The 57,671-nt window shown below is 37.9% G+C and carries 52 protein-coding genes (2 of these 52 running past the window's edge); 33 read left to right on the top strand and 19 right to left on the bottom strand.

What is annotated here, in order from left to right:
- From J2Y40_RS18425 to rimP, 6 genes are all read right to left on the bottom strand, one after another.
- On the bottom strand, positions 1–444 hold the beginning of the coding sequence (locus J2Y40_RS18425; protein ID WP_310000640.1) for a putative porin. 1,494 nt of this gene lie to the left of the window's left edge; 444 of the gene's 1,938 nt are visible here — the first part of the coding sequence; its start codon is at positions 442–444; its stop codon lies beyond the left edge, outside the window.
- Between the two features lie 231 nt (positions 445–675).
- Complete coding sequence (locus J2Y40_RS18430) at positions 676–2,103, bottom strand: RagB/SusD family nutrient uptake outer membrane protein (RefSeq protein WP_231128717.1); 1,428 nt, start codon at positions 2,101–2,103, stop codon at positions 676–678.
- Positions 2,104–2,125: 22 nt separating this feature from the next.
- Complete coding sequence (locus J2Y40_RS18435) at positions 2,126–4,981, bottom strand: SusC/RagA family TonB-linked outer membrane protein (RefSeq protein ID WP_153397501.1); 2,856 nt, start codon at positions 4,979–4,981, stop codon at positions 2,126–2,128.
- A gap of 681 nt (positions 4,982–5,662) precedes the next feature.
- Positions 5,663–8,620 (bottom strand): translation initiation factor IF-2, encoded by a 2,958-nt coding sequence (gene infB / locus J2Y40_RS18440; RefSeq protein WP_153397499.1) that lies wholly within the window; start codon positions 8,618–8,620, stop codon positions 5,663–5,665.
- Between the two features lie 79 nt (positions 8,621–8,699).
- Positions 8,700–9,935 carry a transcription termination factor NusA gene (nusA, locus tag J2Y40_RS18445; protein ID WP_062697940.1) on the bottom strand — a complete coding sequence of 412 codons (1,236 nt, stop codon included), beginning with the start codon at positions 9,933–9,935 and terminating at the stop codon, positions 8,700–8,702.
- Positions 9,936–9,950: 15 nt separating this feature from the next.
- Positions 9,951–10,418 (bottom strand): ribosome assembly cofactor RimP, encoded by a 468-nt coding sequence (gene rimP / locus J2Y40_RS18450; protein WP_153399956.1) that lies wholly within the window; start codon positions 10,416–10,418, stop codon positions 9,951–9,953.
- A 216-nt stretch (positions 10,419–10,634) separates the two neighbouring features.
- On the opposite strand from rimP, the gene J2Y40_RS18455 reads away from it, so the two are divergent.
- The 20 genes from J2Y40_RS18455 (at position 10,635) to J2Y40_RS18550 (ending at position 30,312) form a co-directional block, all read left to right on the top strand.
- Positions 10,635–11,951, top strand: a complete 1,317-nt coding sequence (locus J2Y40_RS18455) for a UDP-glucose/GDP-mannose dehydrogenase family protein (protein ID WP_310000645.1) — start codon at positions 10,635–10,637, stop codon at positions 11,949–11,951.
- Positions 11,952–13,031, top strand: a complete 1,080-nt coding sequence (gene rfbB, locus J2Y40_RS18460; RefSeq protein ID WP_153397495.1) for a dTDP-glucose 4,6-dehydratase — start codon at positions 11,952–11,954, stop codon at positions 13,029–13,031.
- 87 nt (positions 13,032–13,118) lie between these two features.
- A complete protein-coding gene (gene rfbA / locus J2Y40_RS18465) occupies positions 13,119–13,982 on the top strand; it encodes a glucose-1-phosphate thymidylyltransferase RfbA (RefSeq protein WP_153397493.1) in 864 nt (287 codons plus the stop codon).
- 174 nt (positions 13,983–14,156) lie between these two features.
- A complete protein-coding gene (locus J2Y40_RS18470; protein ID WP_153397491.1) occupies positions 14,157–15,005 on the top strand; it encodes an ABC transporter permease in 849 nt (282 codons plus the stop codon).
- Between the two features lie 29 nt (positions 15,006–15,034).
- On the top strand, positions 15,035–16,297 hold the full coding sequence (locus tag J2Y40_RS18475; RefSeq protein ID WP_153397489.1) for a polysaccharide ABC transporter ATP-binding protein: 1,263 nt from the start codon (positions 15,035–15,037) through the stop codon (positions 16,295–16,297).
- Complete coding sequence (locus J2Y40_RS18480) at positions 16,282–17,463, top strand: glycosyltransferase family 61 protein (protein WP_310000649.1); 1,182 nt, start codon at positions 16,282–16,284, stop codon at positions 17,461–17,463. The genes J2Y40_RS18475 and J2Y40_RS18480 overlap by 16 nt, the downstream gene beginning before the upstream one ends.
- Positions 17,450–17,866: an FdtA/QdtA family cupin domain-containing protein gene (locus J2Y40_RS18485; protein WP_153397485.1), complete on the top strand. Its 417-nt coding sequence runs from the start codon at positions 17,450–17,452 to the stop codon at positions 17,864–17,866. The genes J2Y40_RS18480 and J2Y40_RS18485 overlap by 14 nt, the downstream gene beginning before the upstream one ends.
- A 12-nt stretch (positions 17,867–17,878) precedes the next feature.
- Entirely contained in the window at positions 17,879–18,406 is a 528-nt protein-coding gene (locus tag J2Y40_RS18490; RefSeq protein WP_153397483.1) for a GNAT family N-acetyltransferase, read from the top strand.
- A 4-nt stretch (positions 18,407–18,410) separates the two neighbouring features.
- A complete protein-coding gene (locus J2Y40_RS18495; RefSeq protein WP_153397481.1) occupies positions 18,411–18,641 on the top strand; it encodes an acyl carrier protein in 231 nt (76 codons plus the stop codon).
- 10 nt (positions 18,642–18,651) lie between these two features.
- The gene (locus J2Y40_RS18500) at positions 18,652–19,620 is read left to right on the top strand and encodes a ketoacyl-ACP synthase III (protein WP_153397479.1); all 969 of its coding nucleotides are present in this window, start codon (positions 18,652–18,654) and stop codon (positions 19,618–19,620) included.
- A gap of 48 nt (positions 19,621–19,668) precedes the next feature.
- On the top strand, positions 19,669–20,769 hold the full coding sequence (locus J2Y40_RS18505; RefSeq protein WP_310000653.1) for a DegT/DnrJ/EryC1/StrS family aminotransferase: 1,101 nt from the start codon (positions 19,669–19,671) through the stop codon (positions 20,767–20,769).
- A 3-nt stretch (positions 20,770–20,772) separates the two neighbouring features.
- Positions 20,773–21,669 carry a glycosyltransferase gene (locus tag J2Y40_RS18510; protein ID WP_153397475.1) on the top strand — a complete coding sequence of 299 codons (897 nt, stop codon included), beginning with the start codon at positions 20,773–20,775 and terminating at the stop codon, positions 21,667–21,669.
- A gap of 1 nt (position 21,670) precedes the next feature.
- Complete coding sequence (locus tag J2Y40_RS18515) at positions 21,671–22,534, top strand: glycosyltransferase family 2 protein (RefSeq protein ID WP_310000656.1); 864 nt, start codon at positions 21,671–21,673, stop codon at positions 22,532–22,534.
- A 14-nt stretch (positions 22,535–22,548) separates the two neighbouring features.
- A complete protein-coding gene (locus J2Y40_RS18520) occupies positions 22,549–23,475 on the top strand; it encodes a glycosyltransferase (protein WP_310000658.1) in 927 nt (308 codons plus the stop codon).
- 79 nt (positions 23,476–23,554) lie between these two features.
- Entirely contained in the window at positions 23,555–24,223 is a 669-nt protein-coding gene (locus tag J2Y40_RS18525) for an NAD(P)-dependent oxidoreductase (protein WP_153397469.1), read from the top strand.
- 59 nt (positions 24,224–24,282) lie between these two features.
- Entirely contained in the window at positions 24,283–25,206 is a 924-nt protein-coding gene (locus tag J2Y40_RS18530; protein ID WP_153397467.1) for a glycosyltransferase family 2 protein, read from the top strand.
- Between the two features lie 47 nt (positions 25,207–25,253).
- Positions 25,254–27,050 carry an asparagine synthase (glutamine-hydrolyzing) gene (gene asnB / locus J2Y40_RS18535; RefSeq protein ID WP_310000661.1) on the top strand — a complete coding sequence of 599 codons (1,797 nt, stop codon included), beginning with the start codon at positions 25,254–25,256 and terminating at the stop codon, positions 27,048–27,050.
- Between the two features lie 4 nt (positions 27,051–27,054).
- Positions 27,055–27,993 (top strand): glycosyltransferase family 2 protein, encoded by a 939-nt coding sequence (locus J2Y40_RS18540; RefSeq protein WP_153397463.1) that lies wholly within the window; start codon positions 27,055–27,057, stop codon positions 27,991–27,993.
- A gap of 1 nt (position 27,994) precedes the next feature.
- Complete coding sequence (locus J2Y40_RS18545) at positions 27,995–28,927, top strand: glycosyltransferase (protein WP_153397461.1); 933 nt, start codon at positions 27,995–27,997, stop codon at positions 28,925–28,927.
- Between the two features lie 440 nt (positions 28,928–29,367).
- Positions 29,368–30,312 (top strand): glycosyltransferase family 2 protein, encoded by a 945-nt coding sequence (locus tag J2Y40_RS18550; RefSeq protein WP_153397459.1) that lies wholly within the window; start codon positions 29,368–29,370, stop codon positions 30,310–30,312.
- Here the strand turns inward: J2Y40_RS18550 and J2Y40_RS18555 are convergent.
- A complete protein-coding gene (locus J2Y40_RS18555; RefSeq protein WP_310000665.1) occupies positions 30,290–30,520 on the bottom strand; it encodes a hypothetical protein in 231 nt (76 codons plus the stop codon). The genes J2Y40_RS18550 and J2Y40_RS18555 overlap by 23 nt on opposite strands.
- Positions 30,521–30,625: 105 nt before the next feature.
- Here J2Y40_RS18555 and J2Y40_RS18560 point away from each other — a divergent pair, with 105 nt between their 5' ends.
- Positions 30,626–31,567 (top strand): glycosyltransferase family A protein, encoded by a 942-nt coding sequence (locus J2Y40_RS18560; RefSeq protein WP_310000667.1) that lies wholly within the window; start codon positions 30,626–30,628, stop codon positions 31,565–31,567.
- On the opposite strand, the gene J2Y40_RS18565 is transcribed toward J2Y40_RS18560, so the two are convergent.
- The 4 genes from J2Y40_RS18565 to J2Y40_RS18580 form a co-directional block, all read right to left on the bottom strand.
- A complete protein-coding gene (locus tag J2Y40_RS18565) occupies positions 31,564–32,481 on the bottom strand; it encodes a hypothetical protein (RefSeq protein WP_310000669.1) in 918 nt (305 codons plus the stop codon). The genes J2Y40_RS18560 and J2Y40_RS18565 overlap by 4 nt on opposite strands.
- 1 nt (position 32,482) lies before the next feature.
- Positions 32,483–33,916, bottom strand: a complete 1,434-nt coding sequence (locus tag J2Y40_RS18570) for an MBOAT family protein (protein ID WP_153397451.1) — start codon at positions 33,914–33,916, stop codon at positions 32,483–32,485.
- Positions 33,917–34,091: 175 nt separating this feature from the next.
- The gene (locus tag J2Y40_RS18575) at positions 34,092–35,111 is read right to left on the bottom strand and encodes an acyltransferase (protein ID WP_153397449.1); all 1,020 of its coding nucleotides are present in this window, start codon (positions 35,109–35,111) and stop codon (positions 34,092–34,094) included.
- A 62-nt stretch (positions 35,112–35,173) separates the two neighbouring features.
- On the bottom strand, positions 35,174–35,944 hold the full coding sequence (locus J2Y40_RS18580; RefSeq protein WP_153397447.1) for a class I SAM-dependent methyltransferase: 771 nt from the start codon (positions 35,942–35,944) through the stop codon (positions 35,174–35,176).
- Between the two features lie 105 nt (positions 35,945–36,049).
- On the opposite strand from J2Y40_RS18580, the gene J2Y40_RS18585 reads away from it, so the two are divergent.
- From J2Y40_RS18585 to J2Y40_RS18595, 3 genes are read left to right on the top strand one after another with little or no spacing between them, the layout of a single operon-like run.
- Positions 36,050–36,595: a DapH/DapD/GlmU-related protein gene (locus J2Y40_RS18585; RefSeq protein ID WP_153397445.1), complete on the top strand. Its 546-nt coding sequence runs from the start codon at positions 36,050–36,052 to the stop codon at positions 36,593–36,595.
- The gene (locus J2Y40_RS18590) at positions 36,592–37,416 is read left to right on the top strand and encodes a glycosyltransferase family 2 protein (protein WP_310000673.1); all 825 of its coding nucleotides are present in this window, start codon (positions 36,592–36,594) and stop codon (positions 37,414–37,416) included. Before J2Y40_RS18585 ends, J2Y40_RS18590 begins: the two co-directional genes overlap by 4 nt.
- A complete protein-coding gene (locus J2Y40_RS18595; protein WP_310000676.1) occupies positions 37,395–38,555 on the top strand; it encodes a glycosyltransferase in 1,161 nt (386 codons plus the stop codon). Before J2Y40_RS18590 ends, J2Y40_RS18595 begins: the two co-directional genes overlap by 22 nt.
- Here the strand turns inward: J2Y40_RS18595 and J2Y40_RS18600 are convergent, their stop codons facing one another.
- The 3 genes from J2Y40_RS18600 to J2Y40_RS18610 are packed head-to-tail and all read right to left on the bottom strand — an operon-like array spanning position 38,556 to position 40,554.
- Positions 38,556–39,314 carry an SDR family oxidoreductase gene (locus tag J2Y40_RS18600; protein ID WP_310000678.1) on the bottom strand — a complete coding sequence of 253 codons (759 nt, stop codon included), beginning with the start codon at positions 39,312–39,314 and terminating at the stop codon, positions 38,556–38,558. It abuts the gene before it with no gap.
- The gene (locus J2Y40_RS18605) at positions 39,314–39,547 is read right to left on the bottom strand and encodes a phosphopantetheine-binding protein (protein ID WP_062698016.1); all 234 of its coding nucleotides are present in this window, start codon (positions 39,545–39,547) and stop codon (positions 39,314–39,316) included. The genes J2Y40_RS18600 and J2Y40_RS18605 overlap by 1 nt, the downstream gene beginning before the upstream one ends.
- A 32-nt stretch (positions 39,548–39,579) precedes the next feature.
- Positions 39,580–40,554 carry a ketoacyl-ACP synthase III gene (locus tag J2Y40_RS18610; protein WP_310000682.1) on the bottom strand — a complete coding sequence of 325 codons (975 nt, stop codon included), beginning with the start codon at positions 40,552–40,554 and terminating at the stop codon, positions 39,580–39,582.
- A gap of 49 nt (positions 40,555–40,603) precedes the next feature.
- On the opposite strand from J2Y40_RS18610, the gene J2Y40_RS18615 reads away from it, so the two are divergent.
- The 9 genes from J2Y40_RS18615 (at position 40,604) to J2Y40_RS18655 (ending at position 53,549) form a co-directional block, all read left to right on the top strand.
- On the top strand, positions 40,604–41,173 hold the full coding sequence (locus tag J2Y40_RS18615) for an acyltransferase (protein WP_153397435.1): 570 nt from the start codon (positions 40,604–40,606) through the stop codon (positions 41,171–41,173).
- Between the two features lie 102 nt (positions 41,174–41,275).
- Positions 41,276–42,406 (top strand): glycosyltransferase, encoded by a 1,131-nt coding sequence (locus tag J2Y40_RS18620; RefSeq protein ID WP_310000684.1) that lies wholly within the window; start codon positions 41,276–41,278, stop codon positions 42,404–42,406.
- On the top strand, positions 42,361–43,365 hold the full coding sequence (locus J2Y40_RS18625) for a glycosyltransferase family A protein (protein ID WP_310000685.1): 1,005 nt from the start codon (positions 42,361–42,363) through the stop codon (positions 43,363–43,365). The genes J2Y40_RS18620 and J2Y40_RS18625 overlap by 46 nt, the downstream gene beginning before the upstream one ends.
- A 10-nt stretch (positions 43,366–43,375) precedes the next feature.
- Positions 43,376–44,524, top strand: a complete 1,149-nt coding sequence (locus J2Y40_RS18630; protein WP_231128714.1) for a glycosyltransferase — start codon at positions 43,376–43,378, stop codon at positions 44,522–44,524.
- A gap of 11 nt (positions 44,525–44,535) precedes the next feature.
- Entirely contained in the window at positions 44,536–45,090 is a 555-nt protein-coding gene (locus J2Y40_RS18635) for a serine acetyltransferase (RefSeq protein ID WP_310000686.1), read from the top strand.
- A gap of 432 nt (positions 45,091–45,522) precedes the next feature.
- The gene (locus tag J2Y40_RS18640) at positions 45,523–50,475 is read left to right on the top strand and encodes a T9SS type A sorting domain-containing protein (protein ID WP_310000688.1); all 4,953 of its coding nucleotides are present in this window, start codon (positions 45,523–45,525) and stop codon (positions 50,473–50,475) included.
- Positions 50,476–50,817: 342 nt separating this feature from the next.
- Complete coding sequence (locus J2Y40_RS18645) at positions 50,818–51,486, top strand: carbonic anhydrase (RefSeq protein ID WP_153397422.1); 669 nt, start codon at positions 50,818–50,820, stop codon at positions 51,484–51,486.
- Between the two features lie 24 nt (positions 51,487–51,510).
- Positions 51,511–51,810: a hypothetical protein gene (locus J2Y40_RS18650; RefSeq protein ID WP_153397420.1), complete on the top strand. Its 300-nt coding sequence runs from the start codon at positions 51,511–51,513 to the stop codon at positions 51,808–51,810.
- A gap of 146 nt (positions 51,811–51,956) precedes the next feature.
- Positions 51,957–53,549 (top strand): SulP family inorganic anion transporter, encoded by a 1,593-nt coding sequence (locus tag J2Y40_RS18655; RefSeq protein WP_153397418.1) that lies wholly within the window; start codon positions 51,957–51,959, stop codon positions 53,547–53,549.
- A 129-nt stretch (positions 53,550–53,678) separates the two neighbouring features.
- Here the strand turns inward: J2Y40_RS18655 and pth are convergent, their stop codons facing one another.
- The 5 genes from pth to J2Y40_RS18680 form a co-directional block, all read right to left on the bottom strand.
- Positions 53,679–54,242, bottom strand: coding sequence for an aminoacyl-tRNA hydrolase (gene pth / locus J2Y40_RS18660; RefSeq protein WP_153397416.1), 564 nt, complete (start codon positions 54,240–54,242; stop codon positions 53,679–53,681).
- Positions 54,243–54,328: 86 nt separating this feature from the next.
- Positions 54,329–55,261 (bottom strand): hypothetical protein, encoded by a 933-nt coding sequence (locus J2Y40_RS18665; RefSeq protein ID WP_153397414.1) that lies wholly within the window; start codon positions 55,259–55,261, stop codon positions 54,329–54,331.
- Positions 55,262–55,359: 98 nt separating this feature from the next.
- On the bottom strand, positions 55,360–56,232 hold the full coding sequence (locus J2Y40_RS18670; protein ID WP_153397412.1) for a hypothetical protein: 873 nt from the start codon (positions 56,230–56,232) through the stop codon (positions 55,360–55,362).
- Between the two features lie 153 nt (positions 56,233–56,385).
- Positions 56,386–57,126: a hypothetical protein gene (locus J2Y40_RS18675; RefSeq protein WP_310000693.1), complete on the bottom strand. Its 741-nt coding sequence runs from the start codon at positions 57,124–57,126 to the stop codon at positions 56,386–56,388.
- Between the two features lie 8 nt (positions 57,127–57,134).
- Positions 57,135–57,671, bottom strand: the 3' portion of a protein-coding gene (locus tag J2Y40_RS18680; protein WP_153397408.1) for a hypothetical protein. The gene runs 279 nt beyond the window's last position; only the last 537 of its 816 coding nucleotides appear in the window; its start codon lies beyond the right edge, outside the window; its stop codon occupies positions 57,135–57,137.

Consider the following 57,671-nt stretch of genomic DNA (forward strand, 5'->3'; position numbering starts at 1 on the left):
TTTCATTGCAGTATGGTAAATGAAAGAGGCTGTGGGTGTTTTTACGTCATAATATTTAATATCATTTGCTCCTAAGATCATATAAGCCTTATTGGAAGGCAGAAGAGACAGGTTTTGTTCCGCATTCACTTCATAGATAAGAGGATTGAATCCTGCTCCGATATTAGCAGGCTGTACTCTTCCAAAATTATCTCTGTTATTGTATTGGGAAAAGATATGAGTCTTATCAAAAGTCATCACGGTATCAAAAACTTTCTTTTCAGAAAACTGGTTCTGATACAGATAATCATTGATGGTAGGTTTAAAAATTTTCAGGGAGTCTTTTTTCCCTGAATCAATAACAAGGGTATCTTCTGCTTTTTTAACGATTTTACCGGAGTCTGTTTTGACTGTCTGAGCTTTAACATTAAAGCATATGAAGAGTATGATGATGAAATATCTCATTGTAACATTTAAGCTACAAAAATATAAAATCTGCTACAATGTATTCATATAAGTTTCGAGTTTAATTAAACGGATCAATGAATCTTCTGAAAATATTAACTTTTTAAATGAGTGTCTTTAACAGTATTTTATATCATTATTTTTATTCCATAAAAAAAGCAGCAACATGTGACCATGTTACTGCTTTTTTAAATTTATATAAGTGTTCTTCTGTGAAGAAGATTTTACTTATTAAAGTGAGTTGTCATAACCAGGGTTAGGAGCAACTAACGTACCTGAAACGTTTGTTTCTGCCTGTGGAATAGGGAATGCCAAACGCGTATCTCCGATGTTCAATGTTACAGGAGTACCTGTTCCAGCCGAACCATATACAGGAACTGACTGACCCCATCTTAATAAATCCCACATTCTGAATCCTTCACCAAGAAGCTCTCTTCTTCTTTCGTCTTTCACGTTCTGTAGAGTCACATTAGATGCTGATGCAAGACCTCTGTTTGTAGATACAGCATTATAATAACTATCTGCATTAGATTGTGATCCTCCATTTGCAGGTAATTCAGCTTCAGCACCATTTAAAAGAACCTCTTCATATCTTACTAACTTAAGGTTATCAGCACCACTCATGTCTGGATATTTGTGAACAATATATCTAATTCCTGAAGCAGTAGCAAAAGTAGCAGAAGTTCTTCTAACATCCGCAGCATTATATGATGCGTAAGTAGCAGCTAATACTCCCATATTTCTATAGGCTCCTCCAAAATTCATATAAGCATTCATCCCTGCAGCACCATAAGCATTAGCCGTACCTACAGAAAGTTCAAACATAGAGTTGGTAGATGCATTGTTCAAAGTCCAGCTGATTACATAAGAGTCTTTAGCAGCTACATTGTAAGCCCCACCTCCAACGACATCAGCAACATATTGTCTAACTTTAGCATAATTTCCTTTGTAAAGATAATATCTTGACATTAATGCTTTTAATGAATATTCATTCAATTCAGTTCTGTTAGCCGTATCTGTAAATCCGTTACCGCTTAATAGAGATAATGCTTTATCGAAGTCAGCTTCAATCTGAGCTTGGGTTTCAGCTACACTTGCTCTTGCCATGTTAGCCTTAGGATCATATTTCGTAGGAATTACTACTCCTTTTGTTCCTCCTGAATACTGCTGACCGTAAAGTCTTAATAAATCGAAGAATGCCAACGCACGGATAGCATAAGCTTCTCCTTTTACTTTATTCACTTTCTCCTGAATAGTAGTCTGATTCAATGTTTGAGACCATGTAAGGTTATCTGGTGAATTGATTACAATATTAGCTTTTGCTACTACTGCATACATAGCATTGTAAGGTCCTGTTGTATACTGGTCTGTAGAAGTCATGGATAAGTTTCCTACAGAAGTAAAATATCCTGCTGCTCTTCTGGTGAACATTTCATCACTTCTGATTTCCGCAAAAAGTGGAAACTGAGCTCCATAATACCCAACAGCTCTCATAGATCCATAAGCTCCTGTTACAAAAGACTGTAATTTTTCAACACTTGTGATTGTTTCAGCCTGTTCAGAGTTACCAAAATCGGTATCAATAAATTCTTCGCTACATGAGGTTAGTGAAAAACCTACCATTGTTGCTAAAGAAAGTGCTATAATATATTTTTTCATTTTTTTTAAATTTTTAGAATTTTTAGAATTCAACATTAAATCCAACTAAGTAGGTTTTCATAGCAGGTAAGTTCAGGTTACTAGTCCCGATCAAAGCCATATCCGGATCAAACTTCAGCTTCTTGTCATATCTGTGAGTATATAGGTTGTTGGCCATCACATATAAAGTCACCTTGTTTACTGGAGCTCCTTTTAAGAAGTCTTTATCAAAGGTATAGGCTACTTTCAGGTTACTTAGTCTTAAGAAGTCCGCTTTTCTAAGGAATCTTGTAGAACTATTGTTAGCAGATGTTGATCCTGTCCCCCTTGCACCAATCCCCTGGAAAGGTTTTGGATTCTCTGCATTAGGATTGCTTGGTGTCCAGTAATCCATAGCATCTGCGTAGCTGTTATAAACGTGAGAATTGGTACCATCACCCTGTAAATAGAATGCCCAGTCATCATACATCTTAGCTCCGAAACTGAAAGTTCCCTGAGCACTTACTGTGAAGTTTTTATAAGACATATTTAAGCCTACCCCTCCATATACTTTAGCGATACGAGATCCCTGGATCGCACGCTGCGCTTCTGCATAGTTGCTGGTAGTTTCTCCGTCTACACCGTTTTTATACCATAGCGGGTTACCATTGCTTGGATCTACTCCAGCCCATTTTCTCATGAACCAGCTGTTTACTGTTTCTCCTTCTCTTAAGATCGTAGTACCTGTGATTACGTCTTTTCCTCCATATATGCTAGTAACTTCATTCTTTAAGAAAGAAAGGTTACCATCCATGCTTAATGCAAATCCTCCTTTAGTAACAGGACTTAAGATGTTAGCATTCGCTGTGAATTCGAAACCTTTGTTCACCAAGTCTCCTACATTATCAAAATAAGCTCCTAACCCCTGAGAAGTGGAAAGAGGAATATTATAGATCAGGTTTTTCGTTTTCTTGTTGAAGTATTCAGCAGTAATCGTTAAATTATTTTTGAATAAGCTGAAATCAACCCCTAAGTTGAAAGGATTTACGGTTTCCCACTGTAAACCAGGGTTATCAAATCCTGCATAACTTGCTCCTGCTAAACCATTGTAGTTGATGGTATAAGAATACGTAGCATAAGGAGATACTGATACCCTGTTACCTACTTTACCGTAAGAAGCTCTTAGTCTTAAAGAGTTCAGGTAATCATTTTCTGGAATAATCATTTTAGCAATATCCAATCCAACCCCTGCAGACCAGAAGTTACCTGCTTTGCTGCCTGGCTGAAGATAAGATACAGCATCTCTTCTTCCGGATAAGTCAATATTTAAGTATCCTTTGTAGTTGTATCCTAAAGTTGCTCCATAACCTGATCTTGAACTTTCAAGGTTATTTACCCCTGTGTGGTCAATTGGTACTACAAAGCTGGAAAGGTGCTCCAAAGTACTTAAAGCAACAGACTGTCCTGTAGCTGCTAAAGTTCTTGTGTTAGACTGATATGCCTCCTGGAATAAACTTGCATTGAATTTATGGTCATCAGATAAAGAGAATGCATAGCTCAATACGTTGGATACGTTGAAGTTGAAATAACGGTTCGTTCCTGAAGTCATACGACCATTGGTGCTGTACCCATCACCATATACAGGAGATAGATATTCATCCTCTTCAGTTACCACATATTCAGGGGCAACATTTAATCTGTAGTTTAATCCTTTCAGAATGTTATAACCGATTCCTATGTTACCAAAGATACGGGTAGAGTTCGCTTTATTCGTGTTGTATTTTAAAATCGCAGCTGGGTTGAAAGTCCCAGCAATTGGTAGACCATTATAGGTTCCATCATCTACAGATCCTAAATAAATAGATCCGTCAGCATTATAAGCCGGCTCCAAAGGAGCAGTGAAATATTGGGCTAAAACCGGATTGGCGAAAGCACCACCGTTAGGCAATGTTCTGGTAGTAGTATTAGCAACCTGGATATCTGTATTGATTGTTAATCGATCTGTTGCTTTGTATTCTAACTTAGTAGAAGCACTGAATCTTTTGAAATCAGAGTTTCTGTAGACACTTTCCTGCTCAAAGGTACCGAAAGAAGAATAGTATTTAAATCTATCACTTCCTCCTGATGCAGTAAAGTTCATATCCTGCTGGATAGCACTTCCTCTCTGAACGATGTTTCTCCAGTCTGTATTATTGTTTACGAAATCAGATCCCCATACATTATCTGTAAGATATTGAAGAGCTGCCGCTTCAGTCATATTATTTCTGTTAGCAAATGAAGCTGCTGCATACTGCTTAAACTGCTCTCCATTTAAAACTCCCGGCTGCTTGATTGCCGTCTGGTTTAAACCATAAGATGATGAAAAGTTAAATCTTGGCTTTCCAGACTTTCCTGATTTAGTAGTAATAAGAACTACCCCTGCTCCTGCATCAGCACCGTAGATCGCCGTAGAAACCGCATCTTTAAGTACTGTCATGGATTCAATATCATCAGGATTTAAACTGGATAGGATATTTCCGGTAGTGTTGTTCGAAGTAGGGTCTCCGGACATTACTCTTACTCCATCTATAATATAAATAGGGTTGTTATTCCCGTTGATAGAAGCCTGACCTCTAATACGAAGTGTTACAAATCCCCCCGGCTGACCTGAAGAAATACCTCCCTGAACACCCGCTACTCTTCCCATTAATGCAGCTTCAGGAGAAGCGATCGGAAGGTCATTAAGCTTATCTGCTTTTAACGTACCTACAGATCCTGTAATTTCTTTTACAGCCTTTTTCTGCCCGAACCCAACCATTACCACCTCTTCAATCTGAGTTGATTTAGTAGCTGTATCCTTTTTTGCTTGTTGCTGTGCAAAAGCAGCCTGTCCCATGAAGAACAATGCTCCAGCACTTAATACACGTAGTTTAACATTCATATTAACAAATTTTAATATATTTTAATGGGCAAATATGTTAATAAATATTAACACTTGCAAGTTTTTCAACAGTCTATGCAATACTTTTTTTTACATTTTAATATAAAAATTACGCTAAACAAATAGGATTTAACAATAATACTTAATTTTTATTTCATAAAATACAAATTTTTTACGTCTGTATTTTTTTTTAACGCATTATTGTTAATGCAAAAAATATTATTTAGAATTAATATAAATTATAAAAATATAATTCATCCTAAAAAAAAGACATTGATAAAAATGTGAATTCCACCTATTTATAAGATAAAATTTGGTTTTTATTTTAACTATCAAAACATACTATTCCTTGCTTTAGCTGATTAAAACGAGTTTAAAATCGATAAACAATTCAGCGGTAAGATTACCTACTTAGCGCAATACTTGCATTTTAATATCCTCAAATTATTTTCATAACTTACAAATTATCAATACAGGCAATTAAATAACTTACAACAAAATAAATTTCATTTTCTAACAAATATTACGTCATAAAAATGTGAATTAACAATAATTATAATTTCATTTTTTTTAAAAATAGAAAATTCAACTATTTTTTCGGCTACAAAAACAGAGAATACAAAGGGATAGACATAAAAAAAGCTGCCTCAAATGAGACAGCTTTCATTTATATGAAATCTATTATTTCAATTTTTTCTTAACAGCTACTTCTTCGTAGACTTCAAGAATATCTCCAGTTTCAATATCATTGTACCCTTTCAGGTTCAGACCACATTCGTAACCTTTTGTTACTTCCTTCACATCATCTTTGAAACGTTTTAAGCTTTCAAGTTCACCATCGAATTTAACGATACCGTCTCTCAACAAACGTACTTTCGACTGTCTTGTAACTTTTCCGGTAAGAACCATACATCCTGCAATAGTTCCTACTTTAGAAATCTTAAATACCTCACGGATCTCAACATTACCAATTACCTGCTCCTGAATTTCCGGAGAAAGCATTCCTTCCATTGCTTCTTTTACTTCATCAATTGCTTTATAGATTACAGAATAGGTTCTGATTTCAATTTCCTCACGGTCTGCAAGTTCTTTTGCGTTTGCACCAGCTCTTACGTTGAATCCAATGATAATGGCATCTGATGCTGCCGCTAAGTTGATATCAGATTCAGTGATCTGTCCTACCCCTGAGTGAAGAATTTTCACGCTGATTTCCTCTGTTGACAATCTTTGTAACTGATCAGAAAGTGCTTCCACAGAACCATCCACATCACCTTTAAGGATAATATTCAATTCTTTAAATTCTCCTAAAGCAATACGTCTGCCCAATTCTTCAAGCGTTGTATGTTTTTTCGTTCTGATAGAAAGTTCTCTCTGAAGCTGCTCTCTCTTATTGGCAATGGCTTTACCTTCACTTTCGTCTGCATATACACGGAATTTATCACCAGCTGTCGGCGCTCCGTCTAAACCTAAGATTGTTGCAGGAATTGAAGGACCTGCTTCCGCAAGATTTTTCCCTCTTTCATCAAGCAAAGCTTTTACTTTACCGTGATTTTTACCTGCCACTACGTAGTCTCCCACTCTTAATGTTCCGGTTTGCACCAACATGGTAGCAACATAACCTCTACCTTTATCAAGAGATGCTTCAATAACAACACCATTTGCTGCACGATCAGGATTCGCCTTTAATTCAAGCATTTCAGCCTGTAATAAAACTTTCTCCAATAATACGTCTACATTATTACCAAACTTAGCTGAAATCTCCTGCGCCTGAACATTTCCGCCCCATTCTTCCACTAAAACCGGAGGGTTTAGACCTGAAAGCTGTTGACGAATATTGTCTGGGTTTGCATTTGGCTTATCAACCTTGTTGATAGCAATAATCATCGGTACCTGTGCAGCCTGAGCGTGAGCAATAGCTTCTTTCGTCTGTGGCATTACGTCATCATCGGCAGCAATTACAATAATTGCAATATCTGTGATTTGCGCACCTCTTGCTCTCATTGCCGTAAAGGCTTCGTGACCAGGAGTATCTAAGAATGTAATTCTCTGACCGTTTTCCAATTTCACATTATAAGCACCGATGTGCTGCGTAATACCTCCGGATTCACCCGCAATTACGTTAGTTTTTCTAACATAATCCAGTAATGAAGTTTTACCGTGGTCAACGTGCCCCATTACAGTAACTACAGGAGCTCTTGATACTAAGCTCTCTTCAGTATCGATTTCATCTTCTGAATCTGTATCTTCAAGATCAGCGTCAGAGAATTCAATTTTATACCCGAATTCATCTGCTACCAATAATAAGGTATCGGCTTCCAATCTTTGATTCATGGTAACCATTACCCCTAGTGAGAAACATGCAGAGATTACTTCAGTAGGAGAGACATTCATCAAACTCGCCAGTTCACCTACTGTGATAAATTCTGTCACCTTAAGTGTTCTGTCTTGTGCTTCAAGCTCCTGCTGACGCTCATCCTGCTCTCTACGGAAGGTTCTTTTATCTTTTCTGTGTTTAGCAGATTTCGATTTACCACCTTTATTGGTCAATTTTTCAAGCGTTTCTTTGATCTGGTTTTTAACCTGCTCATCAGTAAGCTCTACAGGCATTACTCTTTGTCCAGGTCTGTTATTCTGACCACCTTTCTTGAATCCGCCACCACCTTGGCCTCCCGGACGATTGCCCTGGTTTCCGCCAAAACGGTTTCCACCCGGACCTCCCTGACCTTGAGGACGGTTGCCTTGGCCTCCCTGCCCCTGACGGTTTCCGCCCGGACCTCCTTGGCCTTGAGGACGGTTACCCTGCCCTCCCTGGTTGTTATTATTTCCTGAGTTTTGATTATTCCCCTGGCCTTGCTGATTATTCTGCCCACCTGGTTTCTCAATTCTCTTTCTTTTCTTTTTAGCTCCGGAGCCTGGTTTTGGTGCAAATTGAGTTAAGTCAATTTTTTCACCCACAATTTTAGGACCGTCTAATTTTTGGTAAACAGTCTCAATTTTTTGAGGTTCCTGAGACTCTGGCTCAGTTTTTTGAGGTTCTGCAGGCTTTACTTCAGCAACAGGTTCAGCCTGTTTAGGAGTTTCTTTTACTGGTTCTGCAGGTTTTTCCTCTTCTTTTTTCTCCTCCATTTTTGGTTTGTCTTTTTTCACTGGTCTGTTCCTGGATTCTATCTGAGACAAATCAATTTTATCCAGAACTTTAAATTCCTGCTTCTCAGGGGTTGCTTTCACTTCCGGTTCAGCTACAACTTCTTCTTTCTTTTCTTCAACTGGCGCTGGTGCCGGAGCTGCTGCTGGAATTTCAGGAGTTTCTTCCACTTCAGGTTTTGCAGAATCAAGATCTATTTTACCTAAAATTTTAGTTTCTGGTTTATTAGCTTTAGCTCTTATTACTTCAGGGGTTTTCTTTTCTTCAATTTCCAGTTTTTCTTCCGGAACTTTAGTTATTACCACCTCATGGGAAGCTTTACGCTGTTCACCGTCTTTGGCAAACTCAGCCTCCAATGCAGAATATGCCGCTTCTTCTAATTGAGCGTTAGGATTGCTTTCAACCTCGAAACCCCTTGATTGTAAAAACTCTACTAATCTGGACATCGAAATGTTGAATTCCTTAACCGCTTTATTTAATCTTATTTTTGGCATCTATATATTTACGTATTTTTTTAATTCTTAAAATTAAAGTATTTCCTTTTTACTGTTTTATTAAAATTTATTTAAAATCTTAATCTTCAAATTCTTCTCTCAGAATACGTTTTACCTCTTCAATTGTCTCCTCTTCAAGGTCAACCATATTTAAAAGACTCTCGGTATCTTTATCCAATACTGATTTCGCAGTAGTAAGACCTACTTTCTTAAATTCATCCAAAATCCACTGCTCGATATCGTCATTAAATTCTCTCAATTCAACGTCGTCATCCTCGCTGGACTCTCTGTATACATCAATTTCATAACCTGTCAACCAAGAAGCCAGTCTGATATTCTGTCCCTGCTTACCAATCACTTTAGAGATCTCTTCAACCGGAGTATATACTAATGCATAGTTCTGCTCCTCATTGATATCAATCTTATTGATCGTAACGTTTCCTAAAGCTCTTTTTACTAAGATCTCTGGATTTTTAGACCATTGAATAACATCGATGTTTTCATTTCTCAACTCTCTTACAACGCCATGAATTCTGGATCCTTTAACACCCACACAAGCACCAACAGGGTCAATTCTGTCGTCATAAGCATCTACTGCGATCTTCGCTTTTTCACCCGGAATTCTCACTACTTTTTTAAGCATGATGGTTCCGTCCTGAATTTCAGGAATTTCCAGCTCTAATAATTTCTCCAGGAATTTAGGAGCGGTTCTGGAAATAATGATCTGCGGCTTAGATCCTTTAAAATCTACTGTTTCTACAATAGCTCTGATATTTTCTCCTTTTTTAAAGAAATCGGATGGGATCTGGTTTTCTTTTGGCAAAATGAATTCATTCCCCTCATCATCCAATAAGATCACATGTTTGTGACGGATGTGGTGGATCTCTCCTACAACAATTTCCCCGATTTTATCTCTAAACTGCTCATAAAGCATGGCATTGTTATGCTCCTGAAGTTTTGTAGCTAAAATCTGCTTAAGGGTAAGGATATTTCTTCTTCCTAACTGAGCAACAGGAATCTCCATGGTAAAATCTTCACCTACTTCAAAGGTAGGATCGATTTTCTTTGCTTCAGAGATTTCAATTTCAAGATCATCGTCTTCAGACATTTCGTCTTCTACGATGGTTTTATTTAAAAATATCTGAAAATCTCCTTTATCCGGGTTTACAATTACATCAAAGTGATCATCTGAATCAAATCTCTTTCTCAAAAGAGTTTTCAGTGAATCTTCAATAATTGCCATAAGATCAATCTTACTGATCCCTTTTTCGTCTTTAAAATCACCAAAGGATTCAATCAACGCTATATTATCCATCTATTCTTTTTTCTTTTAAAATTTAATTACTACTAATGCTTTCTTTATCTCAGAGTAAGGAATTTCTTTTTCCTCCTCTACATCCACTTTCCCTTTTCCGATATCTTTCGGCTTTCGGTAGCGTAAAATAAGGGTGATTTTATCATCATCCACTTTGGCAAGTTCGCCTTCAATTTTGGAAGAATCTGCTAAAAGCACTTCAATTTCTCTTCCTATATTTTTCTTAAACTGTCTTGGAGCAGACAGTGGTTCACTTAATCCCGCAGACATCACCTGAAGACTAAAGTCATGCTCTTCACGATCCATATTGAATTCTACTGCACGGCTTGCATCAAGACAGTCCTGCAGGGTAACTCCATTGTCTCCATCTAAAATCACAGTAATATCATCCCCTGCAGAAATCTTTAAATCAATAAGAAATAAATCTTTTCTGGTTTCGAGGAATTCATTTAATAATTCTTCAATTCTTTTTCTAAACTCCATATTATTGATCTGATTTACCCGTACGAAAAAAGGCTTTCTTCCGAAGCCTTCCCATTTTTTTCCGTAAATCCAGTGCAAATATACGTATTTTTTTCTATAAATACAAAATGAACTTATTATCAAGCAAATAACACAAAAATTTTATTACAGGAAATTAAGAAAGCGGATGAAGGTATTTTTATTACTTTTGTGACAGAATTTTTAAAAACATACATTTTGAATATAACGATTGTAGGAACGGGTTATGTTGGGCTGGTTACAGGAACTACCCTGGCAGAACTCGGCAATTCAGTATACTGTGTTGATATTGATGAAAAAAAAGTAGAAGGTATGAAAAACGGCATTGTTCCCATCTATGAGCCGAACCTTGAAGAAATGTTCTTAAGGAACATACAGTCTGAAAGGTTGTTTTTCACCACCAATCTCAAAGAAGCTTTAGACAAAAGCGAAGTTGTTTATCTGGCATTGCCTACCCCTCCGGGAGAAGACGGTTCCGCAGATCTTTCCTATGTACTTCATGTTGCGAACAACATTGGAGAGTTGATGACAGAATATAAAGTAATTGTTAATAAAAGTACCGTTCCTGTTGGAACTGCCGATAGAGTAAGAGAAGTAATTTCCTCAAAAACCAACATTCCTTTTGATGTAGTTTCCAATCCCGAATTTTTAAGGGAAGGTTTTGCGGTAGAAGACTCTATGAACCCATCAAGGGTCGTTGTAGGAGCAAGCTCTGACAGAGCGAAAGACATCATGTCTAAAATCTATCAGCCATTTACCAATACGGGAATCCCGATCATCTTTATGGATGAAAAATCATCGGAACTGACAAAATATGCATCCAATTCATTCCTCGCAGTAAAAATTACGTTTATGAATGAGATTGCTAACTATTGTGAAAAAGTAGGAGCAGATGTGGACAAAGTAAGACTGGGAATGGGAAGTGACGACAGAATCGGACATCGGTTTTTATTCCCGGGAATCGGATATGGCGGCAGCTGCTTTCCTAAAGATGTGAAAGCGCTGATTAAATCCGGAAAGCAAGAAGATTTTAATTTCCAGATTCTGGAAGCGACAGAAAACGTCAATACTTCACAGAAAGTTATTCTGGTTTCAGAAATTGAAAAATATTTCGGAGGAGATATTAAAGGTAAAAAGATTGCCATGTGGGGGTTAGCCTTCAAAGCCAATACAGACGACATCAGAGAAGCATCATCTTTAGACAATATTGCTCTTCTGCTGGAGAAAGGCGCGGAAATTGTAGCTTACGATGCTGTAGCTGAAAATAACGTTCAGAAACTTCTAGGCAGCAGCATTCAATATGCAAAAGGAATGTATGATGCCTTGGAGGGCTCTGATGCTTTATTCATCGCCACTGAATGGCCGGAATTCAAAAATCCTAATTTTGAGCTCATGGCTAAAAAAATGAAAAATAAAGTTATTTTTGACGGAAGAAATATGTACCCGCTGGAAGTTCCGGAACAAAATGGGTTTTATTATAAAAGTATAGGAAGAAAGACCATAGAAAATAAATAGATGAAAAATATAATCATTACAGGAGGTGCCGGATTTATCGGCTCCCATGTCGTAAGAGAATTTGTAAAAAACAACCCGGATACTACAATCATCAATCTTGATGCACTTACCTATGCCGGAAATCTGGAAAATCTGAAGGACATAGAAAATGAGCCTAATTATGTTTTCGAAAAGGCTGATATTACCAAGCCTGAAGAATTAAGAAAAGTATTTGAAAAATACAATCCGGATGCTGTTGTCCATTTAGCTGCCGAGAGCCATGTAGACAGAAGCATTACAGATCCTATGGCCTTCATCAACACCAACGTGAACGGCACAGCCAATCTTCTGAATCTGTGTAAAGAATTCTGGACACTGAATCCTGATCACACCCATGGAAGATTCCCGGATGAAAAAAGAACCAATCTATTCTATCATGTTTCTACAGATGAAGTATACGGAAGTTTAGGAGAGACAGGATTCTTCTTAGAAACCACTTCTTATGATCCGCAATCTCCGTATTCAGCATCAAAAGCAGCTTCAGATCATTTGGTAAGAGCCTACGGAAACACGTACGGAATGCCGTTCATCGTTTCCAACTGCTCCAATAACTATGGTCCGAATCATTTTCCTGAAAAACTGATTCCTCTTTGTATTTCCAATATCATTAATGAAAGACCTTTACCTATTTACGGTGACGGCAAATATACAAGAGACTGGCTGTTTGTGATTGATCACGCCAAAGCCATCCACCAGATCTTCAATGAAGCCAAAACGGGAGAAACCTATAATATCGGAGGCTTCAACGAATGGCAGAATATTGATCTTGTAAAGGAACTGATTAAACAGATGGATGCTAAATTAGGAAAGCCTGAGGGGCACTCTGAGAAACTGATTACTTTTGTAAAAGACAGACCGGGACATGATAAACGTTACGCTATTGACGCCACCAAACTTAACAAGGACCTAGGATGGAAACCTTCCGTAACTTTTGAAGAAGGACTGGGTAAAACCATCGACTGGTATCTTGAAAATAAAGAATGGCTTGAAAACGTAACCAGCGGTGACTACCAGAAGTATTACGAAAATCAATATAACTAGAACATCACAAAACACGCTCTGCTATGCCCGTTCTGTTATTTTTCTGAATTTAACGGACAATGTAGCGGACAACTTACAAAATAAAAGATGAAAGGAATCATATTAGCCGGAGGCTCCGGAACCAGACTTTACCCTCTTACGATTGCCGTGAGCAAGCAGCTGATGCCTGTTTATGACAAACCTATGATCTATTACCCGCTTTCCACCTTATTATTAGCAGGAATCAAAGATATCCTGATTATCACCACACCACATGATCAGCCGGGGTTTATTAAACTATTAGGTGATGGCTCCCAGATCGGGTGTAATATAGAATATGTGGTACAACCAAGCCCGGACGGACTTGCACAGGCTTTCATTCTGGGTGAGCAGTTTATAGGAAATGACTCTGCCGCATTGGTACTGGGGGATAATATATTTTACGGCTCGGAAATGGGAACATTACTGAAGAACAAAACCAATCCTGACGGAGGAGTAGTCTTCGCTTATCACGTTTCTGATCCTGAAAGATATGGTGTTGTAGAGTTTGACGCTGACTTAAAAGCAGTTTCTATTGAAGAAAAGCCTTTACAGCCTAAATCAAACTATGCCGTTCCCGGACTTTATTTCTATGATAACGAAGTGGTGGAAATCGCAAAGAACATTCAACCTTCTGCAAGAGGAGAGCTGGAGATCACCGACGTTAATAACGTATATTTAAGCAAAGGAAAACTTGAAGTAGGTGTCCTTGACAGAGGAACTGCCTGGCTGGATACCGGAACTTTTGACTCTCTTCATGATGCTTCCGAATTCGTAAGCGTTATTGAAAAAAGACAGGGTTTCAAAATTGGATGTATAGAGGAAATTGCTTTCAGAAATAAATTCATCAATGAAGAAAAGCTTCTTGAAACCGCAACAAAATATGGTAAAAGCGGTTACGGTGAATACCTGAAGCAGCTGATCAAAAAATAAACGTACAATCTTATAAAATTTACAAACTATTGGCCTTATGGCCAATAGTTTTTTGCTCATAACAACAAATATCAATATATTAGTTGTTATTTTTGGTTTTATGTGAATAATTATTCATCAATATAAAAAACCGAATAAGAATTAAATATTTTACATTTGCAAAAATTTACACAAATGAACGAACCACAGCAAAAGTGGACAGAAACGATTGAAGCTGAGCATTCTTTATTCGACCTTAAGCTTAAAGAGGTCTGGAGGTACAAGGATCTTGTTTATATGTTTGTTAAAAGAGATTTTGTCTCCAGCTTCAAGCAGACTATTCTGGGCCCTATCTGGTTTTTTATCAATCCCATTTTAACAACTATTGTTTATCTTGTCATTTTCGGCAGAATAGCCAAACTTCCCACAGACGGTGCTCCACCACTTCTTTTTTATCTGGCAGGAGTTACACTCTGGAACTATTTTTCAGGATCATTGCTTGCAACTTCCTATACTTTTTCGGGAAACTCCGGAATCTTTGGTAAGGTGTATTTCCCCCGGCTGGTTACACCGCTTTCTATTGTTATTTCCAATCTGATGCGGTTCGGAGTTCAGTTCCTTTTATTCATTACCGTTTGGGCTTATTACTGGTCTCAGGGAAAAGTACATCCTAACATCTGGGTTCTTGCCACACCATTTCTCATAATTCTTATGGCACTTTTCTCACTAGGCGCAGGAATGATTTTTTCCTCGCTTACAACGAAATACAAGGACCTCAGTATGCTGCTTGGCTTTGGAGTAAGCTTATATATGTACGCTACTCCTGTAATATATCCGGTATCTTCGCTTCAGGGTATATTCAGAAAATTAACTTATTACAATCCTTTAACAGGTATTTTTGAATGCTTTAAATACGCATGGCTCGGCGTGGGAGATTTCTCTCCAGTAATGCTGGGAATCAGTACAGGTATCATTCTTATCCTTCTGATGATAGGAATCGTGGTCTTCAACAGGGTTGAAAAAACGTTTATGGATACTGTATAATTTTTTTAACTTTTTAAATTAATAAGACTATGCTGGCTTTAAAAGCAGAAAATATATCAAAACAATACCGTCTCGGGCAGGTGGGTACAGGAACGCTTTCCCATGATCTGAACAGGTTCTGGCACAAAATGAGAGGAAAAGAAGATCCTTATCTGAAAATTGGTGAAGCGAATGACAGGACTACTAAAGGAGAATCTGAATACGTTTGGTCCCTTCGTGATATCAATTTTGAAATTGAACAGGGAGATGCCGTAGGAATTATCGGGAGAAACGGTGCCGGAAAATCAACTTTACTGAAAGTTTTGAGTAAGGTAACCAAACCAACCACTGGAAAAATTTACACCCAAGGTAGGATTGCTTCTCTTTTAGAAGTAGGAACGGGATTCCATCCTGAGATGACAGGTCGTGAAAATGTTTTCCTGAACGGTGCCATTTTAGGAATGACCCGTAAAGAAATCAAACGGAAATTTGATGAGATTGTTGACTTCTCCGGGGTTGAAAGGTATATAGATACTCCGGTGAAAAGATATTCATCCGGAATGTATGTACGTCTTGCATTTGCTGTTGCTGCCCATCTGGAATCTGAGATCCTTATCGTAGATGAAGTACTGGCTGTAGGAGATGCGGAGTTTCAAAAGAAATGTCTGGCGAAAATGTCAGATGTAACCAAAGATCAGGGTAGAACTATTTTATTCGTAAGCCACAATATGACGGCTGTACGTTCCTTATGTAACCAGGGAATTGTAATGTCCAACGGAAACATCATTTATAACGGCCCTACAGAAAAAGCACTGAGCGTATATAACGGTGATAAGCAGGTTTTTGGCAACAGTGTAATCCTTGGTGACAATAAAGATTTCAACAATAACCTTTTTGAACTTAAAAGCATTTCTTTGGTTGATGAAAATTTACAGTCTAAAGAAACAGATTTCATCGAAGACCAGAAGTTTAATCTGCTTACCGATATTACCATAAAAGATACGGCCAATGATTATCACATTTCGTATGTAGTTAAAAACTTCAACAACGATATTCTTTTTACCATGACCAATGCCGGAAAAGCAAAGTTGCAGCCCGGTAACAACAAACTGGTATGTGATATTCCCAAAGATTTTTTTAATGTAGGAGAATACGTACTGAGCTTATATATCATCAGAAACGTCCATGAGAGTGTACTTCATGAAGAAGATATTCTGACGTTCAGAATTGCGGAGAAAGGAAAAGAGTTAGGAGAATGGCTGGGAATAGAACCGGGATTCATCAAAACAAATTTCGCATGGGAGCGGTTTTAAAAAAGCTGACGCCTTACATACAAAGCAATGAATCCCTTTCAAATATTGTCAGGAAAACCCTTTACAATTATTTTTATAAACCTTACTCACAAATCTTAAAGATAAAGGATATAGAAAACTGTAGAGAAAATATTCTTGAAAAAATTTCAGCCCCGGGTATTTTTAAATGCAATCTTCCCAAGCGTTTGAATATCAAGGAAAGTTATGTTGAGAATACGGTTCCCGGGATTTCGGTTTACCAGTTTGAGAACGCTTATGTAGACATCAATTCTTCTGCATTTTGGATCAAAAATAATCTGGTTGTTTACAGAAGCTCCGGAGAAAGACTCAATGAAGGCTTTGTAACTGTTCATAACAGCAAAGATGCCAAGGTAATCAGAAAAAATACTGAACAGCTTGATGAAGGCTTCTTTCTTGGCGGAAACGGATCCTGGAACTGGTTTCATTTCCTGATTGAAATAATGCCGAAACTGCTTTTGTTTAACAAAAAATATACCCGGACTATTTTCGTTCATGAAATTGTAAAGCAAACTCCCGGCATGCAGTCTGTCCTGAAAATCCTGGCAAAAGATAAATTTACCATTCAGTACTTAAGCCCGGAAAAAACTTATCATGTGAAAAAGCTGTATCATATCAATGATTTCAACCATGTACAGTTTAACCGCTTCGATGGAGAGATCAAAGCCGAAGGAACATTTTATAATAAAGAAATTACCCGAAGATTTTCAGATGAAATTCTGAATAATCTGAAAACAGAAGAGGGACTGCCGGACAGAATATTTTTATACAGAAAAAATACCCATCGTGTGGCAGCCAATCAGGATGAGATTTTAAATTATCTGAAAGATTTCGGATTTACAGCTGTCTGCCTGGAAGAAATACCTCTTGCACAGCAGGCCGGATATTTTAAAACCGCCAGATTTATCATCGGAATCTCCGGAGCAGCCTGGACCAATATGCTGTTCTGCAGAAATCAGCCGAAAGCCATATGCTTCGCCCCTGAAAATGCTGCTTCTTTCAGTGCTTTTTCAAGTCTGGGACATATATTTGAGGTAGATTTTTACACTCAGCTATATAATAACAACGGACTTCACTCTGATAGTAATTTTATAATTAACTTTGAGGAATTTAAAGAACTATTCAAATACATTAATGGAGAACAATAAACCACAGATCATAACTTTCGATAAAATAGGATCGTCACAGCTGGGCTACATTACTATAGCCGAGGCTCAGAAAAACATTCCTTTTGATATTCAGCGTGTATATTGGACCTACTTCACCCCTCATGATGTGACGCGCGGAGGGCATGCTCATAAGGAGCTTCAGCAGGTTATATTTGCTGTTTCCGGAATTATTACCTTTAATACGGAAGATAAGGACGGGAATAAAGAAACATTTGTTCTGGACCATCCTACCAAAGGTTTGTATATCCCAAAACTGGTATGGAGAGATATTCAGTTTTCCCATAATGCGGTATTGCTTTGCCTTGCCTCAGAAATCTATGACGAAGAAGATTATTTCAGAGATTATGAAAGCTTCAAAGAAACAGTTGGTAAAAACCTATAAAAATTCATTAAAATGATCATTGAATATAAAGGAATTAAACTGAGACTCGTTGATGCGGACGATGCTGAATTCATCGTTTCCATCAGGAATAATGAGAAAAAATCGAGGTTTATTTCAAAAACATCTCCGGATGTAGAAGCACAGAAACAGTGGATTTTAAACTATAAAGTGCGTGAACAGGAACAAAAGGAATACTATTTTATAGCCTATGACGAAAACAATGAAGATTTCGCAACTTACAGAGTTTATAAAATAGAATCCGGGCTGCCGGAAATAGGAAGTTGGGTTTCAAAACCGGATTACGCCAACATCAAAAACTCAATAAAAGTAGACATGGCTGTGAAAGACTATGTTCTGAATGAACTGAAATTTGATACCGTCCAGTTTGAAGTAAGAAAACAGAATACTTCCGTCAACAGCTACCATAGGCTTTTCAAACCCGAACTGGTAAAAACTGATGAGGAAAACAATTACTATCTGCTGAGCAGGGATACATTTAATTCCGTACTGCCGGATATTCTTAAAAAATTTAAAATTTAATCATATGTCAATTAACGAATTCATTGAAAAATTTCAGTCTCAGCTGGAAAATACAGACGTAACGATCACCCCTGAAACAGAATACAGTAAAGAAAGCTACTGGGATTCCCTTACGGCAATGGTCATCAAAGTAATGATTGAAGACGAATACGGTGTTGATATGGAGCCTGAGCAAATCACCGCTTTAAATACTATAAACGCTTTGTATTCATTTGTTTCTGAGAAAAAACAATAAATACTGAACAATGGCCTTTATCAAACATATTTCAACATACATTCCGGGTACTGTTATTTCCAATGAAGAGATTTCAGCTAAATTTCCGGACTGGGAAAGCGATAAGATTCTTGAAAAAATAGGAATCAGAAACAGGAATATTACCGGTGATGACGAATATACTTCCGACATCGCAGTGAAAGCCCTCAACAAACTTGTTGAAGAATACAGCATTGATAAATCTGAGATTGATTATCTTATCGTCTGTACACAAAGTCCTGATTACTTCCTGCCTGCCACTGCCTGTCTCGTTCAGTCCCAGGCCGGCCTGAATACAAGCTGTGGAGCGATTGACATCAACCAGGGATGTTCCGGGTATATTTACGGATTATCTCTTGCCAACGCACTTGTTGATGCCAAAATGATGAAGAATGTGGTTTTAATAACAGCAGAAACCTATTCAAAGCACATCCATGAAGATGATAAAGGAAACATCAGCCTTTTCGGTGATGCCGCTACAGCAACCCTGATCTCGGAAAACGGAGATTTTGAAATTCTGAAATTCTCGGTAGGAACTGACGGAGAAGGCGCCAAAAACCTCATCGTTAAAAACGGTGCCGTAAGAAATAAGAAAACAGAGGATAAAGAGGATAAAGACAATTATCTTCACATGAACGGTCCGAAAATTTTCGACTTCACTTCAAAAGCCATTCCGGGCCTTGTCAAAGAAAACCTGGAAAAAAACGGATTTGAAAAGAGTGATATTGATACCTTCATCTTCCATCAGGCTAATACATTCATGCTTGATTTCCTGAGAAAAAGAATTAACATTCCTCAGGAAAATTTCGTGATCGATATGCTTGACTACGGAAATACCGTATCATCAACAATTCCCATTGCCTTTAAAAATTCAATGACTGCAAGAGATTTAAAAAACATCATGTTGGTAGGCTTTGGAGTAGGTTATTCATGGGGCGCAGTGTGTTTAAGAAAAAAATAATGAGCATAACTTCCCTGTTCAGGGGTTATCATTAAAAAAAATAATACTATGGTAAAATTTCTTGATCTTCAGAAGATCAATTTACGGTATCAGGAAGAAATAGAGAACAAATTACTGGAAGTTTTCCGAAGCGGCTGGTATTTACTAGGCGGTGAACTTAAAAACTTCGAAACCAATTTAGCCAACTACATCGGGGCAAAATATGCCGTAGGGGTAGCCAACGGACTGGATGCCCTGCGTCTTATCTTCCGCGGATATATTGAAATGGGCATTATGAAAGCCGGTGACGAAGTTCTTGTTCCTGCCAATACGTATATCGCTTCTGTACTGGCTTTATCAGACAACGGGCTGGTTCCTGTTTTCGTAGAACCGGATCCAGGCACTTACAATATCGACATTTCAAAGATCGAAGAAAAGATCACTCCAAAAACAAAAGCGATTCTTATCGTTCACCTTCAGGGGAGAATTGTTTTCTCTGAAGAACTTAAAAATATAGCCCAGAAATATGATCTGAAGATCGTAGAAGATAATGCACAGGCTATCGGAGCAGAATGGAACGGCATCAAATCGGGAAATCTTGGTGATGCTTCAGGTTTCAGCTTCTATCCTGGTAAAAACTTAGGAGCTTTGGGCGATGCAGGAGCGGTAACCACCAATGACAAAGAGCTGTATGAAGCCATCCGCGCATTGGCCAACTACGGTTCAAACGAAAAATATGTAAACATTTACAAAGGTTTGAATTCAAGGCTGGATGAGCTGCAGGCTGCCGTTCTGGATGTAAAACTGAAATACATCAGTCATGAAAACGATACCCGAAGAGAAGTAGCTAAAAGATTCATTTCGGAAATCAATAATCCGAAAATCATCCTTCCTGAAAACCCTGCCGACGAAAAAGAACACGTATGGCATGTTTTCGTGATCAGAACTGAAAAAAGAGATGAACTTCAGGCCCACCTTACGGAAAAAGGAATTCATACAATCATTCACTACCCTATTCCTCCACACAAGCAGGAAGCGTATAAAGAATATAATAATCTGTCCTTCCCTATTACCGAAAAAATGCACGAAGAAGTGCTGAGCCTTCCCATTTCTTCAGTATTGGAAGAGGAAGAGATTCAGGCGATCATTAAAGCAGTAAACGAGTTTTAATACATGGAGCAGCCGTTAGTAACCGTCGTTGTTATTTCCTATAATCATTCCATGTTTATCAGGGAAAATCTGGACAGCATTAAAAATCAAACCTACGGAAACATTCAGCTGATCGTAGGTGATGATGCTTCCCCCGATCATTCGGCGGCCGTTATTGATCAGTGGCTTCAGAAAAACAGCTATTCCGCTGAAAAGAATTTCCATACCCAAAATACAGGTCTGGCAGCCATGCTCAATGAATGTATCGCACTGGCGAAGGGGAAATACATCAAGCTTTTAGCAGCCGATGACTTTCTTCACCCCAATGCCATTGAGAAATGCGTTTCCAGACTTGAAAATCTGGGCGAAGAATACGGAATGGTTTTTACCAATACTCATACGATAGACAACGACAGCTCTATCATTCAGGATATTGCGGATTATGATGCTTTAGGAAATATTGATCCTCCTATTTTCAGAAAAGAACTTATAAGAGGGAACAGGATTGCTGCCCTCACGGTATTATTAAGAACCCATGCTTTAAGGGAAACCGGAAAATATGACACCAAATTTATTGTAGATGATTATTTCCGGTGGCTGAAAATCAGTGAAAAATATCTGATTGCCTACATTCCGGAAAAGCTTGCGTATTACCGGATGCACCCGGAAAATATTTCCAAAATAAAAGCAGAAAAGATTGAAATGGAAACTATTCTTCTGCAAATGATGTTTGATAAAGAAGGTCTGGTCAAAGATCGGATCAACGGATTTACCCAGAAATATTATTTTTCAGGGGTAAAGCTTCCTTCAGAATACATCAGTGCTTATCATCAGTATCCGTTTCGCATAAAAAGGCTGGACCTCGCTCTGAAAAACTGGCTTCCCGTTCCGCTGTACAAACTGTTAAATAAAATTGTTTAAAATGAATTCCAAAGTCTCCGTCATTGTTCCCTGCTACAACCAGGCCGTCTATCTGGACGAATGCCTGCAGTCGGTTCTTGACCAGACCCATCAGAACTGGGAATGCATTATTGTGAATGACGGTTCTACAGATCATACGGAAACGGTGGCCAAAAAATGGGCGGAAAAAGACAGTCGTTTTCAGTATGTATATAAAGAAAACGGTGGCTTATCCTCTGCCAGAAACACAGGTCTTGAAAAGGCTTCCGGAGACTATGTTCAGTTTCTGGATTCTGATGATACAATTCATAAGGGAAAATTTTCAAAAAGCCTTTCCACAGATAAAGAATATCCGCTGGCCGTAAGCCAGTTCACCATCTATAAAAACGGATTACATCTTTCCGGATACAACCGGGTTGAACAGGATTTTTTAACATTTGAAGGGATTGTATTCGGATGGGATCTGAAGTTCAGCATTCCAATCCACTGCGCTCTTGTTTCCAAGAAACTTCTGGAAGGGTTTTGGTTTGACACTTCACTAACAAGCTGTGAAGACTGGCTGATGTGGATCCATATCACCAAAGACAACCCCGAAGTCCTTCTGGTAGATGAGCCTTTGGCCCATTACCGTAAAGAAGACAATAACAACAGCATGTCCTCTGATCTTTATAAAATTCTCCAACAGAGAATCAGAATATTTCCCATTCTGAAAAAATTGTACGGAGATGATCTTCACGACAGGCTGGTTTATCATATTATAGAAGTACGTTCTAAGCAGTACATTCAGCAGAGAAATGAATTCAATAAAGTGACAGGCGGACGGGCGGTATCCGGATACCTGGCTTTAAAAAAATATTATTACCGCCTTTTTCAAAAAAAGAACTGATTCCTAACACACAAATGACCTCATCCGTAGCCCTTTGCACCTACAATGGTGAAACCTATATTGCCGAACAACTGGACAGCATCCTGAGCCAGACTCTTCCGGTATCCGAGATCATCGTCTGTGACGACCAATCTTCAGATGGCACGGTAAAAATCCTGAAAAATTATTCAGAAAAACACCCGAACCTCATCAAAGTCTATGAAAATTCCGAAAACTTAGGCTATGTAGGCAATTTTGAAAAAGCAATGAGCCTGTGTACGGGTGACATTGTTTTCCTCTGTGATCAGGACGACCGCTGGTATCCTCATAAAAATGAATATATTACCCGGCTCTTTAAAAATGAGAAACAAATTAATATCATCTGTCATAATATTAAACTTTTCGGAGAACCGGTAAACAGTACTGACGAAATAACCTACTGGGATCTTGATACCAACGGACCAGATCAGTTTACCGGACCTCAAGACGTCATCAAAAGAATTTTATTTCAGGGAAATATATTCCCCGGAATGAGCATGGCCATCCGGAATACCTTTCTTAAAGAACATCTCCCGTTACAGAAAATAAATCCTGTAATTATCCACGACTATGAATTGCTGCTGCTGGCTGCCGATAAAAATTCGGTACAAACAGATACCGCTATTCTGGGAGAATACCGGATTCATCCCAAACAAAGCATTGGATTTAACACATTCTCCAAACTCAAGGCTTCCGAAAAACCTCCGATAACCAGAGAAGCGCTTTTTTCTGTATTCAGGCGAAATACTTTTGTAAAGGAAACAATTTCAAACCTTCAACTGAGTCCTTCACTGAAAGACGGATACAAAGAATACTGTCTTCAGTATTACAAAGATTATATGAAAAGCCTTTCCCCTTTGAAACGATTGATAGCCGGAATAAAAATGAAATACTATTTTCATATCTTTGATTACCTTAAATAAAACTGCCTGGCATCAGTGCCGTAAAAGATATGAAGTATTGTTCCCCGCACATAACACAATTAATGAAAATATTTAACCCATGATCATCGGTAATGGTATCATAGCAAATGCTGTAAGGCCTTATGACAGAGAAGATATTGTCTTTTTTGCCTCAGGCGTTTCTAATTCTCTGGAAACAAGAGCCTCAGAATTTGAAAGAGAGCTGTCTCTCCTGAGATCAGTTCACGAAGAAAACAAAGAAAAAAAGATCGTTTATTTTTCTACATTAAGCATTCACGACCAGTCGAAACAGAATAGCCCATATGTTCAGCATAAAAAAGTGACTGAAAATTATCTTATCAAAAATTCCGGTAATTTTCTGATCCTGAGAATAGGAAACATTGTAGGAAAAGGTGGCAACCCAAATACCCTTTTTAATTTCCTGAAAAAACAGATCGCTGACGGCCATGATTTTGCCATGCATCTTAAGGCGAGAAGGCTGTTGCTTGACATTGATGACATTTCGGGATTTCTGAGCAGGCATTGTCTGGATTTACACAATGAAATTATCAACCTTGCTTTCCCTTATTATTATGATCTTAAAGAGATTGTGAATGCTATAGAAAAGCAGACCGGGCAAGAAGCCAGTTATTCGGAAACTGATGAAGGAGATTTCTATCAGGTAGATTTCAATGAAAATATCAGTACATTTTTTACAGGAATAAGCCCCCAGGATTATCTGGAAACTTTAACCCGAAAGTATATTTAAAAATATCTCTTATTCACGTTATTATAAAACCGGACTGAACCTAAAATCCATATCTGAAAATGCTAAAGATCCACATCATTATTGTTACCTACAACGCCATGAAATGGGCAGAAAGGTGCTTTACCAGCCTCAGGAATTCTTCACTTCCCGTAAAATGTTTCGTTATAGACAACGGATCTTCAGACGGTACCCAGGAATATATCAGAACTCATTTTCCTGAAGTAGATTTTACACAGTCAGAAACCAACCTTGGATTCGGAAAGGCTAATAATATCGGTATTGAAAAAGCATACAAAGAAGGTGCAGATTTCTTTTACCTGATGAATCAGGATGCATGGCTGTACCGGGATACCATGGAAGAAATGATTGAGGTTTATAATGTCCATCCAGATCAGAGCAGCATAGGCATTATAAGCCCCATCCATATCGACGGCTCAGAAAAATATCTCGATATTTTTCTGGATCAGTACATTGCCAGCAACTATGAAAAAACAAGAATGATCTCTGATCTGTATTTTCAAACCCTGAAACCCTATTATGAAATCAGATTTGTGAATGCAGCCCACTGGCTGCTTCCCAGAAAAACAATAGAAACTGTAGGAGGTTTTAATCCTTATTTTTTCCATTATGGTGAAGATAATGAGTTTGTAAACCGTATTCATTTTCATCAGAAAAAAGTATTACTGATCCCGGGCAGCAAAGCCGTACATGACGGAGTACAGAAACTGGACAAAATAGATTATACAAAATTTGAAAATGTCAGGATTGAGATCAATGCTATGAATCCTAATCTTCCTGATGCTGTGCATCTCGAAAAAAAAGCGCTCAGACAGAGTATGATCAAGAATTTTATCCTTGGCAACATGGCCCAATATAAAACCTTATCTCAGAAGTATAAAAAAATCTCTTCCGATGAAAAGCAATTGATCAGTTTCAGAAATATGGTGGCCCAAAAAGGAGCTACTTTTCTTAATCTGTCGTAAATTAGCATACACATAAATGAAAGATTAATGATGAAAAACAACATAATATGTGCGGAATAGCAGGAATCATAAGCAGTAATGCCAGGAATTATCAGGAAGAGATCCGGAGAATGACCGACTCTATGATCCACCGCGGTCCCGACTCTTCACACTATGAATTTTATGATCACGCCGCTCTGGGGCACCGCAGGCTTTCCATTATCGACCTCTCTGACAATGGAAAACAGCCCATGTTCTCCAATACAAGAAATGAATGTATTGTTCTGAACGGTGAAATTTACGGCTACCAGGATCTTAAGAGAAAATATGCTGAATATCCTTATCACGGCGGTTCAGATACGGAGGTCATTCTGGCGATGTACCAGAGAAAACAGGAAAACCTCATCCACGATCTTCCGGGTATGTTTGCATTTGCACTCTGGGACGATCAGAAGCAGCAGCTCTTCTGTGCAAGAGACCGTTTTGGAGAAAAACCGTTTTATTACGCTATAGGAAATAATAATGAATTTATTTTTGCATCAGAGATCAAAGCGATTCTGGCTTCAGGATTAATAAGTCCTAAAGTAAGCAATGATGCACTCTCCCACTATCTTCAGTACGGCTATGTAAGTACGTATCAAAGTATTTATAGCAATATATTTACCCTTCCTCCTGCTCACCAGCTGATATGGAAAGATGGGAAAATTTCAGTCTCCCGTTATTACAGCATTCCGGCAAAAGACAGGACAATCAGTCTTTCCGATGCTAAAGATGAGTTTCTTTACCTGCTTAAAAATGCAGTAAAAAAGCAGCTTATTGCAGATGTGGAAGTAGGAAGCTTTCTAAGCGGAGGGCTGGATTCTTCATCTGTAGTCGCTTTAGTTGATGAATTTCTTCCCCGCCAGACAACCATTAGTTTCGGATATGATCATAAAGACAATGAACTGAAATATGCCAAAGAAATTGCCGATAAATACAATACCAATCATATAGAAGTTCATGAAAAGAAAGAAGATCTTGCAGCATCACTTTTAAAAATCTCTCCTTTTTTTGATGAACCTTTTGCCGATGCTTCATTCATTCCTCATTATGAAATCTGTAAATATGCCCGGGAAAAATTAACCGTCGTATTATCAGGAGATGTAGGTGATGAATTGTTCGGAGGCTATCATTTCTATACCGTTGAAAACAAATTAAGAAATCACTTCAGCTATAAAAATATTGTCGCACAGTTTGGTCTGAAACTGTATCAGAAGTTGAAAACAACCTCATATCTTACCCGGAAAAACATTGAATATTCATCCATCATGGATTTTCATTTGAATTCCGTAAGAAATGCCTTCAGTAAACAGGAGCGTAGCCTGCTGGGGATTACTTCTGATTATGTCCAGAACTTCAGTTTCACCCCTGATACAGATTCTCTGAATGATATTATGCGAGTGGATCTTGAAAATTATGTCCCTGCCAATATGCTGGTAAAATCAGACCGGATGGCTATGGCCAATTCACTGGAAGTACGTACTCCGTTCCTTGATCTGGATTTTGCAGAATTCTGTATTCAGCTTCCAGATCAGCTGAAGCTGGATGATACCAACGATAAAATCATTCTTCGTGAAGCAATGGGCTCCTATTGGACGGAAACCATCAGAAAACGACACAAGCAGGGCTTTGGATTAGGGGTGAAAAACTGGTTTGCAGAAGACAATCTGATGCAGCTTTCTGATGATCTGCTGAAAAATCCGAATCATAAAGTTTTCAGCTATATAGATTTTAAAGCAGTGCAGCAATTCCTGAATAAGGATGAAAAACACTGGAACATCTTACAGCTGGCACTTTGGGCAGATAATAACGCATCCATATTATAAGATAATGATTAAAGTTTCCGTTATCATACCCGTTTATAATGCAGCAGGGCTTTTAGAAAAAGCAGTAACCTCAGCCTTTCAGTTAGAAGAAGTAAAAGAAATTATCCTTATTGAAGACGGATCAACAGATGATTCTCTGAAGGTCTGTCGGAAACTGGCAGCTGAAAACTCCAGGATCAGGTTATTTCAGCATCCTGACGGAGAAAACAGAGGCGCCGCAGCCACCAGAAACCTCGGTATTGAAAAAGCATCTGAAGAATTTATTACTTTTCTGGATGCAGATGATTTTTATCTTCCCAACCGTTTTGATGCAGAAAAAGAAATTTTTAAAAGCTCCAATATTGAAGGGGTATTCGGAGCTATCGGCACAGAATATTTAACTGAGAAAGGAAAACAGGAATTTCAGTCTAAATTTCAAAACGTCTCACTGAGTACGGTAAATTATCCTGCAGAAGGAGAAGACGTCTTCCGGGGCCTTTTAAGGCTTTCACCTAAATTTTTCGGTACATCAATACCCCTGAATACACTGACTATAAAAAAGCAGTCTCTGGACCGCCACGGACTACGTTTTAATCCGGCTCTCCGCCTACATCAGGACACAGAATTTACCATCAGGCTTGCTTATCATTGCTATCTGAAAACAGGTATTATAGATCGGGCTATTGCTATGAGAGGCATTCATGACAACAACAGAATTACCAAAATCGTAAGGTATACCCCAGAATACAATCAACGGCAGCTATTGTACTGGAATTCTCTCTACAATTGGTCTTTATCCAAGAAGTTACCCAATGAATATAAAAAGAGAATTTATCTAATCTATAAATCATTTGATCTTGCTTTAAAACAAGGGATAAATAAATATGCCTGCATATTTCTGGAAGCCATGAAAAACCCTGAGATATTAAAGACTAGATATCGTTTTACCTATTATCGCCGATAAAATGAAAATATCAGTAATCATTCCTGTATACAATGCCGAAAAATATGTTTCCAAGGCTGTAGAATCAGCACTGCAGTTCGATGAGGTACAGGAAGTTATTCTTGTGGAAGACCGGTCTCCGGATAACGCACTGCTCGTATGCAGGGAACTTGCCGGGAAATATGAAAGAGTAAAGCTTTACCAGCATCCTGATCAAAGAAACCATGGAGCCGGAGCCAGCAGGAATCTGGGAATGAAAAAGGCTTCTTCTGATTTTATTGCATTTCTGGATGCTGACGACTATTTCCTTCCCAATCGTTTTGACGCAGAAAAAGAAATTTTTAAAGATCCTGAAATTGAAGGCGTTTTCAATGCCATAGGAACAGAATATCTCACGGAAAAAGGGAAAGAAGAATGCTTATCCAATATTAATGATCAGTATCTTTTGACGGTTAATTACCAAGCAGAAGAGAAGGAGGTCTTCAGAGGTCTTTTAGGGCTTACCCCAAGAAAATTCGGCTCATTTTTCACATTGGATGCTCTTACTGTAAAAAGATCTTCTATTGAATCTAAGAACCTGCGTTTCAATGAAAGTCTGCGTCTGCATCAGGATTCAGATTTTATTATTAAGCTGGCTTATCATTGTCATCTGAAATCCGGAACTATTGATCAGCCCGTAGCCATCAGGGGAATGCATGATGATAACAGAATCACCAAAATTGTAAAATATTCTCCTCAGTATAACCAGAGGCAGTTTCTTTTCTGGAACTCCCTTTTTCAATGGTCTGAAGCTGTGCGGCCGGATAAAGATGCGGCCCGGCATATTGAACTCCAGAAAAAAGCGTTTGAGTTATCAGAAAAAAAAGGACTATCTAAGATTTCCGGTGTTTTTATGGCCATTCTTAAAGATCCAAGAATATTGAAAACGAAATACAGATTTACATATACCCATTGATCTATGGCTCCCAGCAGTTTTCAATGAAGATAATGGTTATAAACCTCATGTTTATTAAAGATGCATCACTATTTCTCACTCTGTAAAATGATGGATATCCATTATTTTATCTCTAAAATAAATAATCTAATTTTGAATAATTGGTAAAAAACAGTATTAAGCTACTATAGCAGTCAAGATCAAGATGACTTCATTCTAAAGCATTTCATAAAAGTTAAAATAATATTTCATTAAATAGAGAATTTTAAGAATATTTTTAATTATTTTTAAGGAAGAAAAAAAAAGAATTACCAGCATCATATGTTAAAAATACTTATTCTGGTTGCAGTTGCGGTATTATTTATATTATTTTGTAAAAACATCTCTTTTATTCATCAAAGAATCTAATACCCGCCAATAAGAAAAATAAACACAAATCATTCAAATTTCCACAAAAGTAAATGAAGATCTCAGTAATCATTCCCGTTTATAATGCAGAAAAATTTGTGGCTTATGCCGTTGAATCGGCTCTGCAGTTCGAGGAAGTATATGAAATCATTCTGGTTGAAGACCAATCTCCGGATAATGCACTGGAAATATGCCGCGAACTTGAAAAAAAATATAACAGAGTAAAGCTTTACCAACATCCTGATCAGAAAAATCATGGTGCCGGCCCCAGCAGAAACCTAGGAATGACAAAAGCAACAGGGGATTTCATTGCTTTTCTGGACGCTGATGATTACTACCTTCCCAACAGATTTGATGCAGAAAAAGAACTTTTCACAGATCCTAAAGTAGAAGGGGTTTATGGAGCTCTTGGTGTACATTACTACTCAGAAAAGGCAAAAGAACAATATTATCAGCTATTCAGAGACAGACTGACTACAGTTTATAAAAAACACAGTCCTGATGAAGTTTTTCTGGGCCAGATCCATATGCTGGGCAGTTTTGGGCTTTTCAGCATAGATACCCTTACCATTCGGCGGGACTCTTTAATGAAAAAAATGGATACGCTCTTTAAACCAGTCCTAAGGCTTCACGAAGATACTGAATTCCTCTTTAGATTATCCTACTATCTTGACCTTTATCCCGGTATTCTGGATAAGGCTGTTGCCATGAGAGGAGTACATGAAGATAACAGAATCACTAAAGTGGATACTGGCATAATAGATCCTGCCATTTCAAGAGCACTTCTTTGGAATGAGGTGAGCCGGTGGTCTCAAAGTGAAGATACCATTCCTGACCATGTAAAGCTTCACATTAAAAGAATGCAGCGGAGTTTTAAAATTGCCAACGCTCCCAGAACGCACAAGTGGGGAATGGTTATAAAATACCTGTTTACAGATTTCAGGAGTATACAATCCGGATTATACAACATCAACTTCAAACATTCTCTATTTTCATAATATAAATAACCTCAGGGTTCGGGATAAGAATTTTTGATTTATAGAGCTTGGAAGCTGGGAGACGAAAGAGGGAGGTTCTGAAGGTCATCAATAATGAATTGTCATCTTTTTTAGCTAATCTGATTTTATAGAGGCTTTCAGTATCTATAGCTAAAAGTAATTTCCAGCCTCCTTCTTCCATCTTCCAACCTTTTATATTTAAACTCATTAACCCTAATTCAGGTTAAATAGTATTCTATAGCAAAATATAAAATAAAGACCCTATATAATCTTCTCTACTTTATTATATTTGCTGTTGGAAAACTAACACAAAATGAAAATCTCGGTCATTATCCCTGTTTACAATGCGGAAAGGTTTATAACCCAAGCCGTAGAATCTGTACTTCCGCTTGATGAAGTACATGAGATTATTCTTGTTGAGGATAAATCTCCCGACAATGTGCTCCCGATATGTATACAGCTTGCCGATAAATATGAGAAAGTAAAATTATTCCAGCATCCGGATAAGGGTAACCACGGAGCCGGCCCCAGCAGAAATCTGGGTATAGAGAAGTCCACCGGAGACTTTATTGCATTTCTGGATGCCGATGATTATTACCTTTCTAACCGATTCGAAGCTGAAAAAGAACTTTTTAAAAATCCCGAAGTAGAAGGAGTTTACGGCGCTCTTGGTGTACAGTATTATTCTGAAAAAGCAAAAGAACAGTATTACAATCTGTATAAGGATAAATTAACAACTGTTTATGAAAAGCACAATCCGAAAGATGTTTTCCCGGGCCAGCTTCATATGCGTGGGAGTTTTGGTTTATTCAGTATTGATACATTGACTATCCGAAAAGAGTCGTTAATGAAAAAAATGAATCCGCTGTTCAAAACCACTTTAAGACTTCACCAGGATTCGGAATTTTTGTTCCGTCTGTCTTTTTACCTTGATCTTTATCCAGGTATTTTAGATAAAGCGGTGGCGATAAGAGGAGTTCATGAAGATAACAGGATCACAAAAGTGGAAGCGAAAGCAGTAAAACCCGCCAAAACCAAAGTATTGCTGTGGAAAGAAGTTAATGACTGGGCCTCAGCTGAGGATAATATTCCCGCTCCTGTAAAACTTCATATCAGAAGAATGCACCGGAGTTTTCAGATCGCAGATGCACCTGTTTTCAAAAAGTGGGGAATGATCTTACAATATCTTATTACAGATTATCCAAGTATTCGTTCCGGGCTGTATAATATTAATTTCAGAAAATATCTGCTTTAATTTTTACGGTCTGACCGGATAGAATCTCCAATACGGGCACTAAGATTTTTACCGGAATCCCGGTACATATGGTTTCCGTCTGTATATTGGAACTCATTATACTGACCCGCAAAATTATAATATTTCAAATGATGTTTCTGTGAAATCTCTTTCATAACATCATTAAATACCGAGAACTTTTCATTTTCTATCTCCGTAATATTTTTAGAGGTAGGAATACGTACCAGATAAACTGTTCCTTTGTCTTTAAGGTAATTGATGATATCATTCAAAGCCTTTAACCGTTCATCCGAAAGATTATAATTCTCCATCATATCCCTGTATTCCTTTGTTTTCAACGCTGTTCGTGCGGCTACAGAATCTTTGTTCATATTAACATCTACTTCCATCCAGCCGTCCTTATGCAGGAAAGTATTGGATCTGCCAGCCTCTTCACGGTCTGTATAAATTTTAAACCAGCTTTTGGTATAATTTCTCAACAGGTATTCATAATTGGGCGACATATCATAAAAATACATATTCTTAAGTGGCGATTTTTCTTCAGGAAAATCTTCTTTTTTCTTAACAATATGATTCAGGGAAAGATTCCACGGGTTTACGGTAAGAATAAAAATTCCGTTCTTCGTAGCAGGATTAAGTTTTCTTTTTAAGGCTTTTAAATAAATCTGGCCGTATGGTGAATAGACAATATTAAGGGAAAAATTGTCAAAAGGAACAGCTAGTTTTTCTTTCAAAACCGATGGAACAATTCCTTGTGCTCCTCTGGAATCCCCCAAAATGATATTCTGTGGTTTTTCAACTGCGAAGTGCATATAATCATCATCCGTATTTCCATCTGCATAAGATCCAAGTACTGCAAATACAATAAGTACAACAGCAAAATAAGGTGCTATTTTAAATAAAAACTTCTTCATGCTAAAACTGAAAATAAATGAATTCATTATTCCCGAAGTTGGCGTAACGAAGAATAATATAAATAACTGCAAGATAAAAAATCCGCCTCACCCAAGGCATATATCTTTTGATCTCCAGCCCATGAAACTGCTCTCTGTTGATCCATTCCACAATCATCATAAAGCCGATCAGTCCAAATACTTTCACAGGCAAATTATGGGGCACAGAATAGAGCTCAACACTGCATATTCTTAAAATATAATGATAAGCCTGAGAAACAGATTCTGCCCTGAAAAATATCCACGCAATACAAGTGACTGAAAACGTAATTAAGATCTGAAAAATTTCTTTTACAGATGGCAAAAGTCTTCCCTGGGCCGCTACCTCAAGATTCTGACGGTTTTTATTCATGATCAGTAAAGGCATAAAATATAGCGCATTGAGCCCTCCCCATATAATAAAAGTCCAGTTAGCTCCATGCCAGAATCCTGAGACCAGGAAAATAATAAATGTATTTCTGATCTTCATAGGCAGCCCTCCTTTACTTCCTCCTAAAGGAATATAAAGATAATCCCTGAACCACGAAGAAAGCGAAATATGCCACCTTCTCCAGAATTCTGCAATATCTCTTGAAAAGTAGGGAAATGAAAAGTTTTTAAGTAATTCGATACCAAATAATCTTGAAACCCCTAATGCAATATCAGAGTATCCCGAAAAGTCTCCATAAATCTGGAAGGCAAATAATACAGCTCCTATGGCAAGATTCACGGGAGTTTCCGTCTGATAATTATTGAAAATCTCATTAACCAGAGGCGCACAATTATCTGCAATAACCATTTTCTTGAAAAATCCCCAAAGAATCTGGCGCATTCCGTCTACTGCCTGTTCATAATTGAAAACTCTTTTTCTTTGAATTTGGGGAAGAAGATGCGTTGCCCTTTCTATAGGCCCCGCAACAAGAAGGGGGAAATAGCTGACAAAAACAGCATAATCTGTAAAGTTCCGCTCCGCTTTTATTCTTTTTTTATAAACATCTATGACATAGGAAAGCCCATGGAAAGTATAAAAAGAAATTCCTACCGGAAGTATGATATTGATAAGCCAGACATTCACAGTGAATCCAAAGCTGCTTAAAAGATCAGCAAAGCTTTCAACAAAGAAGTTATAATATTTGAAAAAACCCAAAAACCCGAGATTGATCACAATACTTAAGGTAAGCCAGAACTTGGCTTCTCTATTATTTTTGCTGTTCTCTATTTTAATTCCGGATACATAATCCAGACCTATTGAAAACATCAATAAGAAAAGAAATCTCCAGTCCCAGCAAGCATAAAAATAAAAACTCGCGAGAAGCAGAAGTCTGTTCTGATGCTGAAATTTCTTATTGAAAACAAACCAGTAAAGACAAAATACGATGGGCAAAAAGATCAGAAATCCTATTGAATTGAATAACATATGACGTATTTAGAAGTTATGGATGCATACTTTTTCCTCTTCTGAAACGCTAAAGCTTCTGCCTATGGGATTATTTCTAAGATTTCTATTATTTTTTGAGGGAATATGGGCTATTTCAATCACTGTAATTTTTTTTCGGTTTACACAAAAATATGTTTTTTTATAAAGATATCGTTCAGATTTCCAATCTTTTCAGATAATCTCTCAAAGGTTTTTCAATAAATTGATAAAACAACATTGAAGTTATGATAAGAACGGGAATATAAATCAGGAATATAGTATCGCTGTCCAGATAATATGTTCTCAGAATATCTCTCAGAATATACAATACCGGGATGTGGGTAATATAAACGGCATAACTTGCTTCACCCAGATATTCCAGTGGCTTTAAAGAAAACAGCTTTGTCAGAAAGCCATTGTTTCCGGATATTAGAATAATAAGAGGGATGAAAAGCAGGGCCATTAATCCGTTATGATAAAAAAGCGGAACAAAAATCATAGTAAGAAGAATGGCTGTAAAAATCAGAATTACCGGAATATCATAATTTTTCTGTTTAAAATTCCTGACAAAGAGAATACCTGCAAGGTTTCCTACAAGAAATTCGTTAATATGCATCAGAGGGAAATAATACAGAAATTCATGACTTTCGGTATGAGGGCCTTTATAGGAAGGGGAAGCTTCATAAAGATGAGAAAACACCTGACTTACAATCCAGATCACTCCGGCAGCCACCCAAATGGTTTTATTCTTTTTTGAATAAAAGTGATTATACAGCAGAGGAAAGAGCAGATAAAATAAAAACTCCACAGAAATAGACCATCCCGGGAAATTCAGAATCATTGCTTTACCTGGAATCCAGCTCTGCAATCCAAAAAGATACAGAAAGCTGTCGGGTATGTTAAATTTCGAAAACCGGGTTACCAGATAAAGCAGCAATCCAAGCACATATAACGGATAAATCCGGGCAAATCTGTTTTTGTAATAGTCAATATATTCTATCTTCTCCTTCTTATGATAAGCTATGATCATAATAAATCCGGACAGGATAAAAAAATAGCTTACCCCTACATTGGCTTTCAGAAAGATGTTTGAAATATAATCAATCTTATACAGAAACATATCTTTATTGAAATGGGAAATAACAATCGCCATAGCTGCCAGGAACCGGGTAAAAGTGATCTGACTTATCTTCATTCATGAAAACTGTTCAACAGCCTCTCCTATTTTTAGTTAGATAAAAAATACCTTCCGGAAGTTTATTTGATAAAAACACCAATATACTTTCCTTCATATTCTACCACAGTGGTTTCTATATTATTTTTCTCACAAAAATCCTGATAGGCAGAGTTATCACCAATATCATCACTGATAAATACCCCTCCTTTTCTCAAATGCTGATAAAGTTCGCCATAAGCCCACATTCTTCCGTTATAGCTTTTATCCGAATCATAATGCAGTACATCAAAAACCTGATTTTCGGAAAAGATTTTTGGAAGTGACTCCCTGTCTGCAAAACGAAACAGCTTCCAGTGGTTTTTAAGTTGCTCCGGAACCACATATCCTACATACTGATCGCCATCCTGCGCCAGATACGGCATATCTGAGCTGTACAATGTACCCTCTCTTTTTACCAGCGATAAAAGTGAAGCCAGTGATGACCATCCATAAGCAACGCCTGTTTCTACCACATTTTTAGCATTGGTAAATTCACAGGCATAATAGATCAGTTCCAGTGCTCCGGGACCGCCCATTTTCACAGGACACACACTCTCCTTATGTTCTGCAGCCGCTAATGCTTCTCGGTAATCGGTACGGAAGGGATCAATATCAATCCCGAACAGCTTTAAAACAGCTTCTTTTTGAGAAACAGCTTTCGCGGCAGCCCAGGAATTGGTTTTTTCCTTTCCCTTGAATGCATTGCTTCTGTTTACTGTATTTTTAATGATTTTCCGGCCAAGCTCCGGATAAAGGTCGGGTCTTTTCAGATACCCTATAAATGTTTTGAGAACTCTTGTTATTTCGCTCACTGTGTTGTCTTTAATACCGCAAAAATAAATATTTTTTTTTCATTTATCTAAAAACCGATTATATTTGTGATACTCAAGTGAAATGAAAAAAAATAAAACTCAGATATGTTCTACAATTTTTTCGAAAAAATATACAGAAAACAGCAGCTTTCTATCCTGAAAAAGCACCCCGGCGTATTTTTTGAAAATATCAAACTAGGTGCTGGCGGACGCTTTGTTCTGGACAAGGATTTAAAAAAAGTAAGCATCGGAAAGTCTGTAGAATTTAGAAATTACACCTGTATGCTTGTCCTGAAAAATGCCACGTTAGAAATCGGAGACCGTTTCTTTATGAACAATTTCTGCTCTATCAACTGCTTGGAACGCATTTCAATAGGTGAGAATACATTATTCGGAGAAAATGTAAAGCTATATGATCATAATCACACTTATGAAACCTCTCCCATTTTCAAAGTACATACATCAGAATTTACAAAAGCTCCCATAACCATCGGAAGCAACTGCTGGCTCGGAAGCAATGTTACCGTACTGAAAGGCGTAACCATTGGCGACAACTGTATTATTGGAGCCGGGTGCACAATCTATAAAGATGTTCCTGAGAATACAACAGTAGTAAATGAACAAGAACTAATTTTTAAGGCAAGAGAATGAAGTTTTCGATATTAATTGCTCACTATAATAATGCTATTTTTTTCAGAGACTGTTTTGAGAGTATCATTAAACAAACCTACTCCGACTGGGAAGTCATTATTGTGGATGACTGCTCTGAAGAATCAGAAAAAGAATCTCTCAGAGAATTAATTTCCGGCGATCCCCGCTTCTTTCTGTATGAAAATGAAGCCAACAAGGGGGTGGGCTATACCAAAAAGAAATGTGCGGAACTTGCAACGGGTACCATCTGCGGCTTTGTAGATCCTGACGATGCCTTAACACCCAATGCTCTGGAGGAAAGCATAAAAGCATACACATCCACGAATATTATTGGTACTTATTCCCAGTTTTATATGTGTGATGAAAATCTCTCAGTTACGAAAACGTTCCCTTATTCTAAAAAGATCCGGAATGGACAAAAAAAGTTCCTGAACACACAGTTTGAAATTGCCCATTTTTTCACATTCAGGAAAGAGACTTATCTTTCCACTGAAAAAATAGATGAAACCATCAGTTCATCTGTAGATCAGGACCTCTACCTGAAACTCTATGAAAAGGGAGATCTGTTTTTCATCACCAAAAAGCTTTACCTTTACAGAATTCACACACAGGGAGTTTCTCAGGATAAAGGAAAAAAGGAAAAACTGTATAAAAACTGGCATATCGTATTGTATAACACTCTTAAAAGAAGGCATATACAAAAGCTCTATGATAAGAACATAGAGGATATTGAAAACCTTCCTACCTTCATTTTCGGGAAACAAAATACATTCATTTCAAAAATTGTAAGAAAACTAGCATGTCTGAAAATAAAAAAATAAAAGTCCTTTTCAGGCATCGTTCCATGGAAATGGGCGGAGTAGAAAAGGTAATTCTCAGCATCATCAAGAATCTCAATCCTGAAAAATTCGACATTACGGTATGTCTGAATCTTAATCAGGGTGAGCTTAGAAATGAATTCCCCAAACATGTCAGAAAAGTATATCTTACAGACGGGAGAGAAGATTTTTCTCAAAATCCGTTAATCCACAAACTGCAGCTGATCCGCAGAAGACTTAAACTTGCCAAAGCTCAGAAAAATCATACAATAACTGATCGTCTTTTAGGACATAAAAAATTTGATGTGGAAATTGCTCCTACCTATTCGGCTTTTTCATCCGTCATCAATTCCAGTAATCAAGATTCAAAAAAAATAGGATGGTTTCACTCGGAGATCAATATTCCGGGAATGCAACCTCTGGTTCCGGATATTCTTGAAAATTTCCCACAGTTTGATCATATGATCTACTGTTCCCAGAAAATCAAAGATATCATGCATCAGTCACACCCTGACTTATCTTATCCGGCTGAAAGCGTAGTAATTAATGCCATTCCTATAGAAGAGATTAAAAATAAAGCTGAAGAAAAAATTGTAGACCTTCCTCAAGGTCCTGTTTTTGTTTCCGTAGGCCGCCTTCACGGCAGAAAAGGTTACCATAAACTCATTGATGCTCACAAGAGGCTTATTGACGAAGGGTTTCATCACAGCATTGTCATCCTTGGCAACGGTGAGGAGATGAAAAATCTGACTGAACAAATTCAGGCCAATAATGTTCAGAATACTTTTATTTTAAGCGGGAACAGAATGAATCCGTATCCTTACATTAAAAATGCGGATTACTTTATTCTTCCCTCCGAATCCGAGGCATGGCCATTGGTAATCGCCGAAGCATTAATTCTGCAAAAACCAATTATCGCTACCGATACCGGAGATGTGGGTGTGATGATCAAAGATCGTGAAACCGGATACCTCATCAACTATGATACAAATGAAATGTATGAATCCATGAAAGTCTTTCTGACCAATCCTGAGCTCATTACAAAAATCAAGACCAACCTTGAAACCATAGAGAGCCAGTTTGACAATCAGAAAATTTTTGATGCCGTAGAAAAAATTATCGAAAATCTTGTGAAAAAATAATTATTGGGCTGAATAGCCACCATCTACTACCAGATTAGTCCCTGTAATCCACTTTGCGGCATCTGAAAGCAGGAAAATGCAGGCATTGGCCACATCTTCAGGTTTTCCTATACCCAGCGGATGTTTTTTCAGGATCTCTTCTGCAGCTTCCTCTCCGATATTTTCGAACATTTTCTCTAAAATAGGAGTATCTACCATGGCAGGACTGATACTGTTTACTCTTATTCCGTTTCTTGAAAGTTCCATTGCCAGAGAACGAGCTCCGGAAACCACTGCACCTTTGCTGGCAGAATAAGCGGCTTTCCCAATTTCTCCAACCATTCCGGCAACTGAAGAAATGAATACAAAAGCTGAAGTTTCGGTCTTATATTTTTTAAGGGAAAGAATTTTAGCAATCTCAAAACCGGAAATCACATTGACCGCAAAAATATCATGGTACAACTGAGGTGTATGCTTTTTAAGAGGCAATGTTTTCTCTATTCCTGCACAGTGGATAAATCCTGATATCTTTCCTAAAACAGCAACTTTTTCAGCAATTAATTCTTCCAGGTTTTCACCTTGGGTAATATCTGCAATAATCATCTCTGCCTTAGCCTCAGGAGAAAGCATAGATACTGTTTTTTGAAGCTCTTCTTCATTCCTTGCAATAAGGATAAGATCTGCACCTGCGTTACTACATTCTACAGAACAGCTTCTCCCGATCCCGGAAGAAGCCCCTGTAATTAGAATTATTTTATCTTTTAATGAAAACTGATTCATTAATCTTCGAAGTTTTCTTTACCAATAATATTGACAAGATCAGATACTTTTTCTATATCTTTAAACTGCTTTGTATCAATTTTCTTATTAAAATTTTCATCTACAAATGCAATCACAGAAAGCAGGCTGATAGAGTCATAGCTTTCCAGCTCTTTCAAATTGGTATCAAGCGTAAGTGTTTCATCTTCTTCTAATTCTTCCTGTAATTTTTCTAAAAAAACGGATGTCTTCATATATTTTTTTTATTTTATGGCTTATGTTATAATTAAATTTCAATAATGGTAGCTCCCCAGGAATATCCAACTCCAAAACCAGCCATCAGTATGCGGTCTCCTTCTTTCAGCGTTCCTTTATTCATCATATCTTTCAGAGCAATCGGAATGGTAGCTGACACCGTATTTCCTGTATTCTCCATGTCAATATAGAACTTTTCTGCCGGTATTTTTGTCTTTTTCCTTAAATAATTCAACATAAAAGAGTTGGCCTGATGAAAAACAAAGTGATCGATATCATCCATCGTCAGACCATTTGTTTCTAATGTTTCTTTTACCAGCCCCGGAATATTTTCAATGGTAAAATTAAAGATCTCGGGACCGTTCATGTAAAGATTTTCAGGATCAAACTCATTTTCAGGGTTCAGCTCAAAATCTGTTCTGAATGCGCCTTTTTTTACGATAAGATTTTCCGCACCGCTTCCGTCTGTACCCAGACAGAATTTGTAATCTTTGGCATCTGCATCCTTTTCAATAATGATTGATGCCGAAGCATCTCCGAAAATACTACGGTTGGCCTTATCCTTCGGGTTAATATGCTTTGTATAGGTCTCCGCAGTGATCAACAGAATACTTTCTGCAATTCCTGCGGCTATTAATCCTTTAGCAAAAGCCATTCCGTATACAAAACCGGAACATCCGAGATTGAAATCCATCGCTCCGATATTTTTTCTGAGGCCAAGTCTGTCCTGAAGAAGACATGCTGTAGTGGGAAGGAAATAATCCGGACTTTGAGTACAGAAAAGAATAAAGTCTACTTTGTTCCTGTCATAGCCCTCAAAAAGCTTTTCAGAAGACTTTACGGCAAGCTCTAATACCGTCTCATTGTCTGAGGAAATATGGCGCTGCCTGATGCCTATTTTTTCATGGATCCTTTCGGAACTCCATTCAGGGAACTCTTTTTCCAAATCCTCATTGGTAAGAACCAGCTCCGGCAAATAATATTCTATTTTGGAAACTTTTATCATATTAAATAAATTCTTTTTCTTTGCAAAAGTAAAAAACAAATTTACAATAATGATCCTCATATTCAGAATAGTATTAAAAATACATTCCGCCTACCATGCATTTCTGAACAAGGCCAGCCTTGAAGCAGCAAAATTCCGTGGTATGAAGGTGGGTAAAAGTTTCAATATGCCGGACAAAATTTATTTTGGAACCGAGCCCTACCTTATTGAAATTGGAGATCATGTGAATATCGCAGCAAACGTAAGGTTTGTAAATCATGGAGGAACCACAACCCTTCTGAGAAGACTCCCCGGCTATGAAGATGCAAGAATTTTCGGGAGGATAAAAATCGGAAACAATTGTACTATCGGCCTCAATTGTGTAATCATGCAGGATGTACAGATGGGAAACAATTGTATTTTGGGAGCCAACTCCGTTTTATCACAATCTATGCCTGACAACACCGTATTTATCGGCAATCCGGCACAGTTTCTCTGCACGATAGAAGACTATGGTGACATTGTTCTAAAAAACAACCCCGAGTACCCACGGGAATTGGAAAAAGACAGGAAAAAACTGGATGAATATATTAAGACCAATCTTCCTTATAAATTTAAAAAGGCAAGAAGAATTAAATAGCATACAGAGGCAGGTCTCTTAAAAGCCTACAGTTCCCCACCCCTCCGCTAAGTTCTTTTTTATATTTTTGCAATAGTCACTTCCTGACGAATTAAAAACCAAATGAAAAAAAAAATACTATTTGTCTATTATCAGAATATAAAAATTGGCGGTGTTGCCAAAGTACTGGCCAATCTTACCTCGGAACTGGCAGATGAAGGCTACGATATAGAGATTCTATTTCTGATGGCTCCCCGGCCTGATTTTTACAAGATAAATCCCAAAATTAAAAAACATTACATCAATTCGTTTGCAGACAAGTATTCGAAGTTTGCCACGCATATTAATAAAAAATACAGCTCTTTTCCCAAGATCTACACCATATATTCCTATCTCTATGACTGGGGCTCCTACAGAGTACTAAGAGAGTGGATCAGGGAAAACCACCACCGCTATGAAACAATTGTAACCTGTTGGTACAAACTGTCTACCATGCTTTCTTTTGAAAAGGAGATCAGCCAAAAGACCATTGCCTGGGAACATTCTTCTTTCCGGATAGGTGGTGTGGTTTATGACAAAATGCTGAGAAGAAACTATAAAAAGTTAAAAGCGGTCGTTTCCATCAACAAACCTTCAGTAAAGTATTACGAAAGGTTCAATAAAACTTTTTTCATCTCTAATCTTTCGGACGGAATATATGAAAAGCTGGAATTCACCCCTCCGGAAAAAAAAGAAAACCTCATCAGCTTTGCGGGCAGACTGGACAAAACGAAAAATGCTATAGAACTTGTCCAAATATTTCATAAAACGCCCAAACCTCCGGGTTGGAAACTACAGATCATTGGCGATGGACCGGAAAAAGAAAATATTGCAGAATACATCAAAAGCAACCAACTTGAAGACCAGGTTCTTCTTCTTGGAGGAAAAGCCCCTGAAGAAGTGGCTGAATTGCTCCAAAAGTCAAAAATCTTTATCTTCACGTCTTTAAGCGAAGCTTTCGGGCTGGTTCTTGTGGAAGCTATGTTCTGCAGCAACGCCATCATTTCTTATGACTGCGAATTTGGTCCGGCAGATATCATCAATGAAAAAAATGGGTTTTTAATTCCTTTACATGACAGAAAAATGTTTGCAGAAAAGCTTGGACACCTTATTCATGATCCCGAGCTCCTGAACAACCTTATGAAATCGTCTTTCGAAGAATCCAAAAAATGGAGAAAGGAAAAAATAGTACAGCAATGGAAAGAGCTACTTTAGACAACGGGATCCATATATCTGTTATTATCCCGGTATATAATTCAGCGGCCTCCCTGCAGAAATGTGTTGGTTCTGTTCTCAACCAGACTTTCTCCAATTTTGAACTCATTTTAATCAACGACGGATCTTCAGATCATTCTCTGGAGATCATGAATTCTTTTGCTGAAAAAGACAGAAGAGTTAAAGTAATTGATAAAATTAAAAACAGCGGAGTAAGCGATACCAGGAATACAGGTATTGCCCATGCAAAAGGGAGAAATATATGCTTTATCGATTCTGATGACTGGATAGAAAGCAATTATCTTCAGGTTTTTACAGAGCAGTATGAATCACCCGGTGTCCTGCTGATTCAGAACATCATCCGCGGAAAACCGAGGGACCTGCTTTGTAAAACGTATAACATACAGGCCGACTTCACTGAACTGTTGGTCAGAAATAACCTCCTCTATTTTGGAGGACCCTGTGCTAAATTTTTTGAAAGAGACATCATTGTAAAGCACAACCTCAGCTTTAACAAGAAAGTTAGCTATGGTGAAGATCTGATGTTTTTCATGGAATATATTAAACAAATCCATTCCATAAAAATTCTGGACGAAGCTCTCTACCATTATGAATTTACGGACGGATCCCTGAGCAGGATAAAACATTCTTTTACCTCATTATTCACCCTCCACACTGCGGTAATCGATTTTATTACATTTCAGAAACGGGAAGATAAAGCGGCCAAAAAATATCTTTATCAATTCGACTGGGATTTTATTGAATCCTCAATAGACCAGGGAATAATCGGAAGAGATTTAAAGAAGGAAGAATCAGATCTGTATCTTAATAAAATCAGGAAATCTATTGGTACAGATCATTTTTTATACACCGGCTATTACCGAAAAGTTCTATTTTTGTTTCTTAAGACCGGGCAATTCCGTTTATTGCTAAAACTTAAAAGATTTTTAAACACATAATTTTATTGCTTTGAAGAAAAAAATATTGATTAGAATTGGTTCCTTACGTCATGGCGGTGCAGAAAAAGCACTGATTAATTTTCTGAAAAATATCCCTTCAGACAAATATGAAATTGACCTACTGATCAATTTATATTCAGGACAGTATATTAAAGATGTTCCATCCTGGGTCAACCTGCATTATCTCATCAAAGGGGAAATGATCACCACCAACAGGCCACACGAAATTCCAGTGAAGGCCTTCCGTGTTCTTTACCAGAAAATGTTTTTGTGGTTTCCTGGCCTTCTCTATAAATCCGTTTTGAAAAACAAAAAATACGATGTAGAGATTGGCGCTATTCATGGAATGTATAAAGAGATTCTGTCCAGCCCTTTAAAAGATTCAAAAAAAATTATCTGGATTCAAAACGATATTTTTAGTTTAAAAGAATTTACGCCCGATGTGATACGGGAATTTTTTAAATTTGATAAAATACTCGTTATTTCAAATAAACTGGAGGAGGGAATGCTGGAGCATGCCCGAAACGATATTGAGAAGAAATCTATTGTAAAAATTTACAATCCTATTGACAGAAATGACACTTTGGAGAAAGCTCACATGCCTGTTGATGATATGCCTTTTACGGACAGCAGCGATCCTGTTTTTGTTTCCGTAGGAACGGTTTATCCTCAAAAAGGATATGACAGGCTTCTTCAGGTTCACAAAAGACTTCTGGATGAAGGTTTCAAACATAACCTCCTGATTATTGGTGACGGCTATGATCTTGAAAATATCCAGGCTCAGCTGGATGCATTGAGTCTACAGAAAACGGCCAAAATGCTGGGTTATAAAAGCAACCCGTACCCTTATATGGAAAAATCTGATTTTTATATTATGTCTTCCCGGCATGAAGGATATCCAACCATTATTGCCGAAGCTCTTATTTTGAAGAAACCTATTTCAGCAACGGATATTTCCGGAATTAAAGATCTTCTCCAGAACGGAAAACTGGGAATTATTACCCCAAATTCTGAAGACGGAATTTATGAAGGAATGAAAAAATTCCTTACGGACAGAGACCTTGCCGAACACTATAAAAAAGAAATCAGTACTACAGAACTTCCTTTTGTACTGGAAAAATCGGTACAACATATTCAGGAAATCATTGATAATGTATAAAAACAACTGCAATGGCTGAGCGTTCTATTATTCAAAAAGATTTTTACCGGGAAAGCGGACAATGGCTGTCCCGTTTTCAGATCTGGAAAAAATGTATCAATCCGAATCTTCATTTTATCTATATTCTCAGAAAAGCCCAGCAACACGGAAAGAACCCTGTTTCAGAAATTTTCTGGAAGTTTATTTTAAGACATTATCAAATCAAATATGGATTCCAGATATACCCTGAAACACAAATTGGGGAAGGCTTTTATCTAGGCCATTGGGGAAGCCTGGTGATCAATCCTAAAGCAAAGATCGGAATGAACTGTAATATTGCACAGGGTGTTACCATCGGACAGCAGAACCGGGGAAAAAATGCTGGTTTCCCTATCATTGGCAACGAAGTATGGATAGGTGCCAATGCAGTTATTGTAGGAGGTATAACAATAGGAAACAATGTTCTGATTGCCCCGAATTCTTATGTGAATTTCGATGTTCCTTCCCACTCTGTTGTGATGGGAAATCCGGGAACAATCTACTCTAATCAAAATGCAACAGAGGGCTACATTAATCATAAAATATAAATTTTCAGATATTTTCATCATTTTTTTTCATAGTTTTTAATCATAAAAGATTATACACAACTCATTAATAATCAGCAACAAAATATAACTCAAACATTGTGGGATATATTTTTTTTATTTAATTTTACAAAAATCTTAAAGTTATTAATATAATAATCTTTTTGAATTTAAAAAAAACACATAAAAACAAAACATACCATGAAAAAAAACATTCGGAATTTCCTAAAGCAGTCTTTTGACGGCTCCATTACCCTCCTTTTTCACCGCTGAAAATAACAGAATAAGCAGTTTGAATTAAAAACACCGTAAACAATGAGTTTACGGGCTATTTCGTTTTTCATCATCAGAATGAAAAACAGCAGCTTACTTTTCTCTGCTCAACTAAATATTTAACCACAAAACACAACGTTTAACAATTTTTTCGGAAACATTATGAAAAAAAAATCTACGCTGCAGGCTTTTGCCGTACTACTCTGCATAGTACCCAGCCATGCTTTTTCCCGGGTAGCTCCTTTTCCGGAGCATAGGGATGAAAAAGAAAAACTCCTCAGGCCTGAAAGCCTGGTCCCGCCTTACGTTTATGATCTGGATCCCGGATTTACCGTTCAGCAGAATGTCAACCAGAAAGGGCTCGTCGCTATTGAAGGTAAGCTCACCAAACCTTTTACCAGCGGAAATATCCGTATGGAAATCAAGTACCAGAATTCACAGGGAGACTGGATCACCATCTGGTGCAAGACCCTGTATTCTTACAACCAGTACAACGAAAACCTTAAAGCATCCTTTGAGCTTCCTGCTTCTGCCGTTTCTGCTTACCATTTAAAGATTGAACTGAATTCCGATGTCAATATCAGTAATTTCAGCAGCGTGGTCTGGGAAAGATCTGTAAACCATTATAAAGAGGGTGATTATACAGCAACGACCTGCGAACTTGATGAAAATGAATATACGATCCTCCTTACTCCTAAAAAAAGTGGAACCCTGAACCTTGATGCTACAGGAAAAGTGACGGGTATCAAAGATAGGGTAACTTCTGCTCATTCCTGGAATAAGCTTGGGAATGTGATTATGAACAACAAAAAGGACGATGTTGTATTTTCTCCGACCACACCCGCCCAGCTTGCTCCGGACGGAAAATCCATTACTATGATCAATACAGGTGCTCCCAACAGTATATTGGGCTCTACTCCTGAATTCATTTATGATGAAATGGCAGGGCATCCTATCCCTTATTTATACAGCTACAATGATCCGGTGTATATGTTTGCCGGAAAGTTTTCCATCAACGGATTGATGATGAAGTTCAGCCAATGGCCGGGAGAACCTAACGGACCGGGCTACCACAACTTCAAAAATCCCAACCAGCTGGAAAGCAGATATTTCAATCTGTACAATACCATCCATGAAAAGTTATCTGATTTTATGACTGATCAGGAACCTATTGTAATTGTATCCAGTTATATCACAGGATTCAGGGTATACAAAAGTGACGGTACTCATATCAATATCACGAATCTGACTGCTCACAGTAATTACGGAGCTCCTTATTTCGGTTATACCAACGATCAGGGAAATGCCCGAAGAGGTCCCGGCTCTGAAAACCTGATCATATCCAATACTCCGGAAATGACTTTATATGGTATGGGTGCCCTTCGTAATGATGTAACGAACTTTTATCAGCCTGTAAGATCACTGCAGGACATTGAATCAGAGGTCTCTAAATTCATTAATTATGTAGGAATCTTTAATGTTCCCTATAATTCAGGAGATTGTGTAAATGCATGTTATTCCGTTAATTCCGGAGCTATACCTGACAATACTCCTGCTGACTGGACGAAAGCTCCTAACAGTTACATTTTCACCGGAAAAGATAAAAACGGCAATGCTGCAGACGGTCTTTACATCCCTGTAAAAAAAGCCTATGAAATGTGGGCCAAAGGAGGTGATCTGATGAGGGACGAACAGAACAATTACACCAAAATTCCAGATATCGGAAATGCTTCCGCAGGTTTGTACTGGGAAGATGAAACCGGTCTGATCCGCTCGGTTACTTTGGAAGGAACCGGAGAAAATGCTAAAATCAAAGTACTGGTTAATAAAATGAAGGAAGGGAATGCCGTTGTTTCTTACCGTGTGAATGACAAAGTATACTGGACCTGGCATGTATGGGTAACTGATGATCCCACAGACGGAAGCACCTATCACCAGGGATTTGAAGAGGATAAAAACGGAAATCTGGTAACCGACTGGAAATGGATGGACAGAAACCTTGGGGCTACCAATGCCAATCTGACAGGACATGGCTTCCAGAGATCCGGAGGCTTGCAGTACCAATGGGGAAGAAAAGATCCATTCCCTTCCAATTATAAAGATCTTTCTACCTATACCATCAGAGGAGAAGTTGGAACGTTAAAAGGTTCCGTACCATCCAAATACAGAGGAAATTTATATGCAACAGCAGACAATACAGGTTTTGATTCCCCGAACGGAAATATCAGATATTCCATCAATAACCCGATCAATCTTATCATTCCACCGGTTTATGTTTACAAAATAGGGGAAACTCCTGTAAATAATGGGGAGAACTATCTGATACAGGGACCGGGAGCTTCAGACTGGGAAAGAAAAGAACAGACTACCTGGTTTTCAAAAAGCAAATACAAGGTATACAATGCTGATCACTACAAGAATGAAACATGGGATCTTTGGGGAGACACCCGGGGAGGTAAATGGACCAATATGAATACTTCGGATGTAAATGTTGCCAAAGAAAGTAAAAGATATGCCACGAAATCTCCTTACGACCCATGTCCATGCGGATGGAGAGTTCCATCTTTCTACTCTTCTGTAGATGCAGGAGCCAGAACCAGTCCTTGGGGGAAAGCCGGAGGAGCAAATAATGTGGATATTATTCCTAATACGCCCAATGTTCAGTATCCGGGAATCAAAGTCTATCCGGGCTATGGATTTGACCTGAGTAATGTTGCAGACCGAAACCTGGGAATGCTGCCCATCACCGGAAATTATGAATATTATCCTCAGCCTATGACTTTAAGCAACCGTACCAGCACACAGATCGACGCGCTGAGGGACGGCAACAAACTATACAAACAGCCGATCATTGGTTTTCAGGATCAGCATAGTGACGGGGCACTTCATGCATCCACTTTCTTCTCTTCCATCAGCATCGGGGAAACTCCTGTAACCGGAGCACGGGGATTAGTTCTTATTTCAGATGCCGGAAATATTCCGAACCATTCAAGTGCGGGATGGCATAATATTGCTTACAACCGTGTTTTGGAAGGAAATACTTATGAGACAAGAGCGGTACGATGCATAAAGGATCCTAACAATGCTTATATGCCTGCTGTATTTGAAACAGAGTATATTACCTCTTCTCCTGCTCAGTATACACTTGAAACATTGAAAGAATGGACCAAAGAGCCTAACAGCTATATCGAGTATACAAATGCTTCACTTGAAGCTCCTGCAGCCAGCAAAGACAGAATTATTGATATTCCTTTAAAGAAAGCTTATGCCATGCACAAACTGTATTTATCTGAAAACAGTGAGATGCCTGCCGGAAGTATAAAATCAACGTCTGTAGTATGGACTACAGATCAGAGCCTGATTTCAAAAGTAGAAATTATTGATGGTTCAATTGAAACTGCTAAACTACGCGTTACCCTTAACGAAAACAAAACTGGAAATGCCGTAGTAGGATTTCATTTAGGAAATTCCGGACAATGGACGGCTGGAAATAATACAGATCCTCTTCTGTGGAGCTGGCATATCTGGGCACCTAAATCCGTTGTACAGGAACACCCTGAATATACTACAGAAACAGCTGCCAATACGGGAATTACTGAAGACACAGCAGGTCAGTTCGTAAATTCAGCTAAAAGTTATTACGGAGTTCCTTTGAAAACGACCTTAATGGACAGAGACCTTGGTGCATTGGGCCCATTCCTGAATCAGCACATGGTTGAACAGGGATTATATGGAACGTTCTATTATAACGCGTCCAATCCTGCTTATTATGGAAATGCCATCGTACAGACACTCAAAGACAGTGGCGGTCTTCATTACCAATGGGGAAGAAAAGATCCGTTACCGGTATTCTACTACCCGGGAGGTTTTTATGAGCATTCTGCGGGAGGAAATACCCGAAACCTGTTCAGAAAATATACTATTTTCAGACAAACCGGAACGAATGCAGGGAATATTGTTTATTCAGGGGCGATTGATGAGACCAACTACGTTACCAATCAGACTAAAGAATACTCCACTTATTCCAGCACTGTGGCAGCTAATGACACCCAGGATCTGAAACTTAAAAAAGTTCTGAAATACTCTGTAAACAATCCTTCTGTTTTCATGTATCAAAGCGCAGCGGCGAGCAAAGACTGGATTTCCGGTGAAAATGGTCTGGCTTCTGAAAGATGGGGTCATGCATCAGAAAAATCACCATACGATCCATGTCCTGAAGGATGGAGAATTCCTGATGTACAAGGCATTGCAGACGGAGGTGTAAATATTTCCGCAGGTTTCTTAGCCTATGCCAAAGGGAATTCTCCCTGGTATTACCACGCTAATTTTACCCAAAATAATAAAAATGTTTACGGTCTGGATCCTTCCGACATGAATACTTTCGTAAGCAATGAGACCTTCAGCGCTACTAAGCTGAACTACCTGGGCGGTTATGTAAAATCTATACCTCCTGCTGGTCAGGGAAGAGTAAATGTGAGATACGGTTTTATCTTTAATAAGCCGGAATACAATATCGGTAATTTCCCGAATAACGGAATCCGTGGATTTGGTGGAGGAAACGCTTTAACAGCTTCTCAGGCAGGGACATTCGGAGCAGACGAGAATTTTAAACTTTCCGGAATCTGGACTTCCGCACTAAGAGGTGACAATTCTATAGGAATGCTGTTCAACACAGAGATCAGCCAGGTAAGCCATGATGTAAAAATGTATTTCTTTACACCGAGTTTCTCTTTCCGTCCACAATCTGCTATGTCCTGCCGATGTGCGAAGATCCAGTACGATGCAGATGGAAAAGAGATTCCAAGATATGAGCCTTTTGCTGTTCCTGTTCCTAAAAATGCAGTACAGAAAGCAGTTAATGTCTTTGCTAAAAAAGAGATAGAAAAGATACAGAAGGATAATAAACTGATCCTTTTCCCGAATCCTGTAAAAAATACATTGTACATTAATGCTGATGACAGAGATTATTATTTCCAGATTTATAATCTTTCGGGACAACTGATTAAAGAAGGAAAGTTTGAGAACAGACAGACCGATGTTTCTTCTCTGGTATCCGGAGCCTATCTGGTACGGATTAACAATGCCGAAACCTTCGTAAAGATTATTAAACAGTAAAAAACTGTTGTTTTATAAAATGAACTGCCTCAGACTGAGGCAGTTTTTTTTATGCAGATTTTAAAAATATTTAATCTTTAAATTCAATTTTATAATTAATAGTTCGTAATTTTATCATTGTTTTTTGAGTTTGGATTATAGCTTTGTCAGAAAAACTAATCTGAAAATGACTAGTAATGATCTTTTTAAATATGATTTTAAGCATATTTTAATATTAAACTTTGTTAAAAGTGCCTGCCTTTATGGCAAAAATTATATTTTTGCATGATTATTGATATAGTCTATTGAATTTGAAAATAATTTAAACGAAATAAATAATTATAAACCTTAAACATTTAAATTATGTCACAATCGTACGAAGTTATTTTCGAAAACAACAAGAAGTGGGTAGAGTCTAAAATTGCTGAAGACCCGAATTTCTTTCATGAACTGGCTAAAACTCAGACACCTGATTATCTGTATATCGGATGTTCAGACAGTAGAGCTACAGCTGAAGAAATCATGGGAGCAAAACCGGGAGAAGTTTTTGTCCACAGAAACATTGCCAATGTTGTTAATACTTTAGACATGAGTTCCACAGCGGTAATTCAATACGCAGTAGAACATCTTAAAGTAAAACACATTGTGGTGTGCGGACATTACAACTGTGGTGGTGTAAAAGCAGCGATGACGCCTCAGGACTTAGGATTATTAAATCCGTGGCTGAGAAATATTCGTGACGTTTACAGATTACACCAAACTGAATTAGACGCTATCGAAGACGAAGGAAAACGTTATGACAGACTTGTAGAACTTAATGTTCAGGAGCAGTGTATTAACGTGATCAAAATGGCCTGCGTACAGGAAAGATACATTTTAGAAGAGTATCCTATTGTACATGGCTGGGTGTTTGACCTTAGAACCGGTAAGATCATTGATCTGGAGATTGATTTTGAGAAAACCTTAAAGGATATCCAAAAGATCTACAACCTTACAAGTTCTGACTGGGTAATGAGCAGAAAAACCAAATAATTTTTTCTGACAAAAAAGAGTAAAATGAAATTCTGGAGTATTATTATTTTGATGTTCTTTGTTAACTTTACAGCGCTGCCGGGCATTGCTGCGGTTGCCGGCTGGGAGTTGGTAAGAACCAATGTAGTAATTAACGAAGAAGAGCCCCACTCTCACCCGTCATCTTTTATTGTTTACGAAAAGACCCTTCCGAAAACTTTAGATGTATTCGATTATCTGAAGTTCTCCGAACCTGATCTTCAGGGCGTGTCTTTTGTGCTGGTAGATGACTCCTTTCATCTATCGCCTTTACTCACTATATTTTCTCCGCCTCCGGAAGCTTAATTTTTAAGTATAATTAGATTTATTTAATAGGTATTCATATCAGATCATGGTATCGAATCCGTGTGCTTTAAAAATTAAATTTCCAATCTTTTATAATTGATTATCAAAGGATAGATCAATCGGTTATAGTATTTTTCAAAAATATCATGAAAAAAACATCATTATTAGGAGGAATCAAGGAGAATTTCCCTTCCGGACTCGTTGTATTCTTAGTAGCGTTACCTTTATGCTTAGGAATCGCTTTAGCATCGGGCGCACCGCCATTATCGGGAGTTATTGCCGGTATTGTAGGAGGTCTTGTTGTAGGATTCATCAGTAATTCAAATATTTCAGTATCCGGACCGGCTGCCGGGCTTACTGCCATTGTTTTAACAGCCATTACAGATCTGGGCGCTTTTGAACTTTTCTTATGCGCCGGAATTATTGCAGGACTGATCCAGCTTGTACTGGGATTCGTCAGAGCAGGAAGTATTTCCAATTACTTCCCGAACAATGTTATTGAAGGAATGCTAGCTGCTATCGGGATCATTATTATTTTGAAACAGATTCCTCATGCAATGGGATTTGACAAAGATTACGAAGGCAATCAGTCTCTTTTTAACAATGGAATTAACTTCAATTATTTTTCAGAGCTTTTCGGGGCTATTCACCCGGGAGCCATTATTGTCACTTTGGTTTCGGTAGCTATTCTTATTCTGTGGGATAAAATTCCTGCTCTGAAAAGAATGAAAATGCTTCCGGGAGCACTGGTAGCTGTAGTAGCAGGAATTCTCATGAATGAAGCTTTTAAGCTTTCCGGAAGTTCTTTAGCAATCAATACCCAGCATTTGGTTTCACTTCCGGTCCCACAGTCTTTGGATGATTTTAAGAACCTTGTGACCATGCCGGATTTTACAGGATTCACCAATCCTAAAGTGTGGATCGTAGGAGCAACTATTGCTATTGTAGCCTCTATTGAAACCCTTCTTTGCATTGAGGCATCCGACAGACTGGACAAACAGAGAAGAATAACCGACACAAATCTTGAGCTTAAAGCACAAGGCATCGGAAACCTGATCAGTTCATTCATCGGGGGACTTCCTATGACTTCAGTAGTAGTAAGGAGTTCTGCCAATGCCAATGCTGGAGCAACCTCTAAGATGTCTGCCATGATTCATGGTGTACTGTTATTGGTTTGTGTACTTACCATTCCATTTATACTCAACCTGATACCGCTTGCCACACTTGCTGCTGTACTTATCCTGGTAGGATACAAACTGGCAAAACCGGCTACTTTCAAGCACTTCTGGCATCTTGGAAAATTCCAGTTTATCCCATTTGTTGCAACCGTGGTAGCTGTAGTAGCTACAGACTTATTGAAAGGTGTAGGTATTGGTTTGGCCATTTCCGTTTTTTATATCCTTCAGGGAAATATGAAACGTGCTTATTATCTGAGCCGTGAAAAGCTGAATAATGCAGACGGCATTACGATAAAACTTGCGGAAGAAGTATCCTTCTTAAACAAGGCTGCCATTAAAAAAACTTTAAAAAATATCAAGTCCAATTCTGCCGTGACCATCGATGCAAGAGGAACTTCATATATTGCCACAGATGTATTAGAAATGATTCAGGATTTCGCTAATATCAGGGCAAAAGAAGAAGACATTGATGTGGAACTTTTAGGCTTCAAAACTTCATATGCAGATTATGAAAGAGATGAGGATTCTCACATCCTGATCACGCACAGAAGGGCGATGTAAAAGCAAGTAGTAATTTAGATATAAATTGATTGGAAATTAATTTTTAAAAGTACAACAGAAGACCATCGGAAATCCCGATGGTCTTTATTTTTATGTATTGCTTAGACTGATAATCTTTACAATCTGATTTTATTTTCCGTTAAAAGCTGACATCGTGTTATTGATTCCCGCAAAAACAAAAGACAGGCAGGCTTTAGAAAATTTTTCAATCCTCTCCGGCAGCTTTTCTGCTTCTTCCCCACTCCAGGTTCCCAAAACGTAATCTACCTGCCGGCCTTGAGAAAAATCTGCAGATATTCCGAAACGAAGCCTTGCGTAATTCTGGGTATTCAGCACTTCATTAATATTCTTAAGGCCGTTATGGCCTGCATCTGAGCCTTTCATCTTCATTCTCAATGTCCCAAATGGCAGCGCCAGATCATCTGTGATAATCAGCACGTTTTCCAAGGGAATATTCTCTTTCTGCATCCAATATCTTACGGCGTTCCCGGAAAGATTCATATAGGTATCAGGTTTAAGCACAAAAACTTTTCTCCCTTTGTATTTTCCTTCAGCCATCCAGCCAAAATTAGTTGTATTGAATGGAGCCTCCAGGGTTTCCCCAATCTTTTCGGCAACCTTAAATCCTATATTGTGACGTGTATTCTCGTATTCCGGCCCCTTATTTCCGAGACCGACTATTAAATATTTCATTTAGAAATTTTTTACAAAATTAAGGGATAAAAAACAAAAAGCCCAATCTCCAAAAGACCGGGCTGTATATTTTAAGAAATTATTTTCTAGAAAGGCTTATAAATATAGTTAACACCAAACCCTTTTGTCATATAGGTCTGAAGGTCATAATTATAATTAGTCGTTCTGATCACCGAAGTAGGAATAGGAGGCATAAGGTCTGTTACCGTTAGTCTCTTAGGATTATTTGGAGACAAGATATGACTTTCTCTATCATTAATTTCTGTTGATAAAAGTCTTGAAATTTTATACGCTGAAGGAAGCAGAGTAAAAGGGCTTATTTCATTATCATAAGCAAAATACTCGTAAGCATATTTTCTAGTAACCGCTCCTGGTACACCGCCAGCCATTGGCCCGTAAATTCTTACTGTTTTAGCCACGTTATCCCCTAAATATGTATATTCTGTTTCAGAATAATCTTTAAAAGTGAATGGAACTCCTGGAGTTTCAGGACCATTTTTCATCGAAATGGTACTTAGCTTGCCTGTAGATGCATCGTATTTTAAATCATAAAGAGCTTTTGTTCTGTTCAGAAGCGTCTGAGGGCCCGGAGCCGTAGCCGGAGGTACAGGTGCTGGTCTTCTGAAAGTCAGTCTGTTCTCTGAGATGGTTACTAATTTATTATTAGGTCCGTAAGTAAACAGCTGCGTATAAGAAATACTGTCCTTGTCCAGTTTTCCGTCTGCGTTAAGATCCAGAAAACCGTTAAAAGTAACCTGGCTTATTTTATCTCCACTATAAGCAATATCTGCTACTGAAGAACTATCCATAAGTACTTTGGTTAAAAGAAGACCACTGTAATGGTATTCTGCCAATGTATCTTTGTCTGTAATTTCTCTGTACAGTGCTCTTGGCCCAATAAGACCTCCAGTGTTATTTAAATCTATTAAAGGATCCCCGTTATCATCCAGCATATCTTTGCAGGAGTATATTGAAGAAAAACCTGCTATCAATACAATAAAGTAGAAAAGTCGTTTCATTTCCAGGTAATTGTTTATTTTTTGACAAATATAACTTTTTTTTGTATAAAAGCTATCTTTTTATTTATATTCCGGTAAAACCGATAATCAAAGAAGGATTATAAAACTCTGTAAGTATATTTAAGTTTCTGATCCTTGTTAGATACAGGATAGTTCTGATTATCATAAAGATAATCCAATGGTGTACTGGTAGCAGTAGCCGGTGCCGGTGGTGCTACATATACTGAAGTAGGATTATTGGGAGATATTCTATAGAAGGTGTCAGGACGCACTAAGCTCCACGCCATAAAAAAGCTCTTTGGAAGTGTAGAAAACGGACTGATCTTAGAATCATAGTTTTGGAAGCTGTACATTGTTTTCTTAGCAGTGCTCATATCTGGATCGCCTGCGCCGTTCATTACTCCTCTGGTACAGTCTCCTTTAAAAATATTATTTCCAATATAAGTAAAATCAATCAGCACAAAATTGGTATAAGCATATGTACCGCCATATTTTTTCTTTTCAAGGATTTTGGTAAGCTTTCCTGTTGTGTCATAAGTAAAAGTATAATCACTGATATAAGAATTGGCCGCTGTAGGAGCAACAGCCTTACAGGTGGCATTATACATATTTCCTTTGCTGTCTTCACTAATTGTGAAATCATAAGAAACACTTCCAGCTACATTTCCCAGAAACATTATTTTGGATATTTTATCTCCGTTATAGGTTACCGTACCTGTATAAGATGTACTGGTATTGCCATCTTTAAACATTCCGGTTACCAGTTTTCCTGAATTAACAATATATTTTTCCTGAACGACATTGTTAAAAGTGATCTCTTCCAGTACTCTTGCAGGAGGAGGAGTTCCATTACCGTTATTTCCGCCGTTACCAGCACTTGGTTCAAAATCATCCGAACCACTGTTGTTACATGAAACCATGAATCCAACCAGTACGCCGGCAAAAATTTTTAAAAGATAGTTTTTTCCCATTGAAAAAATATTTTAGTGAGTTCACAAATATAATCCATTTTTTTGACCAAATCATTCATTTTCATAACAATTTAAAAGCAATTCTTTTCTTTTCATAAAAAAAACCTAAAAACATGATGTTTTTAGGTTTTTATAAGGTATAATAATGATATTTTAATAAGGTTGCAGTACGGAAGTTGTTAATACAGACTGTGCCATTTCATTATTAAGGAAATTTACATTTACGGCAGTGCCTATTCCCAGAGTTCCGTTATTCAAGGTTCTCTTTGTACAGGCTACCTTAACGCTGTAGTTATTTTGGGGTGTAAGATTGGTAAGTGTTGCATTAAGATTAAAAATCTTATAGGCACCTTCATCTCCTAATACAACTTCAGTTCGAACCGCCCTAAGTTTATTATCTACAAAAACACCACAGGCAAAACCAGCTGAAGAACTTCCGTTTCCAGTCTTCTGAGCAGTCGTCTGAAAGGTAAATACCACTTTGTTTGTACCATTTGTAATGGAAAATGTATCATTGGTTCCGGGAAGCACTACCCAATTACTATTCAGGGCTGTATTTTCTGTATAAGGAACAGGAGATCCGTTTCCGGTAAAAACAACACCAGTCTGGTCTGCTACCGTATTCAGGGAAAATACAGACATACTTCCCTGCCCGTCAGCAATTTTAATGTTCTTCCAATCATTAATATTCATCTCTGAGTTATTATGCAGAATGTATCCTGCTGTACCGGCAGATCCTCTAAGAACATTAGTTCCTCCTGTTCTCAACTCACCTCTTACACTCAGATCTCCGTTTACATCCAATGCATTAACAGGATTAGAAGTATTTATTCCCACCTGAGCCCCGGCAAAAACAGCCAACAATAAAGAGTTTATAATTAGTATTTTTTTCATGACCGGATTTAATTAGTAATAGGATTAAAGAACTGAGGAATTTCATACACATCTACTTTTAAAGAAGACTGGGTAATGAAATCATTGATATTATCTGCCGCATAGGTTCCTATAGCCAGAACAATATTATTTGCCGTTTCATAAGACCCGATTCTTGAGCATGCAACGCTTACGTTATGTTCTCCTATAGAAAGGTTTTCAATGACCCCGATCTGATTATGGGTAATGAAAGTACTGGCTGCAGTACTTGCCTTTAGGTTTCTCTGTCTCATATTGACCAATTTGTCATCTACAAAAATTCCACATGCATAATCTATTGAAACGTCTGTTGGCTTATTGGAAGGCAGATCGGCCTGCACCACAGTTTCAAACTGGAAGTATGTTTTGCTTTGTGTACTGTATACTTTGATTTTCTCAGACAGTCCCGGGATTTTCTTAAACGTTGAAAAACTGGAGAAATTTGCTCCTTTTACAAAAGCTGTACTTCGGGCAGCAGTACCAAACTGTTCAGTACTGGTAAATTTCACTCCTGTTCTGTCCGAAAA

Origin of the sequence: Chryseobacterium sp. 2987 (genome assembly GCF_031456375.1) — a bacterium.
In the GTDB taxonomy this organism is placed as follows: domain Bacteria; phylum Bacteroidota; class Bacteroidia; order Flavobacteriales; family Weeksellaceae; genus Chryseobacterium; species Chryseobacterium vaccae.

What these genes read in the sequence shown, in the direction of transcription:
- J2Y40_RS18585 (WP_153397445.1), top strand. Translation starts at nt 36,050, where the DNA reads ATGTTCTACAATTTTTTCGAAAAAATATACAGAAAACAGCAGCTTTCT.
- J2Y40_RS18510 (WP_153397475.1), top strand. Translation starts at nt 20,773, where the DNA reads ATGGAGCAGCCGTTAGTAACCGTCGTTGTTATTTCCTATAATCATTCC.
- nusA (WP_062697940.1), bottom strand. Translation starts at nt 9,935, where the DNA reads ATGGATAATATAGCGTTGATTGAATCCTTTGGTGATTTTAAAGACGAA.
- J2Y40_RS18610 (WP_310000682.1), bottom strand. Translation starts at nt 40,554, where the DNA reads ATGATAAAAGTTTCCAAAATAGAATATTATTTGCCGGAGCTGGTTCTT.
- rimP (WP_153399956.1), bottom strand. Translation starts at nt 10,418, where the DNA reads ATGGAGTTTAGAAAAAGAATTGAAGAATTATTAAATGAATTCCTCGAA.
- J2Y40_RS18590 (WP_310000673.1), top strand. Translation starts at nt 36,592, where the DNA reads ATGAAGTTTTCGATATTAATTGCTCACTATAATAATGCTATTTTTTTC.
- J2Y40_RS18515 (WP_310000656.1), top strand. Translation starts at nt 21,671, where the DNA reads ATGAATTCCAAAGTCTCCGTCATTGTTCCCTGCTACAACCAGGCCGTC.
- rfbA (WP_153397493.1), top strand. Translation starts at nt 13,119, where the DNA reads ATGAAAGGAATCATATTAGCCGGAGGCTCCGGAACCAGACTTTACCCT.
- J2Y40_RS18575 (WP_153397449.1), bottom strand. Translation starts at nt 35,111, where the DNA reads ATGAAGATAAGTCAGATCACTTTTACCCGGTTCCTGGCAGCTATGGCG.
- J2Y40_RS18500 (WP_153397479.1), top strand. Translation starts at nt 18,652, where the DNA reads ATGGCCTTTATCAAACATATTTCAACATACATTCCGGGTACTGTTATT.
- J2Y40_RS18625 (WP_310000685.1), top strand. Translation starts at nt 42,361, where the DNA reads ATGGAGAAAGGAAAAAATAGTACAGCAATGGAAAGAGCTACTTTAGAC.
- J2Y40_RS18650 (WP_153397420.1), top strand. Translation starts at nt 51,511, where the DNA reads ATGAAATTCTGGAGTATTATTATTTTGATGTTCTTTGTTAACTTTACA.
- J2Y40_RS18655 (WP_153397418.1), top strand. Translation starts at nt 51,957, where the DNA reads ATGAAAAAAACATCATTATTAGGAGGAATCAAGGAGAATTTCCCTTCC.
- J2Y40_RS18605 (WP_062698016.1), bottom strand. Translation starts at nt 39,547, where the DNA reads ATGAAGACATCCGTTTTTTTAGAAAAATTACAGGAAGAATTAGAAGAA.
- J2Y40_RS18495 (WP_153397481.1), top strand. Translation starts at nt 18,411, where the DNA reads ATGTCAATTAACGAATTCATTGAAAAATTTCAGTCTCAGCTGGAAAAT.
- rfbB (WP_153397495.1), top strand. Translation starts at nt 11,952, where the DNA reads ATGAAAAATATAATCATTACAGGAGGTGCCGGATTTATCGGCTCCCAT.
- J2Y40_RS18665 (WP_153397414.1), bottom strand. Translation starts at nt 55,261, where the DNA reads ATGAAACGACTTTTCTACTTTATTGTATTGATAGCAGGTTTTTCTTCA.
- pth (WP_153397416.1), bottom strand. Translation starts at nt 54,242, where the DNA reads ATGAAATATTTAATAGTCGGTCTCGGAAATAAGGGGCCGGAATACGAG.
- J2Y40_RS18520 (WP_310000658.1), top strand. Translation starts at nt 22,549, where the DNA reads ATGACCTCATCCGTAGCCCTTTGCACCTACAATGGTGAAACCTATATT.
- J2Y40_RS18530 (WP_153397467.1), top strand. Translation starts at nt 24,283, where the DNA reads ATGCTAAAGATCCACATCATTATTGTTACCTACAACGCCATGAAATGG.
- J2Y40_RS18540 (WP_153397463.1), top strand. Translation starts at nt 27,055, where the DNA reads ATGATTAAAGTTTCCGTTATCATACCCGTTTATAATGCAGCAGGGCTT.
- J2Y40_RS18470 (WP_153397491.1), top strand. Translation starts at nt 14,157, where the DNA reads ATGAACGAACCACAGCAAAAGTGGACAGAAACGATTGAAGCTGAGCAT.
- J2Y40_RS18635 (WP_310000686.1), top strand. Translation starts at nt 44,536, where the DNA reads ATGGCTGAGCGTTCTATTATTCAAAAAGATTTTTACCGGGAAAGCGGA.
- J2Y40_RS18550 (WP_153397459.1), top strand. Translation starts at nt 29,368, where the DNA reads ATGAAGATCTCAGTAATCATTCCCGTTTATAATGCAGAAAAATTTGTG.
- J2Y40_RS18505 (WP_310000653.1), top strand. Translation starts at nt 19,669, where the DNA reads ATGGTAAAATTTCTTGATCTTCAGAAGATCAATTTACGGTATCAGGAA.
- J2Y40_RS18620 (WP_310000684.1), top strand. Translation starts at nt 41,276, where the DNA reads ATGAAAAAAAAAATACTATTTGTCTATTATCAGAATATAAAAATTGGC.
- J2Y40_RS18475 (WP_153397489.1), top strand. Translation starts at nt 15,035, where the DNA reads ATGCTGGCTTTAAAAGCAGAAAATATATCAAAACAATACCGTCTCGGG.
- J2Y40_RS18670 (WP_153397412.1), bottom strand. Translation starts at nt 56,232, where the DNA reads ATGGGAAAAAACTATCTTTTAAAAATTTTTGCCGGCGTACTGGTTGGA.
- J2Y40_RS18615 (WP_153397435.1), top strand. Translation starts at nt 40,604, where the DNA reads ATGATCCTCATATTCAGAATAGTATTAAAAATACATTCCGCCTACCAT.
- J2Y40_RS18545 (WP_153397461.1), top strand. Translation starts at nt 27,995, where the DNA reads ATGAAAATATCAGTAATCATTCCTGTATACAATGCCGAAAAATATGTT.
- J2Y40_RS18560 (WP_310000667.1), top strand. Translation starts at nt 30,626, where the DNA reads ATGAAAATCTCGGTCATTATCCCTGTTTACAATGCGGAAAGGTTTATA.
- J2Y40_RS18430 (WP_231128717.1), bottom strand. Translation starts at nt 2,103, where the DNA reads ATGAAAAAATATATTATAGCACTTTCTTTAGCAACAATGGTAGGTTTT.
- asnB (WP_310000661.1), top strand. Translation starts at nt 25,254, where the DNA reads ATGTGCGGAATAGCAGGAATCATAAGCAGTAATGCCAGGAATTATCAG.
- J2Y40_RS18645 (WP_153397422.1), top strand. Translation starts at nt 50,818, where the DNA reads ATGTCACAATCGTACGAAGTTATTTTCGAAAACAACAAGAAGTGGGTA.
- J2Y40_RS18640 (WP_310000688.1), top strand. Translation starts at nt 45,523, where the DNA reads ATGAAAAAAAAATCTACGCTGCAGGCTTTTGCCGTACTACTCTGCATA.
- J2Y40_RS18675 (WP_310000693.1), bottom strand. Translation starts at nt 57,126, where the DNA reads ATGAAAAAAATACTAATTATAAACTCTTTATTGTTGGCTGTTTTTGCC.
- J2Y40_RS18480 (WP_310000649.1), top strand. Translation starts at nt 16,282, where the DNA reads ATGGGAGCGGTTTTAAAAAAGCTGACGCCTTACATACAAAGCAATGAA.
- J2Y40_RS18525 (WP_153397469.1), top strand. Translation starts at nt 23,555, where the DNA reads ATGATCATCGGTAATGGTATCATAGCAAATGCTGTAAGGCCTTATGAC.
- infB (WP_153397499.1), bottom strand. Translation starts at nt 8,620, where the DNA reads ATGCCAAAAATAAGATTAAATAAAGCGGTTAAGGAATTCAACATTTCG.
- J2Y40_RS18565 (WP_310000669.1), bottom strand. Translation starts at nt 32,481, where the DNA reads ATGAAGAAGTTTTTATTTAAAATAGCACCTTATTTTGCTGTTGTACTT.
- J2Y40_RS18490 (WP_153397483.1), top strand. Translation starts at nt 17,879, where the DNA reads ATGATCATTGAATATAAAGGAATTAAACTGAGACTCGTTGATGCGGAC.
- J2Y40_RS18555 (WP_310000665.1), bottom strand. Translation starts at nt 30,520, where the DNA reads ATGAGTTTAAATATAAAAGGTTGGAAGATGGAAGAAGGAGGCTGGAAA.
- J2Y40_RS18595 (WP_310000676.1), top strand. Translation starts at nt 37,395, where the DNA reads ATGTCTGAAAATAAAAAAATAAAAGTCCTTTTCAGGCATCGTTCCATG.
- J2Y40_RS18570 (WP_153397451.1), bottom strand. Translation starts at nt 33,916, where the DNA reads ATGTTATTCAATTCAATAGGATTTCTGATCTTTTTGCCCATCGTATTT.
- J2Y40_RS18485 (WP_153397485.1), top strand. Translation starts at nt 17,450, where the DNA reads ATGGAGAACAATAAACCACAGATCATAACTTTCGATAAAATAGGATCG.
- J2Y40_RS18435 (WP_153397501.1), bottom strand. Translation starts at nt 4,981, where the DNA reads ATGAATGTTAAACTACGTGTATTAAGTGCTGGAGCATTGTTCTTCATG.
- J2Y40_RS18600 (WP_310000678.1), bottom strand. Translation starts at nt 39,314, where the DNA reads ATGAATCAGTTTTCATTAAAAGATAAAATAATTCTAATTACAGGGGCT.